The following is a 43435-nucleotide window of genomic DNA, read 5'->3' as shown; positions in this document are numbered from 1 at the left end:
CGCCGTCGGATTCCTCGCCCCGGGAGTGCTCGCCCTCGTCGACATCGGCTGAGTGCTGCAGGTGAGGTCGGGACAGGCGAGGTCGGGACAGGCGAGGTCGGGACAGGCGAGGTCGGGACAAGCGACGGGACACTCATTCCTCCCTCCGGGTTCACCTCTGATTCACCGACGGGTAGTTCCAAGGCCGCTTGCCGGTGACAGTCTCGATCGGGTGAGTCCTTCCGGCTCCGCCCTCTGCACCGGGCGGGCCTGGGAAGATACCCGATGCGAGGAGAGAACCGATGCGAACCTTTCTGCCGATGGCCGACCATGTGCGTGGCAAGCGAAGCCCCGTCACGTGCGCACTGAAGTGCGACAACGCCTGCCTCAAGGCCACCTGCAACACATCGGCAAATGGGTATTTCCGCGATATCGTCAATGCGAAGCTCAGCCGTCGCGCGGTTCTCGGTGCCTCGGCTGCAGGTGCCTTGGCCATTGCAGTGACCACTGCTCCCAGCCCGACCGCACGCTCTGCCGCCGCAGCCACCGCAGGCAGTCTGGCCTTCACCGCCATCGACCCGGTCCAGCACGAGGTCGACGAATTCGTCGTCCCCGAAGGCTACTCCTGGCATCCGATCGTCCGCTGGGGAGACCCCCTGTTCCCCGACTCCCCGAGGTTCGACCCGGAGAATCAGAGCCCAGAGGCGCAGCGCCGCCAGTTCGGCTACAACAACGACTTCCTGTCCATCCAGATCGACCCAGACGACTCCAACCGGGCCGTGCTCTTCGCCAACCAGGAATACACGAACGACGTCATCATGTACCCCGAGGACATGGACGGAGCCGATCAGCGGGCGATCAGTCGTGAAGCCCACGGACTGACCGTTGCCGAACTCATCCGTACGGACGAGAAGTCAACGTGGACGATCGATGTCAACGGAAAGAAGAACCGCCGGTTCCTCATCGACACCGAGTACGAGTTCACCGGTCCCGCCGCCGGCTCCGATCTGCTGCGGACGAAGGACTATCCGAGCGGTGACAAGGCGCAGGGCACTCTCGGCAACTGCTCGGGCGGGCTCACACCCTGGGGCACTCTGGTGTCCGGTGAGGAGAACTTCAACTCGTACTTCAAGGCGCAGGGCACATCGACCGCCGATAAGCGCTACGGTCTCGACAGCGAAGATTCGGCCAACGGGTGGGAAGCCGATGTCGACCGATTCGATACGAACAACCCGGGCTACGCGAACGAAGCGAATCGATTCGGCTGGATCGTCGAAGTCGACCCCTGGGACCCGAATTCCACGCCTCATAAGCACACGAACATGGGCCGCTTCAAACACGAAGGGGCGAACATCACGATCTCCGATTCGGGCCACGCCGTGGCCTATATGGGAGATGATGAGAAGTTCGACTACCTCTACAAGTTCGTCTCGAAGGACACCTACGTCGCAGGCGATCGCGAACACAACAAGACGCTGCTGACCGACGGCGACCTCTACGTCGCGAAGTTCACCGGCAACTCACCGAAGTCCGAGATCGACGGCAGCGGTCAGGTGCCCGTCGACGGCGAGTTCGACGGCAGCGGACAGTGGCTTCCGCTGGTCAAGGACGGCAAGTCGCAGGTGTCAGGATTCTCCGTCGAAGAGGTCCTCATCAACACCCGTCTGGCCGCCGACAAGGTCGGACCGACGAAGATGGACCGCTGCGAAGACGTCGAACCCAACCCGGTCAACGGCCGCATCTACGTCGCCTGCACCAACAACTCCGACCGCGGCACCGACGGGAAGGCCGCCGCAGATGAGGCCAATCCGCGCACGGAGAACCGCGACGGGCACATCGTCGAGATCACCGAGCGCTCCGGCGACCATACGGGCACCGAATTCGATTGGACCCTGCTGTTGGTCTGCGGAGACCCGAAGCAGGGCGACGCCACCTACTTCTCCGGCTTCCCCGTCGATCAGGTCTCACCGATCTCCTGCCCGGACAATGTCGCCTTCGATACCGCTGGAAACCTGTGGATCTCCACCGACGGTGCTCCCGACGGCATCGGCTACTGCGACGGGCTGTTCAAGGTCACGATCGACGGCGATCAGCGCGGCCGGGTCGAACAGTTCCTGTCCGTGCCTCGCGAAGCCGAGGTCTGCGGACCACTCGTCCACGATGAGTATGAGTCAGCGTTCGTTGCGGTCCAGCACCCAGGTGAGGACGGCTCCTATGCCGATCAGCACTCGCAGTTCCCCGATTTTGTCGACGCGACCGATGTCGACGAGGGGGTGGCCGCGATGCCGCGGCCCACGGTCGTGCAGGTCATCAAGGGTGACGGCGGATCGGCACCGGACCCGACTGAACCGCCGAAGGACCAGGACTCCGACGCCGACGGCACAGATGAAGGGGCGAAGGACTCCGATGAGAACGGCAGCTCAGACGGTGCCGGAACGGGTGAGGACACTGATGCCAAGGGCGACAGGACCGGAACGGACGCCGACAGCTCCGGATCGACTGCCGGGTCGCAGGACGGCGCGAAGGATGCCGCGGCAGCTGGTGCGGCAGCGAGTGCCGGAAGCGACGGCGGATCCGGTTCGGGCGGCTCCGGCAGCTCCGGTTCGGGCGGCGGTTCTTCGAACGGCGGCTCGGGTTCAGGCGGCTCGGGTTCAGGTGGGTCCGGTTCAGGTGGGTCCGGCTCGGACGGCGGTGAACTGCCGTGGACCGGTTCGGACGGCACTCTGCCGCTGCTCGGCGGCGGAGCAGGTCTCCTCGCCGTCGGCGGTGCGATGGCGACAGCCGCTCATCTGCGTCGGAAGAACGCAGACGGGACGGAAAGTGAGCAGGGCGTGCCGACTGAGTTCCAGGGCGACTGATGACTCCAGGACCATAAGCTGAAGAAGGCCAGAGGCGACACTGCCTCTGGCCCTCTTCGACTGCGCGGTGCGTGCGGATTCCGATGTGCTCAGATGGTGACTGGGCCGTTCTCCGTGTTGAAGCTCACCGACATGATGCCCGGCGTCCCATGGGGCGCGGACCAGTCGATGTTGATCTCAGAGATCGGCTTGGCATCCTGAGTGCCCAGCCAATCGCGCAGACGGTCGCGGTCCCCGGCGATCTGCAGGGTGTCGATGTCGACTCCCGCATTCGTCTTGTACGTCGACGGGTGCTGCGAAGAGTCTGCGGACCACTTGATGAAGAACGGCAGCTGGGGATCGGCGATGAGCCCCTTGACACCGATCTGCAGCCACTTGAGTTCCAAACCGGACTCCGGCGTGCGATTGCCGTCGACGGCCTTGCGTTCGAGGCGGGCTTCGACTGCGGTGAGATCGTCGACCGAGACGCACCAGCCCATCCAGCCGCCGCCGAGCTCGGAACGAGCCCGCACCGCCTGACCGAAGGGCGTCGAGAGAGCGGCCGGATGCTCCAAGGCTTCCACGACTTCGAGGTAATGGCCGTTCGCGAGCGGGAAGATGAGGTTTCTGGTGCCGAATCGAGGATGCACACCGCCGTCGTAGGGAACCGCACCGAGCTTCTCCGAGATCCGCTCGGCGGTCGCACGATAGCCGTCAGGTTCACTGGCGTATGACACATGATCGAGTTTCATGACTCGACAATCGCATAACCTGGCTCACACTGCCCCTTAGGTTCACCTAAGAAATCGTGATGATCGTCACGCTCGGGCGGCAGCGGAGGACATGCGAAACCGCCCGGATGTCATCATCCGGGCGGTTCGGAACAAGTGCTGAGCGACCAGCACAGGGAGTGAGGGGAGAGCTCAGTGGCCCTCGGCCTTGAACCGTTCGATGGAGGCGTTGATCTCGGCCTCGGCGGCTTCGCGACCGGCCCAGCTCGACCCCTTGACGTACTTGCCGGGCTCAAGGTCCTTGTACCGGCTGAAGAAGTGCTCGATCGAGTCGAGCATGAACTGGTCCACATCCGAGATGTCGGTGTAGGAGTCCCAGCGAGGATCTCCGGCGGGAACGGCGAGAACCTTGTCGTCGCCGCCGGCCTCGTCTTCCATCTGGAACATGCCGATCGGGCGGATGTCGACGAGCACACCGGGGAACAGCGGCTCCGGCAGCAGCACGAGCACATCGAGAGGGTCGCCGTCGTTGCCGAGCGTGTCCTCGATATAGCCGTAGTCGGCGGGGTACTGCATCGAGGTGTAGAGGTAGCGATCGAGCTTGACCCGACCGGTCTCATGATCGACTTCGTACTTGTTGCGGGACCCCTGAGGGATCTCGATTGTGGCCAGCAGTTCCATAGTGCTCCTTCACGTTAGGGGTGCATCACTAGAATAGATGGTACAAGTCCCCGTCCCCGCCCACCGACGGCGGCCACCCCACGGTCGTCGAGGAATGAGAGCCTGCGTTTGAACGACACCGATGCGCCGCAGAACCCGTCGGACTCCGGCTCCCCGCGCCGTGAACGCAGAAAATCGCGGCGGAAGAGGGGCGGCGCGATCGCCGCCGGCGCCGTCGTCCTCGCCCTCGGCGCCTATGCCGCCGTCGACGCCTATGACCTCGTGCCCGGTCTGCCCGGTGTGCTCACCACCGACCCTCAGGTCGAGGTCCAGAACGTGCCCACCCCGCAGGCTCACGCCCAGCAGGTGCCCGCCCCCGCCTCGGCGGTCGACGATTCCGCTCCTGTGCCCACACAGATCCCGAAGACGATCGACGCCGTGCTCAAGGATTCAAAGGTCACCGGCTTCGGCCTCGAGGTCCGCGACGGGATCAGCGACGACGTCCTCTACGCGAAGGACGAGACGAAGCCGCGCACTCCCGCCTCCGTGACGAAGGTGCTCACCGCGGCCGCCGCCCTGTCCGCGATCGGCGGGGAGACGCGCCTGGCGACGACGACGGACTTCGACGCGGACACGAACACCCTGACGCTGACCGCCGGCGGCGATGTGCTCCTGTCGGCCGGAGATTCCGATGCCGGTTCGGTCAATGGGCACGGGGGATTGCGGACCCTGGCCGAGGACACCGGGGCCGCACTCGAAGAGCAGAACATCACCGAGGTGGCACTGAACCTGGACACGAGGCGCTATGTCGGCGAGGACTTCGACTCCGGGTGGTCCCGGTCCGATATCGGCAAGGGCGTGATCACCCCGATCCAGCCGATCATGGTCGACACCGCCTACGTCGGGTCGAAGGACGCCGAATGGCGGGGCCGCAGCGAACACCCGGCGAAGGACGCGTTCTCGATCTTCGAAACAGAGCTGAAGAAGGCCGGGATCACCGTCACCGAGGCGACCGACCGGTCCGAATCCGAGACGCCGTCCGAGAGCCCGAAGGAACTCGCGCGGGTGGAATCGGCGACGATCTCCGAGATCGTCGAATACGCGCTCGTGCACAGCGACAACGTCGTCGCCGAGATGCTCGGCAACGAGGTCGCCATCGCCCAGGGGCAGGACGGCAGCTTCGAGAACGGTCCCAAGGCGGTCCTGGAAGCCCTCGGCGAATCCGTCGATCTCGGACGCACCCACCTCGTCGACACCTCGGGGCTGTCCTATGACAACCGGATCGCCCCGCACGATCTCACGACCGTCCTGCAGGCTTCGGTCGTCGCCGATGACTCTCTGGCCGGGCTCGTCAGCTACTTTCCCGTCGGCGGACTGACCGGCACCCTGCACGACCGATTCCTCGATGAGAAGAACGCCTCCGGGGTGGTGCATGCGAAGACCGGAACTCTGTCGACCGTGACCTCCCTGGCTGGGGGAGTGCTCGACGCGGAGGGACGTTACCTCGTATTCTCCATCCAGATCGACGACGTGGATAAGGACAAGATCTTGGAAGCCAGAAAGACCGTGGACGAGATCGTCACAGCCCTCGCGAACTGCGGCTGCCGATGATCATCGACGAGAACTTCGCCGCCCGGACCGCCCGTGAGCTCGTCTCCGCGGCGAAGGTCCCCGAATCGGGTGTGCTCGAGACACTCGTCGAGGGGATGAAGGACAATGCGCTGACGGCTCAGGACCTCGTCCTCGACTCGTTTCTGCTGCCACCGGAGCACGCCGATGCTGTGCGCTGCCGGCTCTCCGCCGGTTCCGTGCTCGTCCTCGATCAGGTCAGCTGGGTCAAAGCCAACGCGCAGTCCGTCAACGGAATGCTCGACGAGGCAGCCCTGCCCGCCCCGGTCAGCCCCGCCACCGCGATGGCCGGTGCCGTCGAGGTCGCCGGGGTGCTCTCGCTCCTGTCGACCCGCGTGCTCGGCCAGTTCGACCCCTTCGCCGTGGAGACGGGACGGCTGATGTTCGTCGCACCCGCCGTGCTCATCGCCGAGAAGGCCATGGACGTCGATCCGCGTGACTTCCGCATGTGGGTGGCCCTCCATGAAGCCACCCATCAAGTGCAGTTCGCGACCGCGCCCTGGCTGCGCGACCATATGCGCACCCTGCTCTCCGGGGCCGTGTCGACCCGACTGACGATGCCGGGGGTCGGCGGGATCGTCGACCTCTTCGCCACCCTCGGGCGCATCGTCAAAGGCGAGGCCAGCATCATCGACCTCATCCGCGACGAGAACATGCGCGGCGCACTCGACGAGGCCACTGCGATCCTGTCCCTGCTCGAAGGCCACGCCGATGTCGTCATGGACGAAGTGGGCGCGGGAGTGATCCCGAGCGTGCGCCAGCTACGCCGCAAGTTCGAGGCCCGCCGCGATGCCGCCCAAGGAGGCTTCCTCACGAATCTGCTCGGAATGGACCTCAAACTCGCCCAATATCGCGACGGAGCGAAGTTCGTCCGTGCCGTCCGCCGCGAGGTCGGACAGAAGGGCTTCTCCCGCATCTATGCCGAACCCGCGAACCTTCCCCGCACGGCAGAGATCCACGATCCGCAGCTCTGGCTCGACCGTGTCCACGGCTGAGCGTTCGCGCGACGCAGCCTCGCTGAGGCGGCCGACCCTCGACCCGGCGAGTGCTGCCATCCGCACTGCCGTTCGTGCCGCACTCGCTGACGCAGGAACGTCCGCACCGGGCCTCATCGTCGCGGTGTCAGGGGGAGCGGATTCGATGGCTCTGCTGCACGCGGCCGCGTTCCTCCATCGGCGCGGTGAGATCCGTGCCCGTGCGCTGACCGTCGATCACGGTCTGCAGACCGTCACCGCCGAGGTGGCCGACCGGGTCGCCGCCACCGCCGAATCCTGGGGCGTGCCTGCCGAGGTGATGAGGGTGAGCATCGACGCCGGCGACGAAGGCCTCGAAGCTGCGGCGCGCACCGCCCGGTATGCCGCCCTCGAAACCGCTCGGGCCGCGGCCGGAGCCGACTGGATCCTCACCGCCCACACCCGCAGCGACCAGGCCGAGACCGTACTGCTCGGCCTCCTGCGCGGATCGGGCACCCGGTCCCTGGCCGGAATGAGCCCGCTGGCCGGTCGCCTCATGCGGCCCCTGCTCGGCCTCGACCGAGGCCAGACCGAAGCGTCCTGTCAGGCCCAGGGCATCGAGATCTGGAACGATCCGATGAACGCCGATGCCGCGTTCACCCGAGTCCGGGCCCGGCAGCTGTTGGCCGGACTCGAAGCCGAACTCGGTCAACCGGTCACCGCGAACCTCGCCCGCACCGCCGACCTCTGCCGAGCCGACGCCGATTTCATCGATGCCCACGCCGAGGCGGCAGGGCAGCAGGTCCGCGGAACCGCCTCGGTGCCGGTGAAGGTCTTCACCGCACTCGACGATGCCGTGCTCAGCCGAGTCGTGCGCGACTGGGTGATCTCACTCGGCGTGCCCGGACAGAACCTCGGAGCGGTGCGCGTCGCCGAACTCTGCGCCCTCATCCGCGACCGCAGCCGCGGTCGCCTGTCCCTGCCCGGAGACACGGAAGTCGTCGTCTCCGGCGGCCACGTCGTGTTCCAAGCCGCGGCGAAGGCCCGCTGAGCCTCAGCTCAGCCTGGGACCGCCTGTCAGCTCTCCGCCTGAGGCGATGAGCCGACCCTCCTTGAACACGTCCCGATCCTGTGGGCAGTCCATGATTGCGGAGGTGACGGTATCGGCGTCGACGAGCATGAAGTCGGCGGGAGCGCCCACGGCCAGACCGAACCGGGCATCGGCGGCCAGCGCCGAACCGTCGGGACGGGCGCCGGCCATGACCTGAGCGCCACCGCGGGAGGCGATATCGAGGCAGCCTTCGATATCGGCATCGGCACGGAAACCGTTCGTGAACGCCAGCTGCCAGGTCCGACGCAGCAGGTCGCCGTCACCATAGGGACTCCAATAGTCCCGCTCGCTGACCGTCTCGAGCGCGGCTCTGACCCCGTAGAAGCGCTCGAGACCGCAGTCGGCATCGACCTGTGCGTGCGAGCGGATGCGCGTGCCGCCGGAGGCGACGATTCTCGCGATCGCAAAAGCGGCCTGAACGGCGACGCTGCGCTCGCCGCCTCGCCAGTTCTCCCGATCGTTCATGATGTACCCGTGCAGAGTGCCGTCGGCGGTGTGCGGACGGAACGTCTGGCCCATCCGATTCGAATCCAGGTGGGCATGGACATCGCCGAGGCTCGGCAGCAGGATCCGCCCGGCACCGTCGATGACCTCGGCCCCGGTCGGCGTCGTCCCCGTACCGTTCGGGGTGGGACCGGGGGCGGCATCCTCGGCGGGGGAGAGGCGAGAGAATCGTCCCTCGGTGATCTCGACATCGACGGCGGGAGCATCGGGGGTGCGCGGGAAGAGGCGCACATTCTTCACAAGGATCATGTGCCCAGCCTACGACCGTCAAACGGTATACCATCGTAGATTGTGTCCGACAGCGCGCCTCCGTGGGACCGCGGTCCGCGTGCCCGGCGACAACAGCTGTCTGAAAGGATGAGGCCATGACGACTTCGCCCCAGCAGGGCTTCCGACGCTCTCGCGGCCTCGACGGACTGGCCCTGGCCTGCCTCGTCCTCATCGCCGCCTCACTGCGGCCGGCCGCCTCCTCGCTGGGCCCCGTGCTCTCCGAGGTCACCGACGGATTCTCCCTGGCCGAATGGCAGACCGGTCTGCTCACGGCTCTGCCGGGACTCGTGTTCGCCGTCTGTGGCATCATCGCCGTGCCTCTGCTCAAACGACTCGGTCTGTTCTCTGCTCTGGCCATGAGTGCGGCTCTCATCGTCGCAGGCGTCGGTCTGCGCGCGATCGTCACCGAATGGGTGGCGTTCGCTCTGCTCACGGTCCTCGCCCTGGCCGGAATGTCGATCGGCAATGTCATCCTGCCCGTCTACGTCAAATCCCGCTTCCCGCACCGGCCCACCCTGGGAGCGACGACGTTCACCGTCTCGCTCGGCCTCGGATCGATGCTGCCTTCGCTGCTGACTGCACCCCTGGCCGAACAGTTCGGCGGGTGGCGCGTCGGCCTCGGCTTCTGGATGGTCGTGCCCTTCTCCGCACTCATCACCTGGACGGTGCTGCGGACACTGAAGTCCGTGCCCGTCCTGACCGGACAGGCCGCGGATCCCGGAGGTAAGCAGGAGGAGGCGCCGCCTCGGCGACCGGTCTTCACCTCACCCAAGGCGCGGTACATGGCGATGTTCTTCGGTCTCCAATCGGCCAACGCCTACCTGCAGTTCGGGTGGCTGCCGCAGATCTACCGCGATGCCGGACTCGACCCCGTCCACGCCGGGATCATGCTCACGATCGTCACCTTCGGCGGTCTGCCCGGCGGATTCCTCGCCCCGCAGATCATTGTCCGGTCCATGGCCCCACGGGCCTTCCTCGTCTCCTTCGGGGCCAGTGCCGTTGCCGGCTATACGGGACTGCTGTTCGGCCCGGCCACCGTGCCCTGGCTGTGGGCGATTCTGCTCGGCTACGGCGGATTCGCGTTCCCCGCCGCGCTGGCGCTCATCACCTCTCGCACCCGCGATGTCTCGGTCACGGCTTCGACCTCAGCCTTCGTCCAGTCGTCGGGCTATGTGCTCGCCGCACTGTGCCCGCTGGCCGTGGGCGGACTGCTCGGCATCAGCGGCGGCTGGCAGGTGCCGCTGTGGTTCATGGTCATCATCTCCGTGCTCATGGCGATCACCGGTTGGCTGTCGGCCGGTCCTGGGGCCGTCGACGACGAACTGGCGCCGTCATCCGATCCCATTGGCACCGGTGAGGCAAAGTGACCCATAATGGAACCTCCAGGACCCGCATCTGAGGAGAATCGACACTCGTGGACATCAACGATCTCGGCAATGACATCGAAAAAATACTCGTTTCGGAAGAGCAGATAGCCGCACGACTCGTTGAATTGGCCGCAGCCATCGATGAAGACTACAAAGACAAGGACATCCTCCTCGTCGGCGTCCTCAAGGGCGCGGTCATGGTCATGGCCGACCTCGCCCGGGCCCTGCACTCACCGGTGACCATGGACTGGATGGCTGTGTCCTCCTACGGATCGGGTACCAAGTCCTCCGGCGTCGTGCGGATCCTCAAGGACCTCGACACCGACCTCACCGATCGTGACGTCCTCATCGTCGAAGACATCATCGATTCCGGCCTCACCCTGTCCTGGCTGATCCAGAACCTGCGCACCCGCGGAGCTGCCACTGTCGAGATCTGCACCATGCTGCGCAAGCCCGAAGCCGCTAAGGTCGACATCGACGTGAAGTACGTCGGCTTCGACGTGCCCAACGAGTTCGTCATCGGCTATGGCCTGGACTATGCGGAGAAGTACCGCAACGTGCCGTTCGTCGCGACGCTGGCTCAGCACGTCTACAGCTGAGCCCGCTGGCACCGCTTTCTACGCCCGTGGCGAACCCGGGCCGGATCCGGGGACTGTGACGGAACAGATCCGGTCCGCATTCGGGCTATAGGGGTGCGAAGTACTAGGCTGTGGGGGATGTTCCCAGGCAGCCTCGGTAGCCTGAAACGGTTGCCCACATCTTTTTCCTGAGAGGACTTATGGCCGAGTCGAACAAACGTCGCCCGCTGCTGAACAAGGCGACGAAGGGCCCATTGGTCTGGATCGTCCTGGCGCTGCTCGTCGTATCGGTCGGTGCTCTGCTGTTCAGCCAGTCCGGATTCAGCCAGATCGACACCGAACAGGGTCTGCAGCTGCTGGGAGACGACAAGGTCGAACAGGCCAAGATCGTCGACAAGGACCAACGCGTCGACCTCACTCTCAAGGACGACTTCACAGTCGGCGACAAGGACTTCGGCAAGAAGGTCCAGTTCTTCTACGTCGAACAGCGTGGTGAACAGGTCATTAAGGCCGTCGACACCGCCGGCCCGGACAAGGGATTCACCGACGAGGTTCCCAAGCAGAGCTGGCTGATGTCGCTGCTGGGCACGCTCATCCCGTTCGTCATCATCTTCGTCGTCTTCTGGTTCCTCATCTCGCAGATGTCGGGCGGGAAGATGATGAACTTCGGCAAATCGAAGGCGAAGCTCGTCAACAAGGAGAACCCGGACGTCACCTTCACCGACGTCGCCGGAGTCGACGAGGCCCTCGAAGAGCTCGAAGAGATCAAAGAGTTCCTCGCCGAGCCGGAGAAGTTCAAGGCAGTGGGGGCGAAGATCCCCAAGGGCGTGCTCCTCTACGGCCAGCCCGGCACGGGCAAGACCCTGCTGGCCAAGGCCGTCGCCGGTGAGGCCGGAGTCCCGTTCTACTCGATCTCCGGTTCCGACTTCGTCGAGATGTACGTCGGCGTCGGTGCCTCACGAGTTCGTGACCTGTTCGAACAGGCGAAGTCGAACGCTCCCTGCATCATCTTCATCGACGAGATCGACGCCGTCGGCCGCCAGCGCGGCGCCGGAATGGGCGGCGGACACGACGAGCGCGAACAGACGCTCAACCAGCTGCTCGTCGAGATGGACGGATTCGACGTCAAGACGAACGTCATCCTCATCGCCGCGACCAACCGTCCCGACGTCCTCGATCCCGCGCTGCTGCGTCCCGGCCGCTTCGACCGGCAGATCCCCGTCGAAGCCCCGGATATGAAGGGCCGCAAGCACATCCTCGAGGTCCACGCCGCCGACAAGCCGCTGGCCGACGAGGTCGACCTCGGGCAGGTGGCGAAGCGGACCCCCGGATTCTCCGGTGCGGACCTGGCCAATGTCCTCAACGAGGCGGCCTTGCTCACCGCACGTGAGAATGCGAAGGTCATCGACAACCGGATCCTGGATGAGGCCATCGACCGTGTCATCGCCGGCCCGCAGAAGCGGACGCGACTGATGAACGACAAGGAACGCCTCGTCACCGCCTATCACGAGGGCGGGCACGCACTGGTCGCCGCGGCCATGAACCAGACCGACCCGGTGACGAAGGTGACGATCCTCCCGCGCGGACGCGCACTGGGCTACACGATGGTGCTGCCGAGCGAAGACAAATACTCGACGACCCGCAACGAGCTGCTCGACCAGCTCGCCTACGCCATGGGCGGGCGTGTGGCCGAGGAGATCGTCTTCCACGACCCGACCACAGGTGCCAGCAATGACATCGAGAAGGCGACGAACATCGCCCGGAAGATGGTCACCCAGTACGGAATGAGCGAGAAAGTGGGCATGGTCAAGATCGGCGACGACCAGTCCGAACCCTTCGCCGGCCGCGGTTACGGCGGCGGCGACGAATACGGGGATTCGACCCTGTCCTCGGTCGATCGCGAGGTCCGCGGTCTCATCGACTCCGCGCACGCCGACGCCTACTGGGCGCTGACGCACAACCGCGATGTGCTCGACAACCTCGCCTACCAGCTGCTCGAACGCGAAACGCTGGACCAGGCCGCCCTCGAAGAGATCTTCGCCCCCGTCGTCAAACGCGCCACCCGCGACGTGTGGTTGGCCCACGACGATCGTCCCGTGTCCGAACGCGGCCCCATCGTTCCGCCCGCACCGCAGAGCGAACGCAAAGACGGTGAAGGATCGACCGGCGCCGAGGTGGACACCACCGACATCCCCGGAGCCGGACCCACGGGCGTCCGCGGACCCCACGTCCCGCACAACCCGCAGGGACCCGAGAACCCGAACGGCCCCACCGGCCCGACGGACGGTCCCGCCGGGGGACCAGGGACAAGCGGTCCGGGAACCGGGGGACCGGCGACGACTGAGACGAACGAAGACAGAGGGAACCACGACTGATGGCCGATATCGAAGAGGTCTCCGCCGGTCTCGGCCCCGCCCCCGCCGGGCAGGAGAACAGGGTCGACCAGGAGCGCATCGCCGCTGCTGTGCGTGAGATCCTCATCGCCGTGGGTGAAGACCCCGACAGGGAGGGTCTGCTCGAGACCCCGGACCGAGTGGCCCGCGCCTATGAGGAGATCTTCGCCGGACTCCACCGCGACCCGGCCGAAGTCCTCGGCGTGACCTTCGACATCAGCCACGAGGAACTCGTCCTCGTCCGCGACATCGACCTGTACTCCACCTGCGAGCACCACCTCGTGCCCTTCCACGGAGTCGCCCACATCGGCTACATCCCGAGCAAGAACGGCAAGATCACGGGACTGTCGAAGCTGGCCCGCCTCGTCGAGATCTATGCTCGTCGCCCCCAGGTGCAGGAACGCCTGACCTCGCAGATCGCCGATGCGCTCGTCGACCACTTGGAACCGCAGGGCGTCATCGTCGTCGTCGAAGCCGAACACCTGTGCATGACCATGCGCGGAGTCCGCAAGCCCGGAGCCTCGACGATCACCTCGGCCGTGCGCGGGCAGCTGCGCGAAAGCGCCTCCCGCGCAGAAGCGATGAGTCTCATCCTCGGCCGCTGAGGCCAGAACACGGATCACACAGCGATGGATCTCTCAGCAGTGAAGACGACGCAGATCATGGGCGTCCTCAACGTCACCCCCGACTCCTTCTCCGACGGCGGACTGTGGTTCGACCACGACAGGGCCGTCGCCCACGGCCTCGAACTCATGGCCGCCGGTGCCGACATCATCGACGTCGGAGGCGAATCGACGCGTCCGGGATCGGCCCGCGTCGACGAATCCGAAGAGCTGCGCCGAGTCGTCCCGGTCGTCCGCGAGCTCGCCGCCGCCGGTGCAGTCATCAGCGTGGATACGATGCGTGCCCGTGTCGCCGCAGATTCCCTGGCAGCCGGGGCTCATATCATCAACGACGTCTCCGCCGGACAGTCGGATCCGACCATGCTCAGCGTCGCCGCCGAGTCCGGAGCACCCATCGTGCTCATGCACTGGCGCGGCTACCTCGATCAGGCCTCGGCGACCTTCCACTACGACGATGTCGTCGCCGAGGTGATCGCCGAACTGCGCACCCGCATCGACGAAGCCATCGCCGTCGGCGTGAAACCTGCGAACATCATCGTCGACCCCGGCCTCGGGTTCTCGAAGAACGCCGAACACAATTGGCAGCTGCTGGCCGCCCTCGACGAATTCGCCGTTCTCGACCACCGGCTCCTCGTCGCCGCCAGCCGGAAGCGCTTCATCGCCTCCCTGCTCAGCCCCGACGACCCGAAGCAGGCCGAACAGGCGGCGAAGGATCAGGCCACGGCCACGATCTCCGCGATCTCCGCACAGGCAGGCGCCTGGGCGGTCCGCGTCCACGATCCGGCCACCTCGGCGGTTGCGTGCAAGGTCATCGCCGCGGTCCGGGAACACTCCGCAGCAGCGAACCCTGCCGCGAACCTCGACACGGAGGGCAACGGACGATGACCGGCGCCGAGGCGCCCCCCGACCGCATCGAACTGCGCGGGCTGACGGTGCGCGGCAATCACGGTGTGTTCGACTTCGAGAAACGCGAAGGCCAGGATTTCGTCATCGATGTCACCCTGCACACCTCGATCGACCGCGCGGCCGCCACCGATGACCTCGCCGAGACGATCCACTACGGCGAACTCGCCGAAGACGTCGCCGGAATCGTTCAGAACAACACCTTCGACCTCATCGAGACGCTGGCCGACCGCATCGCCGACCACTGCCTGAGCCTGTGCGAGCACGTCGAAGTCGTCGTCCACAAACCCTCCGCTCCGATCCAGCGGACCTTCGACGATGTGCGCATCCGCGTCGAACGCCACCGCGCTGCCGGCGCAGACGCGGGGGAGACCGAAGCGTATCTCAGCCTCGGGGCGAACCTCGGCGATGCCGCGGACACCCTCGACCAGGCGGTGGCCGCCCTCGACCGGCATCCGGACATCACCGTCACCGGCCGTTCCTCACTCTTCCGCACCGCACCCTGGGGCGGAGTCGACCAGGACGACTTCCTCAACCTCGGAGTGCTCGTGACCACGACGCTGCCGGCACTCGAGCTGCTGTCGGTGGCACAGGGAATCGAAGTCGCCTGCGGGCGCACGCGTGAACTCAGGTGGGGACCGCGCACCCTCGACATCGACCTCATCCGCTTCGGCGGCGAGGACGCCGAGCAGCACCGCCGGACCCCGCGGCTGACCCTGCCGCACCCACGCGCGCATGAACGCGCCTTCGTGCTCGCCCCCTGGGCCGAGCTCGTCGGAGACACACTCATCGACACCCCTCGGGGGCGGCGCCCCCTCAGCGCGGTTCTGGCCGAACTCGGCGACCAGGACATCTCCCGGATCACCTCTGGATAACCGTCCGCGATCTGAGAGACTGGGAAGCATGCAGAGAACCTCCTCGTCCACCCTCGCCGTGTGGGCCGTCATCGGAACGGTGTTCGCGATCGTGGTCGACGTGGTGCTCGAAAGCCAAGGGTTCTCACTGCCGGGCCTGCCCTGGTTCGCCGTCATCGGCATGCTCGTCCTCTCCGCCATCCTGTTCATGCTCGGCTGGCCCATCAAGAAATGGAACGACGGGGACCGGACGAGGGAGATCGACCCGATCCAAGCGGCGAGAGTGGCGATCATGGCCAAGGCCAGCGCTCTGACCGGGGCCGGACTCTCCGGCTGGTATCTCGGCAGCGCCGGGTACTATTTCCTGTCGGCCCCGGGGATCCGCAATGATCTGGCCGCAGGTATGCTTGTCGCAATGATCTCTGCCGCCGTGCTCATGATCGTCGGCATGATCGTCGAGGGATTCTGCGAGATCCCACCCCAAGACCCGCCGGGAGCCGAAACAGCATGAACCGCGACCCCTTGTTCTCCATCGGAGCCGATGTGCCCTTCAACCGGGTGAGCCCGAAGTACGGGCTGAAAGAGGTCCTGGCCTCAATGACTCTGCTCGTTCCGCTGCTCATCGCCGGGCTGGTCGTCGCGATCATCTTCACCGCCGAGATGCCCTGGCTGCACCTGGCCTGGATCGCCGTCGCCGTCTACGGCATCATCTCGACGATCATCATCCTTCGGCAGGCGCGTGCCATCGGCTATGCCGAACGCGAAGACGACCTGCTCGTGCGCCGCGGCATCATGTTCCACCGCGCCACCGTCGTGCCCTACGGCCGACTTCAGTTCGTCGACGTCGACGCCGGCCCCATCGACCGCATGTTCGGCCTGGCGACCGTCAAACTCCACACCGCCTCGGCCGCCACCGACGCGACGATCCCCGGACTGCCCCGCTCCGAAGCCGATCGCCTGCGCGACAGCCTCGCCGGACTCGGCCAGGCCAATCTCGCCGGACTGTGACCATGAGCGACGAATCCTCGCCCGACACCTCGAACTCTCCCGCCGAGGCGGCCGCACCGGAGGTCTGGCACCGTGTCCATCCGCTGACGCCGATTCTCGAGAGCCTCGGCGTCCTCGTCGGCATCTTCATCGCCGCGGTCTACGGTCTGCAGAACTTCTTCCAGAGCGCCGTCGAAGACCTGGCTTCCGGCCGCTCCGTCAACCTCACCTTCGCCGAATGGCTGGGTGCCCACCCGCTGGTGATCCTCGCCGTCGTCGGCGGAATCATCCTGATCCTCGTTCTCACGGCTTTCTTCAGCTGGTTGGCATGGCGAGTCATGGGATATCGGGTCGATGCCGAAGCGATCTACTATCGGCGCGGACTGCTGTCGAAGAAGCTGCGCAAGGCCCGCCTGGACCGCGTCCAGTCGATCGACCTGCAGCAGAAGCTGCTGCCGCGGATGCTCGGAATGGGTGAACTCGTCTTCGACGTCGCCGGCGGCACCGACTCGAACATCTCCCTGAAATACCTGTCGAAGAAGCGTGCCGAAGAGCTTCGCGATGAGCTCCTCGCCGCGGTGAAAGCGAAGAAGAACGCATCCGCTGCGTCCACTGCGGCCGCCACGGCACCGACCGGAACCGCAGCCGAGCACGGTGGGCCCGAGCCCGAAACAGGAGCAGCCGGTGAGGCTGAAGCGGGTGCGGAGGCGGCAGGTCAGCCACGTGTCAGGGCCGATGACCACGGCAGCCCGGGCCCCGACTCCAGCGGAGAACAGCCGGGTATCGATCTCTCCGTGCCCGAACGCAGCGCCGACAGCATCGGAGTGAGACTGAGCAAACGTCTGGGCGCCCTGGCCGACGGCGTCTCCCACGAAGCGGAAGGCAGCCTCAACGATCTGCTGGCCCCGTACCACCTCTCGGCCGATGTCGGTGAGGAGGGCGAGATCATCCGTGTGCCCGCCCATCGTGTCATCGTGTCCTCCCTGCTCAACACCGGAACGCTGATCTCCGTCGGCGTGATCGTCGTCCTCATCGCCATTGCCGTCGTCTTCCTCGTCGTCGGGATCGAGGAGGCCTTCCTCCCGATCCTCATCGGTGGACTGCCCGGCATCTTCGCCGCAGTCACCGCATTCAAGAAGAACCTCGACAATGCCAATTTCGTCGTCCGCATCAGCGAAGACGGACTGGCCGTCAGACACGGACTGTTCTCCACCTCCCGCAAGGTCATCCCCCTCGACCGGCTGCAGGCCGTCTGCCTGCATCAGCCGCTGCTGTGGCGCTGGGCCGGTTGGTGGAGGGCCGAATACAACATCGCCAGCGATGGTGGGACGAACGACGAGAATCTGCTCCTGCCGGTCGGCGATATCGACCAGGCTCTGCTCATGGTGGGTCTCGCCCTGCCCGACCCGCAGCTGCCTGAAGGCATCTCGGCCGACGGCGTGGTCCGGTCGGCCATGTACGACCGGAAGTCCACACACCCCGACGCAGCGGCGGCCGAGGAGCTGTTCCACGCGCAGCCGCGCTCCTCACGGATCATCGACCCCCTCGTCTGGAAACGACGGGCCTACGCGCTCACCGATTCCCTGCTCGTGCTGCGCCTGGGCATCCTCGACCGACGAGTCGACTTCGTACCCCATGTCAGGGTCCAGTCCCTGCGCTACTATCAGGGCCCGCTGATGCGAGCGCTGAACCTGGGCACTGTGGCCGTACATTCGACCGCCGGACCCATCGCCCCGCTCGTGAAGCATCAGGATGCCGACGCCGCCAAACGCTTCTTCACCGAGCATGCCGAACGCACTCGGATCGCCCGCCAGACCTACGACGCGGCGGCGAAGAGTCCCCACACCGACCGTACACGGACCCTCGAGGAGGACGAAAGATGAGCCAGGGCGACGCACCGCGGCTGGGGATCGGAATCATCGGCTGCGGCCGAGTCGGGGCCAGCATCGGAGCCGCCTGGAGGCAGGCGGGGCACGCCATCATCGGCGTCAGCGCCACCTCGGCGGCGAGCCTCGAACGCGCCGAGGAGATGCTGCCGGCAGTGCCAGTCCTCGACCCGGACGAGATCACCGAACGCGCCGAACTCGTCCTCGTCGCCGTTCCCGATGACGAGATTGCGCCGTTGGTCACGGGCCTGGCCGACCTCGGACGCATCCACGCCGGGCAGATCCTCGTGCACTGCTCGGGCAGGTACGGAACGGACGTCCTCGACGCCGGGACCCGCCTCGGCGCCCTGCCCATCGCCCTGCATCCGTCCCTGACGTTCACCGGAACCGAAGTCGACCTGAGTCGGCTGCGGCAGACGACGATCGCGGTCACCGCGCCGGCACCGATCCGTCCGGTGGGGGAGGCCCTCGTCGTCGAACTCGGTGCCGAGCCGATCGACATCGCCGAAGCGGACCGTCCCCTCTACCACGCGGCCATCACCCACGCCTCGAACCATTCCATCACGATCCTCGCCGAAGCCATGGAACTGCTCTCGGAGGCGGGAGTCGCCGATCCCTCGGCCGTCCTCCACGCCCTCGTCGACGCCAGCGTCGCCAACACCATGCAGAATGGGCCCAAGGCACTGACCGGGCCGATCAGCCGCGGAGACGTCGGAACCATCGAAGCGCACCTGGCCGCACTGAGCGAATTCAGCCTCAGCCGGTCGAACCCGTCCGTGCGCAACAGCTACATCGCGCTCGCGCGATCGACAGCCGCGAAAGCCCTGGCGATGGGACGGATCACAGAAGCCCAGGCACAGCAGATCCTGACTGCTCTGGACTGACCGCCGAATTCCCCCGTGCGGCCCGTCCACGGTAGCCTTGAAGCATGGCGAACACCGACTCGAAGACACCTGAGAACGCAGACCTTTCACCCGAACACCTCGACCCGGAACAGATCCGGATCCGAAAGGACAAGCGCCAGCGTCTCCTCGATGACGGAACCGACGCCTACCCGGTCACGGTGCCCCGCACGCACAGCCTCGCCGAGGTCCACGCCGCCCACGACGGACTCGAAGCCGGTGAGGAGACCGACGACATCGTCGGAGTCATCGGCCGCGTCGTCTTCGTCCGCACCACCGGAAAACTCTGCTTCGTCACCCTGCAGGCCGGCGACGGCACCCGACTGCAGGGCATGCTCTCGCTGCGCGAAGTCGGTCAGGAGCGCCTGGATGACTTCAAGACGGACGTCGACCTCGGCGACTTCCTGTTCCTGCACGGGAAGGTCATCAAGTCCAAGCGCGGTGAGCTGTCCGTCCTCACGGACTCGTGGACCATGGCATCGAAGGCCATCCGCCCGCTGCCCGGCCTGCACACCGAACTCGCCGAGGACACCCGCGTCCGCCAGCGCTACCTCGACCTCATCACCCGAGAGCAGGCCCGGCAGACGATGCTCACCCGCGCCAAGGTGATGTCATCGCTGCGGAAGACCTTCGCGGACCAGGACTTCGTCGAGATCGAGACCCCGATGCTGCAGACCATGCACGGCGGTGCATCGGCGCGCCCATTCAAGACGCATATGAACGCCTACGACATCGACATGTATCTGCGCATCGCCCCGGAGCTGTTCCTCAAGCGGGCGGTCGTCGGCGGAATCGAGAACGTCTTCGAGATCAACCGGAACTTCCGCAATGAGGGCGCTGACTCCACGCATTCCCCGGAATTCGCGATGCTCGAGGCCTACCAGTCCTTCGGCGACTACCACTCGATCGCCGATCTGACGAAGACCCTGATCCAGAACGCGGCCCAGGAAGCCACCGGATCTCTCATCGTGACTCTCGATGACGGCACCGAATACGACTTCGGCGGAGACTGGCCGGTCGTGAGCATGTACGACTCCCTGTCCGAGGAATCCGGCGTCGAGGTGACTCCCGAGACCGGATTGGACGTCCTCGACACGATCGCCGCCGACAACAACGTCGACTTAGACGGCGTCTTCCGCTCACACGGCAAGTACGTCGAAGAGCTGTGGGAGCACTTCTATCAGGACAAGCTGTGGGCTCCGACCTTCGTCACCGACTTCCCGGTCGACACCTCGCCGCTGGTGCGTGAGCACCGGACGAAGAAGGGCGTCGTGGAGAAGTGGGACCTGTACGTGCGCGGATTCGAGCTGGCGACCGGCTATTCCGAGCTCGTCGACCCGATCATCCAGCGGCAGCGCTTCGAAGCGCAGGCTGCGGACGCCGCTCGCGGCGACGATGAGGCGATGGGTCTCGACGAAGACTTCCTCATGGCCATGGAGCACGGAATGCCGCCGACCGGCGGAATGGGAATGGGGCTCGACCGTCTGCTCATGGCACTGACAGGTTTGGGAATCCGCGAAACAATTCTGTTCCCATTCACCAAACCATTGGCTTCTTCGCAGGAGGATTCGGCTCAGGAGGGCTGATGTGAATATGTTGGATATCGTCAAAGCGCTGCTCCCGTCGATCTGTGTGGGATTGCTGTTCTGGTATGTATTCCGGAATATCGTCCGCGCTGATCGCAATGAACGCGCACAGGTTGATGAGTACTATTCAGAGATTGAAGTTAGCGGAATCGAGGATAATCTTGAAACGGATGTTAAGATGACATCGACAAAAACCTCTGATTACGAAAAGAGTGAACATGGCAAGGGAAATGCGCCTCGTTCTCACGGATGATTTCGACGGAAGCGAAGCAGCGGAAACCGTTCGCTTCAGCCTCGACCAGGCAACGTACGAACTCGAGCTCTCAACCGAGAATGCTGAAAAGCTCCGTGAGACGTTCGCCCCATTCATCGCCAAAGCACGTCGTGTAGCCAACACCGGTGGTCGTGGCCGTCGTGCGGGTTCGTCGGGACCCAAGCGGGACACGGCGAAGATCCGCGAATGGGCTCAGAGCAACGGATACCAGCTCGGTGATCGTGGGCGGATCCCGCTGGAGATCGTCGAAGCATACGAAGCAGCGGAGAAGTAAGAGGCTCATTCGAAAGCCGATAACCTCCGATTAGTCCCGAGGGGCCAGCGAATTGAATCGCTGGCCCCTCGGGCTTTTTGTGGTGTCGGCCTCGGCTTTATGGAATTCAGTGGTCCGGCGATGCGGCAGAACGGCAGCGATGAAACTTCACAGACATTTGCCAGGTACAGAACAGTTGACGATCATATCGATGAATAGTCCGAGCGAATGATTCGATGAATTGGCCATCGAATCAAGGTGCCCTGAGCTGTGGTCGGGGAATGTCTTCAGCGCATCGAGACGATGATGCTGTTGGTTGAGGTCTTCGCGATCAGTTGTGTTCGTGCCGCATTGATTTGCTCCGGCTCTCCCGCTCGCAGCGGACTGCAGTGCGTACTGCCCCAGGTCTACGGTGGCGAAGCCTCGACGACCATGGAATTTCGCCCACAGCCAAACGCATTCGGCTCATGGCGAAACCTGCAATAGATCCGCGGTCGTGGTGGTTAGGCTCAGAAGAATCAGAAGACCGAGGAGGATGAATATGTTCGAGCGGTTCACCGACCGAGCACGACGCGTCGTTGTGCTCGCGCAGGAAGAAGCGAAACTTCTCAAACACAACTACATCGGCACCGAGCACATTCTGCTCGGCCTCATCCATGAGGGTGAAGGTCTGGCAGCGAAGGCTCTCGAGGGCATGGACATCTCCCTCGAACAGGTGCGTGACCAGGTCCAGGAGATCATCGGTCAGGGTCAGCAGGCGCCCAGCGGCCACATTCCCTTCACCCCGCGGGCGAAGAAGGTCCTCGAGCTCAGCCTCCGTGAAGCCCTGCAGCTGGGTCACAGCTACATCGGCACCGAGCACATTCTGCTCGGCCTCATCCGTGAGGGCGAAGGCGTTGCCGCGCAGGTGCTTGTCAAGCTCGGCGCGGATCTCGGACGCGTCCGTCAGGAAGTCATCAAGCTGCTGTCGGGATACCAGGGCAAGGAACCCGTGTCCGCCGGCGGTCGCGAAGAGGGAACCCCCTCGGGGTCGCTCGTGCTCGACCAATTCGGCACCAACCTCACCGCCGCGGCCCGCGAAGCCAAGCTCGACCCGGTCATCGGCCGGCACGAGCAGATGCAGCGCGTGATGCAGATCCTCTCGCGCCGCACGAAGAACAACCCCGTCCTCATCGGCGAACCCGGTGTCGGCAAGACTGCTGTCGTCGAAGGACTCGCACAGGCCATCGTCAACGGCGATGTTCCCGAGATCCTCGCCGACAAACAGCTCTACACCCTCGACCTCGGTTCGCTGGTCGCCGGTTCCCGCTACCGCGGTGACTTCGAAGAGCGTTTGAAGAAGGTGCTCAAGGAGATTCGCACCCGCGGCGACATCATCCTCTTCATCGACGAGATCCATACCCTCGTCGGTGCCGGAGCCGCCGAAGGTGCCATCGACGCTGCGTCGATCCTCAAGCCCATGCTGGCTCGGGGAGAGCTGCAGACCATCGGTGCGACCACTCTGGACGAGTACCGCAAGCACATCGAGAAGGATGCCGCCCTCGAGCGTCGGTTCCAGCCGATCCAGGTTCCCGAACCGTCGCTGGCGCATTCGATCGAGATCCTCAAGGGTCTGCGGGACAAGTACGAAGCACACCACAAGGTCACCGTCACCGACGGGGCCCTGGCAGCCGCGGTGAACATGTCCGATCGCTACCTCAACGACCGGTACCTGCCGGACAAGGCGATCGACCTCATCGACGAAGCCGGTGCCAAGCTGCGCATCTCGCGTCTGTCGGTTCCCCAGGAGGTCCGTGACCTGGAGGAGAAGATCCTCGAGGCCCGCCACCGCAAGGAAGCCGCCATCGATGCTCAGGACTTCGAACTGGCAGCCTCGGAGCGTGACTCCGAGATGAAGCTGCAGAAGGAGAAGGAAGAGCAGACCGAGGCGTGGCGCAAGTCCGGCACCGACACCTCGAAGGTCGTCGATTCCGATCTCATCGCCGAAGTGCTCGCCTCTGCCACGGGCATCCCGATCTTCAAGCTCACCGAGGAGGAATCCTCGCGTCTGCTCCGGATGGAAGACGAGCTGCACAAGCGCGTCATCGGTCAGGACGACGCGGTCAAGGCGATCTCGCGGGCGATCCGTCGTACCCGTGCCGGACTGAAGGATCCGAAGCGTCCCTCCGGTTCGTTCATCTTCGCCGGCCCCACCGGCGTCGGCAAGACCGAGCTGGCCAAAGCGCTGTCCGAGTTCCTCTTCGGCGATGAGGACTCGCTCATCAGCCTCGACATGTCCGAGTACTCGGAGAAGCACACGGTCTCGCGACTGTTCGGTTCGCCTCCGGGCTACGTCGGCTACGAAGAGGGCGGTCAGCTCACGGAGAAGGTTCGCCGCAAGCCGTTCTCGGTCGTCCTCTTCGATGAGGTGGAGAAGGCCCACTCGGACATCTTCAACTCGCTGCTGCAGATCCTCGAGGACGGTCGCCTGACCGACTCGCAGGGCCGTGAGGTGGACTTCAAGAACACCATCATCATCATGACGACCAACCTCGGTACGCGTGATATCTCGAGTGGACTCCAGCTCGGATTCCAGGTCGAGGGTGACACGAAGACCAACTACGATCGGATGAAGCAGCGGGTCAACGAAGAGCTCAAGCAGCACTTCCGTCCCGAGTTCCTCAACCGTGTCGATGACACGATCGTGTTCCCGCAGCTGAGCATGGACGAGATCATCAAGATCGTCGATCTCTTCCTCGAGCGTCTCGACGTCCGCCTGGCCGATCAGGGCATGAAGGTCGAAGTCACCGCCAAGGCGAAGGATCTGCTCGCCGAACGCGGGTACGATCCCGTCCTAGGTGCCCGACCGCTGCGTCGGACCATCCAGCTCGAGATCGAGGACACCCTGTCGGAGAAGATCCTGTTCAAGGAGCTCGGACGCGGTCAGACCGTGAAGGTCGACGTCAAGGGTGAAGGAAAGGACGCTGAGTTCACCTTCGAAGGCATCGAGACCGAAAGCCTGAAGCCCGCTGAGGATGTCGACAGCGAACTTGCAGAATTGAGTTCGTCCGGTTCGAGCGGATCCTCGGAGACCTCGGCCTGATCGTTCATCACCTTCTCGGATAACGCGTAAGAGTCCGGGGAGTCGGCAGCCAGTCGGCTCCCCGGGCTCTTTCGTATCTGGGCCCGGAGATGGTGTTGAATGTGGGTATGAGCTCACATGCAGGCGACTTCGATCACGGGCGGATCTCCGAGGACCACCATTCCAAGCACGAACTGCCCGGAGGCCTGTATCTGCGACGGGCGAGGACCGGCGACGTCAAAGGGATCGAGGCACTGGTCGCTCCGCTGGCCGGGGAGCGGATTCTGCTCGCCAAGGACACGGTGACGTACTTCGAGTCGCTGCAGGAGTTCTGGTTGGTCGTCGACCCGCAGCCCGACGGGTCGGAGATCCTCGCCGGTTGCGGTGCCCTGCACATCATCTGGGCTGACCTCGCCGAGGCCCGCACGGTCGCCACGTCCCCGGACTATCGGGGCAGGGGGGTGGGCAAGGCGATCATCAGACAGCTGCTCACCGATGCCCGTGAGATCGGTGTCGACCGGGTGTTCTGCCTGACCTTCGAGACCGGGTTCTTCGGATCGCTCGGCTTCGAGCCGATCAAAGGCATCCCTGTCTCACCCGAGGTCTACGTCGAGCTGCTTCACTCGACCGATGAGGGTGTGGCAGAGTTCCTCGATCTGGCACGGGTGAAACCGAACACCCTGGGCAACTCACGGATGATCAAATACCTCTGAGACGGACTCAGATCACACCTCTCACCGGCCGGGTTGGGGGCGATGGCGGCCGCCCCCACCTCTGCTGTTCCTATTGCCGCGCGCCGGCTCGGGCTTCAGCGGTTCGGCAGTGCCAATCGGCCGTCGATCTGCTGTGCCAGTCCGTCGGTGACGAGATCAGAGATGAGTCGAGAGAGCCTGTCCCGGTCGGCGCTGAGTTCGCGCACTCGGGCCACTGTTGCGGCCGTGGACTCGGCCAATGAGTCGAGAAGCGCTGGATCGAAGTCAGTCATCGGAGTTGTGAAGACGTCGAGGCTGACGCCGTCCCGGTCGTCCCGGTCAGCATGGGCGGTTTTGAGGACGTCCATGATCGCTCCGCGCAGCTGTCGATCCGTGCCCGCCCACTTCTGTGTCTTCGGCTTCGTCGCCGAGGCGGGTCGGCCCAACTGGTTCCATGTGCAGATGTCCTGGAGTGGGCAGGCGGGGCAGTCGGGATTGCGAGCCGTACAGACGAGGGCCCCGAACTCCATGACACCGGCGTTCCACTCAACATGCTCATCCTCGGGCACGAGGCCGGCCGCCCACGCAGTCTCCTTCCGGGTGGGGGAACTGGTGGGACGTTCTCTTCCTGCGAAGAGACGGATGAGAACCCGACGGACATTCGTGTCCAGCACGGTTGTCTTTCGGCCGAAGGCGAAGGACGAGACCGCAGCGGCGGTATAGGAACCGATGCCCGGCAATCGTTCGAGTTCTTCGGTCGTTTCGGGAACCCGGTTGTTCAGGTTCGCAGCGATGACTCCGGCGGCTTCCTGCAGCCGCAGGGCCCTGCGCGGATAACCCAAACGATCCCAGGCGTGGAGGACCTCGGAGGTCGGCGCGGCAGCGAGATCGGCCGGGGTCGGCCACATCTCCATCCAGGCACGCCACCGTGGTTCCACCCGGGCGACAGGCGTCTGCTGAGACATGATCTCGCTGACGAGGATCGCCCAGGCGCTCGTCTTCGGAGCCCTCCACGGCAGGTCGCGGGCGGCTTCTTCGAACCAGGCGATGATCGTGTCCTGGACACGTCTGAGCACAGGCTCTGTCACCTCGGGAAAGGCGGCAGAAGGCCCGGAGGAGTCGGATTCGGAACCGGCTCGGTGTGTCATTTGGATGCTCATTCGCAATTGCCTAGGCTCAAACCGATGACTCCTTCCAACCGTGGTTCGCAGCCGAGCAGAGCTGCCGGGCAGCCCCGCCAGTCTAGCGGGAAGCTGCCTGCTCACGTGTACCGCAGACGCCGCATCACGCTCGCTGTGGCCAGCCTCCTCGTCCTGGGTCTCCTGGTGCTCGGAATCGTCGGCATCGTCACGGCCATCGGCGGCCGCAGTGATGGCTCGGATAAGGTGGCTGCCGAGGAGACGACTCCGGCCGAATCGACGACAGCGGCCCCGGTGCCTGATAAGAAAGCGGCGAGCGGAAAGTGCCCGGAGGACGAGGTCTCGCTGAAGGCGAAGGTGGATCCGAATTCCGTGAAGGACGGAAAAGAACCCGAATTCGGCATGGTCATCGAGAACGGACACTCGGCCACCTGCCTCATCGAGGTCGGCACCGACAAACAGGAGTTCATCGTCGAAAAAGACGGTGACGTCGTGTGGTCGTCGACGTACTGCGCGGCCGCGAAAGACGAGAATGCAGAGGCGTCCACTGAGTTCGCACCGCAGTCGGAGAAGACCGCAAAGCTCAAGTGGAACCGGATCAAGGTCGACAAGAACTGCAACCGCGAAGACGATGACTTCGCACCCGGTGACTATGAGCTCATCGTGAAACTCGATGACAAGAAGAGCGAACCGACTGAGTTCACGCTCGAGAAGAGCGCCGCCGAAAAGGCGAAGGAGAAGAAGGCCGCGGAGGAGAAGAGGGCCGCGGAGGAGAAGAAGAAAGCCGACGAAGAGAAGAAGTCGGAGCAGGACTCCGGCGAGAGGCAGTCAGAGGAACCGCAGGACTGAGCCCTCAGGCACCGCGGTAGGAGCCGACTCCCCACGAGTTGCCATCGTGGTCGCGGAAGTCGAACTCGCGGCCGCCATGGTCTTGAGTCGCCACCGGTCGCACGATCGCGTGCCCCAGGTCGACGATCTCCTGATAGAGCCGGTCGACTTCGCGTTCGGTGTCGACGACGACGTAGATCGAGCTGCCGCCCACCGCGTCGAGCGCCGATCCGTCGTGGCGGACCGAGCCGAACATGATCCCGCCAGTGTCGCCGAGTGCGAATTCGGCATGATCGACGAGCGCCGGGTCCTGCTCATTGCGTACGAGCAGTCTTTCGGTGAATCCGAGCGTGACCAGCAGCTCGATCGTCGCTGCAGCATCGGTGGTGCGGAATGCTGGAAATACTGTCGCGGTCATGACACCAGGATGCGCCAAAACCGTGCGAAAGTCCCGAACTTTCTCACTTCTGCTCCCGCAGGGCGCCATTCGTCAGCATGAGTTCGACCGCCCCGGCGATGTGTTCGCACTCCTCGACTTTCATCTTCTCCGGCGTCGCCACATTGGTCATCGCGCCCTTGGCCACGACGGCATGGGTGATGCCCAGACGTTTGGCTTCGTTGAGGCGTTGTCCGAGATTGGGGACGTTGCGGATCTCGCCGGACAGACTGACCTCGCCGATCGCGACGAGGTGGCGAGCCAGCGGCTTGCCGAGCAGCGCCGAGGCCAGGGACATGCAGATCGCCAGATCGCTGGCCGGTTCCGACAGCTTCGCTCCGCCGACCGTAGCAGTGAAGACATCGCTCTTGGCGAGGTTCGCCTGTGAGACGTTCTGGCTGAGCACGGCCAGCATCATCGCCACCCGGGAGGAGTCGACTCCGGAGACGGACCGTCGGGACTGGCCGCCGGCGGATTCGGTGATGAGCGATTGGACTTCGACGAGGAGCGGACGCTTGCCCTCCTGCGTCACGGTCAGGCAGGTGCCGGGCGGGTTCGCCCCGCTGCGCGAGAGGAACAGGCCCGAGGGGTCCTCGAGGCTCTTGATCCCGTTCTCCTCCATATCGAAGCAGCCCACATCGTCAGTGGGGCCGAAGCGATTCTTCACCGCTCGCAGCATGCGCAGTCGCGAATGCCTCTCACCTTCGAAGGTGCACACGACATCGACGAGGTGCTCGAGAAGACGTGGACCGGCGATCGTGCCGTCCTTCGTGATGTGGCCGACGAGCACAGTCGGCAGAGACCGGGCCTTGGCTTCTCGGATGAGGGCGGAGGCGACTTCGCGGACCTGGGTGACTCCGCCGGGGATGCCTTCGACCTCGGAAGAGGCCAAAGTTTGGATCGAGTCGACGACGAGCAGCTCCGGTTGTTCGGCCTCGATCATTCCCAGCACCGAACCCAGATCGGTCTCGGCGGCGAGGAGCAGCGAATCGGCCAGGGCGTTGATCCGTTCGGCGCGCAGCCGCACCTGACCGGCGGATTCCTCACCGGTGACGTAGAGGACCTTGACCCCGAACATCGCGATCTTCGCAGCGACGTCGAGCAGCAGCGTGGACTTGCCGACACCGGGTTCTCCGGAGAGCAGGACGACCGCGCCGGGGACGATGCCCCCGCCGAGCACCCGATCGAACTCCGGGACGAATGTCGACCGTGCCTGCGCGAGCGTCGAGTCGATCTCGCTGATGGGCTTCGCCGCGCTGGATTTCTTGACCTTCGTCTTCACCTTCGACGAGTTCGCACTCTTCTCTTCAAGAGTGCCCCAGGCCTGGCATTCGGGACAGCGTCCCAACCACTTGACCGTCGAATAGCCGCATTCCGAGCACGTGAAAGACATATCGCAATTCTGGCACGGACCGCTGACATGGCAGTTCTGAGGAGCGGCGAGACATGCGAAAGGGCGTCCGACGATGAGTTCGTCGGACGCCCCTGCCGGCAGAGTGCGGCAGCTCGGTCAGTCGAGCGTGGTGAGGACTCGGGGACCATCCTCGGTGATGGCGATCGTGTTCTCCGAATGGGCACCATTCGAACCGTCGGCCAGACGCAGGGTCCAGCCGTCCTTGTCGACGGACAGCTTCTTCGACGTGAACGACCACCACGGTTCGATGGCCAGGGTCAGTCCTGGTTTGAGGACCAGCCCGCGACCGCCTTTGCCGCGGTTGGGCACATGCGGATCTTCATGCATCGTGTGGCCGAGGCCGTGCCCGCCGAAGTCGAGGTTGACGGGGATGCGGTGGGCATCGGCGACGTCACCGATGGCCTTAGAGATATCGCCGAGGCGGTTGCCGGCTTGGGCGGCGCCGATGCCGGCTTCGAGGCCGGCCCAGGTGGTGTCGATGAGGCGCTGGTCCTCATCGCTGCCGTCGCCGACGACGACGGAACGGGCGGCGTCGGCGACCCAGCCGTCGATGGACACGGCGAAGTCGAGGGTGAGCAGATCGCCGTCCTTCATCACGTAGTTGTGCGGTTTGCCGTGGAGGACGCCGTCATTGACGGACAGGCAGATGACATTGCGGAAGGGGCCTGAGCCGAAGGACGGGGCGTAGTCCCAGTAGCAGGACTTCGCTCCGGCGTCCTCAATGAGCTTCCGCGCGGTCTTCTCCAGGTGCATGATGTCCATGCCCGGTTCTGCGATCGAGGTCAGCTCGTCCAAGGTCTTCGCGACGAAACGGCCGGTCACCGCCATTTTGTCGATCTCGGCGGGCGTCTTCAGCTCAATCACAGGGGTCTCCTTCAATGGGGTGCGGGGTTTCAACGGCGTTCACCGGTCCAGACTCGATTTTAGTCCCCGGCGATGCCGAAGACGCGGCCGCACCCGGATCTGTGGGCAAGCAGACAGCTCAGTGATTGGCAGAGAGCCCTCGCAGTTGCTCGAATTTCCCTCAAGAAATCTTGTGCTGTTGTTCGCCGGTGCGTAGGGTGCGGAGCATGAGGAACATCATCACAGCGTTCGGCATAGGCATGGGGCTTGCCGTCTCGGCGCTGGCGGGTGAAGAGGACCTCCGCTCGGGTGGCCCCTGGATTCTCACGCTCGTCGTCTTTCCCGCCTGCGCGCTGCTCAGTCTCGTTTTCATTCTTCGGGACTACCGGCGACGGACTTCAGCGGAGGAGCGGCGTTCGGACTTTGCGGGAAACGAGAGTTCGGACTCCACAGCTCGTGCAACTGAGCACGATTCTGCCTCCTCGACTGCTGAGACAGGCGAGAGGGTGAGCAACTGGAGTCCTGCACGAGAGTAGTTCGGTGCCCGCTCGTCAGAGGAACTCCACCCCCTGTGCCAGCGGAAGCTCGCCGGAGTAGTTGATCGTGTTCGTGGCCGGACGCATATAGGCTTTCCACGAATCCGAACCCGATTCGCGGCCGCCGCCGGTCTCCTTCTCACCGCCGAAGGCACCGCCGATCTCCGCACCGGAGGTGCCGATGTTGACGTTGGCGATTCCGCAGTCGGAGCGGGACAGGAACTTCTCGGACTCGGCGAGTTCGGCAGTGAAGATCGCCGAGGACAGACCCTGCGGCACCCCGTTGTGGATCTCGAGCGCTTCATCGAGATCCGAATACGTGACGACGTAGAGGATCGGGGCGAAGGTCTCCTCCTTGACCACGGCGGTCTGACTGGGCATCCGCACCACTGCCGGTTCGACGTAGTGAGCATCCGGGTGTTCATCGGCGAGCACCCGGCCGCCTCCGCACAGGATCTCGCCGCCCTCTGCCTCTGCCTGCTTGAGGGCCGCCTGCATCGCCTCGTACGAACCCGAATTGATGAGCGGTCCCACGAGCACTCCGTCATCGGTCGGCGATCCGATGCTCAGCGTCTTGTATGCGGCGACGACCTTGTCGACGAACTCGTCGGCGATGGATTCGTGCACGATGAGCCGCCGCAGCGTCGTGCACCTCTGACCGGCCGTTCCGGCGGCAGCGAAGACCACTCCGCGCAGCGCCAGGTCGACATCGGCGCTCGGGGCGACGATGGCGGCGTTGTTGCCGCCGAGCTCGAGCAGGATCTTGCCGAAGCGCTCGGCCACGACGGGGCCGACCTCGCGACCCATCCGCACCGATCCCGTCGCCGAGACCAGGGCCACGCGTTCATCCCGGACCATGACATCACCGATGTCCCGGCCGCCGATGAGGACGGGCGCGAGGTTCTCCGGTGCCCCCACCTCGGCGGCGGCCCTGACCAGCAGGGACTGTGCCCCCAGCGCTGCGAGCACGGCGTTCTCCGAGGGCTTCCACACAACCGCGTCACCGGCCACCAAGGCCAGAGCGGTGTTCCACGAATACACGGCCACGGGGAAGTTGAATGCGGAGATGACACCGACGACGCCGAGGGGATGCCAGGTCTCCATGAGCCGGTGACCCGGCCGTTCGCTGGGCATGGTCTTGCCCCACAGTTGCCGGGACTGACCGAGCGCGAATTCGCAGATGTCGATCATCTCCTGCACCTCACCGGCCGCCTCGGAGGGGGTCTTGCCGGCTTCGACGGTGATGATCTTCGACAGATCCTCCTTGTGCTCGCCGAGCAGCTGTCCCCACCGCTGCACCAGCTGACCGCGGACGGGGGCGGGCACGTCCCGCCAGGTCTCGAACGCGGTCTGGGCTGCGGCGATCTTCTCCGCCGCTGTCTGCGCGGTGTCCGCGGCGATCGTGCCGAGGCCCTGTCCCGTGATGGGGGAGCGGGCCGGAAGGTTCGCCGAGGCGGCCGATCCCTCAAGCACGGATCCATCGACTCCGCAGGCGCTCAGTCCTGAGGTGAGGAGGTCGGTGATGGTCTGATCGGTGGGCAGTGCAGTCATTGCTGTCCTTTCGTCATCTGCTGTGTCGATCGGCGGCTTGGCCGGTCGGCAGTGTTCCGTCGTTATGGGCAGGTCGGGTGTGAGGGGCGGGTGTGCGAGGACTCAGATCACGTTGAGCTCCTTACGCAGTCCGGTGGTGGTGAAGCGTCGTTTGTCCATGGGAGCCACGTCGACGAAGAGGGTGCGGCCGGTCATGAGGTCGGCGACGACCTCTCCGACGGCCGGGCCCATGAGGAAGCCGTGGCCGGAGAACCCGCAGGCGTAGAAGAATCCCGGCCTCTCCTCGGCCTCGCCGATGAGGGCATTGTGGTCGGGCGTCATCTCATACAGTCCCGCCCACCCGTGTTTGGCCTCGACATCGCCGAGTTCCGGGGTGCGGGCTTCGATGTGCTCGGCCAGGGTGGCCAGCCAGTTCGGGTCGCGTTTGTCGTTGAAGGACCAGTCATCGACCTCATCGGGGCAGCCGAACAGCAGCCCGGACCCTTCCGGGTGGACGTAGTAACTGGTGGAGAAGTCGATCGTGAAGGGCATCCGCGAGGTGTCGAAATCGACGGGTTCGGAGACCATGATCTCCCGCCGCAGCGGCTTCACGGGCAGGTCGACCCCGGCCATGTCGCCGATGGGGCCGGACCAGGCTCCCGCCGCGACGACGACCTGTTCGCAGCTGATCGCGCCCTGATTCGTGATCACCGAGGTGGCTCTGCGATCCGTCCCGCCGTCGGTGTCGAATCCGGTGACCTCGCAGTTCTTGACCACCGTGACCCCGCGCTCGCGGGCGGCGGTGACGAAGCCTGCGACGACGGCCTCGGGGGTGCAGTGGCCGTCGCCGGGGTTGAACGCCCCGGCGATCAGCCCGTCGGTGTTGACGAATGGGGCCAGTTCGGCCACCTCGGCGACGGTGAGCATCCGCGAATCCAGGCCCATCCGCTGCTGCAGGGCCACATTGTCGGTGAACGCGCGCACGTCGTCATCGTTGTCGAGGAGGAACAGATAGCCGTTGCTGACCAGATCGATGTCGACGCCGAAATCGGTCTCGAAGTTCCGCAGCACGTCGAGCCCGCGGGCGGCCAAGGCGATGTTGACCTCGTCGGAGAATTGGCAGCGCACACCTCCGGCGGCCTTCGACGTCGATCCGGCTCCGGGGGTGTCGCGCTCGACGATGACGATGTCGCGGACTCCGCGTTCGGCCAGGTGGTAGGCGATGGCCGCTCCCATGACGCCGGCGCCGATGATGACGACGGAGGCTTCGGTGGGCAGGGCTCTGGACGTGTCGGGGACCCCGTCGGTGTCAGGGGTGGTGGTTGATGCGGTGGGGGATTCCACGGTTCACCTCGCTGTCGGCTGCCGGGGCGACCGTCGTTGGTCGCCCCGGAAACGGAGAGTGCCGACGGCGATGTCGGCGTTTGCGTCTTGACTTCATTGTGGTTGCCATCACACTTAAGGACAAGAGAGAGTTTGTGAACATAGTGTTCAAGAAACCTAAAGACAGGGGAGTGCCGCCATGACCTGGACGCTCGGACAGCTGCGGACGTTCGTCGCAGTGGCCGAACTCGGGTCGATGACGCGGGCGGCCGACCACCTCGGCTACAGCGTCGGGGCCGTGTCCCAGCACATCTCAGCGCTGCGCCGGGCCGTCGATTCCGACCTGTTCCGACGTCGCGGCCGCGGGCTCGTCCTCGCCGAAGCCGGGCGCACCCTGCTGCCCAGGGCACGGAACATCCTCGCCGCTCAGCAGCAGGCGGAGATGGCGATGCTCGGCCGGGACTTCCGCAGCGAGGCCATCGTCACCCTCGGCGTCTTCGGATCGGCATCGACGACGGCGCTGCCGAAGGTGGTGCGGGCGCTGGCCGAGCGCCATCCGCATATCGAAGTCCGGGCGCGGGAGATCAATGTCGAGACCATGTCGGCCGCCGTCATCGACGGGGTCATCGACCTGGGCATCGGGATCAACTACCCAGCTGCGCCGCTGCCGCCGATGCGCGGGCTGCGCTGGGACGCCGTGGCCGAGGAGGACTTCGGCATCGTCGTCCCCGCGGGGACGTCCCGGCCGAGCGACGACGATCTGGCCGAGGCCGACTGGATCCTCCCACCGGCCGAGGAGCTCTTCGGCCGCGCGATGCGGTTGGCCACCTCGGCGCTGGGAATCAATGCGAAGGAGACCCACATCGTCACGGACACCGCGGTCGCGTTGGCGCTCGCCGGGACCGGGCTCGGCCTGACCTTGGCAACGCCGATCATGATGTCGTTGGGCGGGCCCGACGTCGACCTCCACCCCGTCGCGGGGGCGGGCGGACGCGAGATCATCGTGCTGACCTCCCCGGGCCCCAGCGATCCCGTCCGGGCGGTCGCCGAGGTGGTCACCGAAGTCTTCGCCTGAGGTTACGGCCTAGGATGAGGGCATGAGCTTCGACCATCAGTGGAACAAGGTACGCAGGGCCAACCCCGATCATTCGGCGAATTACGCGCAGCGGTGGCGTGATCTCGCGGCCGCCGGGCACGACATCGGCGGTGAGGCTAGGTTCGTCAACGCCATGGCTCCGCGGGGATCGCGCATCCTCGACGCCGGCTGCGGAACCGGACGGGCCGGGGGACAGCTCATCGACGAAGGGCACACCGTCTTCGGCGTCGACCTCGACGAATTCCTCATCTCCGTCGCCGAGGAGGACTTCCCCAGCGGGGAATGGCACACCGGCGACCTCGCCGACTTCGATTTCGCCGGTGCCGGAATCACCGAGATCGACGTGGCATTCTGCGCCGGAAACGTCCTGTCCTTCCTCGATCCCGCCTCGCGTCGGCAGACCCTCGGCAACATCAAGTCGACCCTCAAACACGGCGGTCGATTCGTGTCCGGCTTCGGTGCCGGACGCGGGTACGATTTCGACGACTTCATCGAAGACGTCAAAGCCACGGGGATGTTCGTCGACCAGAAGTTCTCCACTTGGGAGCTGCGTCCCTTCGAAGCTGACAGCGACTTCCTCGTCCTCATCGCCGAAAGGCTGTGAGCCGGTCGATTCGCAATTGCGGCCGAACTAAGCTGGGATCGACCCGTACTGCTGATCAGCTGAAGGAGAATGATCATGATCTTCATCGTCGTGAAGTATGACGTGAAACCCGAAAGTGTCGAGAAGTTCCCCGAAGCCGTTCGGACCTTCACTGAGGCGACCCGCGCCGAACCCGGCAACCTCTTCTTCGAATGGTCGAAGAGCCTGGAGAACCCGAACGAGTTCGTCCTCGTCGAGGCTTTCACCGACGAAGGCGCAGAACCGCACGTCACCAGCGATCACTTCGCTGCCGGCCTCGAAGCCATGCGCCCGCATCTGGTCTCGACCCCGAAGATCATCTCCCGCAAGATCGACGGCGAAGGCTGGGACGAGATGGGCGAACTCAAGATCGACTGATCGCCTTCCGGGCCTTCAAACGGGGCCGATTGGGCGAATAGACTTCTGCCATGGCGACCAAAGCGCAGAACATCGCATCGATCGAAAAGGCCCTCGACGAATCATGGGCCGACACCCGTGCTCGCCTCGAAGCGGCCGGGGGAGCGTCGGCGAGTCACAAAGAACTCGCCGACGCTCTCTATCCCCAGTTCGACGGCAAGGTCGACAACCACGGCTGGTGGGTCCAAGGCGCCGTCGTCGCCTATGAGCAGGAGATCGGCCGTCGCGTCCCCGGCCAGCGTGCCGACGGCACCTTCGACGTCGCCGTGTCCCGCACGATCCCCGGCGACCGTTCCGAACTCATCGCAAAGTTCGGCTCTCTGGTCGGCAATACCCTCAACGAGGTGGCCCTCGACGGCGATCCCCGCACCTCGGAGACGGCGAAGCGCTCCTTCTGGCGAGCCAACCTCGACGGCGGCATCAAGGTCGAAGCCGCAGCCGAGACGAAGAGCGACGACAAGACCCTCTTCGTCCTCACCACCTCCAAACTGCCCAGCCCCGAAGCCCTCGAGGAATGGCGGGCCTTCGGCAAGGACATCCTCAATCAGCTCTGAGTTGTGCCATATCCGCGTCGCCTCACCCGATGATCGGGTTCCAGACTCCGAGCACGTGAGCCGCACCGATCGCGATCCCGCCGACAGCCAGACTGAGAAGCACCGCCACGACATCTCGGGTTGCGAAACTCGACCGCCTGCGCCACGTGCGGCCCGGACGACCGAATGCCCGGCCCTCCATCGCCATCGCCAGGGTCGTTGCCCGGCGAATCGAGACCACGAGCAGAACGAACACCCCGCTGAAGAGGCTGCCCGTGCGCCGCAGAAGCGTACCGCCGGCGACGCCTCTGGCCCGCCTGGCCATCGCCAGCACCTGCCACTCACTGACCAACAATCCAAGCAGACGCGACGCCGCCAGAACAGAGACCACGACGACCTCGGGCAGCCGCAGATGCTGGATGAGCGAATCGGCGAGGTCCCGCGGATCGATCGTCGAGGCGAGCACGATGAGCGGGATCGCCAGGGCCAGGGCGCGCACGAAGATCGCTGCGGCAGCGGCCAACGAACCCGTGGTGAATAGGACGGGTCCGACATCGACGACCACATCCCCGGTCTTCTCCGCCAGCAGAGCCGTGCCCCAAGCGGCGAGCAGAGCACCGGCGGGCAGGAACCACAGCCGCTTGGCTGCGGCCACGAGATCGAGCCCCGTCGCCGGCAGAGCCAGCAATGCCGCCAGCAGCACCACCCCGGCAGAGACCAGATCGATGCTCAGCAGCGCCCCGACCATGAGGATGAGGGCGACTGCGATCTTCGTCAGCGGATTGCACCGCCCCAAAGCGGTCGAACGCACCACGGGGATGAGCTGCCCCGGATCCTGTACCGCGACCTCGGGGGAGTGGCGAGAATACACATCGAGGCCCTTACTCACCGCGCTCACCCGCCCTGACATGCGAATCCGACTGATTGTCGTCGGCTCGCTCTTCGTGGCTGCGGTCGCCGAGTTCGAGGAGATCGGCCCCGATGGCCTCGAGGAATGCGTGATCATGGCTGACCGCGACCACCGCGGAACCGTGTTCCAAGGCATCGAGGAACATCTCCACCAACCCCGCCCACGTCAGCGCATCCTGACCGAAGGTCGGCTCATCGACGATGAGCACCCGGGGCCGGGGAGCCAGCATCGCCGCCACCGACAGGCGACGCTTCTCCCCACCTGAGAGACTCTGCGGATGAGCCTGCGCCAAACCGGTGAGACCGAGTCCCGCAAGAAGTTCATCCACCCGAGACTGCGACTCGGCGGCAGACCACCCGGCCAGCCGGGGACCCAGCTCGAGTTCGGCCGCCACGCTCGAGGTGAGGAACTGGTGTGCCGGTTCCTGGAAGACCATGCCGATGCGCGCCGCCAACTGCTTCGACGGCCAGGCGAAAGGCTGGGGCCGTTTGGCTCCTTCCCGCAGGGCCGCCTCTGCGAGGACCTGCCCGGAGAATTCGGGCAGCAGGCCCGCCAAGGTCAGAGCCGTGGTCGATTTGCCTGCCCCGTTCGCACCGACGATTCCGAGAGCCTGACCGGCGCTCAGGCTCAGGTCCAGGCCGGTCGCGGCGGGGGTGGCCATGCGCGGTCGAGCAACGCTGAGCCGATCAGTGCGCAGCAGTACCTCGCCGAGGCGGCCCGACGTCCCACCGATTCCTGCGGCCCCGCCTCGGCACGGGGTGGGGGAGTCCTGCGGCATCCAGATGCCGCAGCCGATGAGCATTTCGGTCAGGTCCGAATCGGTGAAGATCCGCTCGGGCGGACCTTGGGCAGCGATGCCTTTGCGGCCGAGCACGATGACCCGGTCGACGTGATCGATCCACAGCTCCACCCGGTGTTCGACGACGAGCATGGTCGCCTGTGTCTCGGCCTGCACGGTGAGCACGGCATCGCGGACCTCGGTCGCCGAGGCGGGATCGATATTGGCCGTCGGCTCGTCGAGGACGATGACCTCCGGGGCCATCGCATGGATCCCGGCCAGAGCCAGCCGCTGCTTCTGCCCACCGGACAGGGCAGCACTCGGATGCTCCGGGGCCAGATCGAGTCCCATCGCATGCAGGGACTCGGGGACCTGAGCCTCGATGGCCTCGGCCGGAAGTCCGAGGTTCTCCATCCCGAACGCCACATCATCACCGATGCGGGAGAAGATCACCTGCGAATCGGGATCTTGGAGGACCAGCCCGGTGCAGCCTCGGCGAGGATCCGGTTTCTCACCGCCGACGAGGAGTTCACCGGTGGCTTCACCCGATTCCTCGGGCAGGACACCGGCAACGGCGTGGAGGAACGTCGATTTGCCGGCCCCGGAGGCGCCGAGCAGCAGCACCTTCTCTCCGGCCGCGATCTGCAGGTCGAGCGGACCGACTGCCGGCCCCTCACGGTCTGTATGCGTCCATGAGAAGTCGGAGGCCGTGATCGGCAGGGCCATCAGCGACGGCCGGAGGCGAAGGAGCTCAGAGCCCCGGTGGCCGCGATCGCCCGGTAGGCATACCACGCGCCGATGCCGGAGATGACGAGGCCGGAGATGATCGCGCAGACCGCGTAGATCGCCTGGAAGCCGAACTGCCATTCGGCGTTGTACATGATGTTCTCGCTCACGGCCATGAACGCCGCGGCCAGCACTCCCGAAGCGGCGGTGACCCACAGGGTGAAGCGTTTGTAGCCGAAGGCGGCGAAGACGAGTTCGGCACCGAGGCCCTGCAGCAGACCCGAGAGCAGAACGGTCGCCCCGAAGTGGGAGCCGAGCACGGCTTCGACGGTCGCGGCGATGAGTTCGCACAGGAGTGCGGCACCGGGTTTGCGGATGATGGCACCGGCCAGCGGACCGGCCAGCACCCAGAGTCCGGCGATGAGGCCGATCGACGGCGGGAATGCCTGGAAGGCGAGTTCGAGAACCTTCCAGCTCAGCGCGAGCACCCAGAAGACGAGTCCCACGGCGATGCCGAGCACGGCGGTGGTGACATAGTCGACGACCCGCCACTGCTTGGATTTCGGTGCCGCGGTGAAGGCTTGCGCACGGGTGGGGGTGGTGGTCGGCGTAGTGGTGTTCGGCATTGTGCCTCCTCATATCAAGGAGGGGTGAAGAGTCTCGACTTCCTTCGGCGGTACTGACCGCATCAGGTTCGAGGGTCTGCAGCTTCTTCTGCACTCTCAGCGCCCCTGACGGCGCTCCCCTGTCGTAGCCACCACTGTACAACAGGTGAGAGAAGCAGCAACCGGGAGCGGAGGCGACGCGGGGGCCGGGAGTCGTCATCGGCGATTCACCTCCCGTTCCCGGTCTCGTCGACGAGCCTTAGAACGACCAGACACTGCTGATCGGTAGGACTGGGCGGGTGAATACGCATCGGCTCAAGCGACCACTCAGTGCCCTGTCCGCCGCCACCCTGCTCGCCGCACTCGTGGCGGCCCCGGTGCCCGTGCGCGCCGAACCGTCTCTCGGCTCGGGCGGCCCGAGCTCGACCGCGAGCCAGGACCCGCCGGACCCGCCCGCCGAGGGGGATGCGGGGAGCGAATCGATCACCGATCCCGTATTGCAGATCGGAGCCGACCCGACGACGCGCGACCTCTCTTGGATGAGTGAGAACTCCGGCGGGGGAGAGGTCCGGTGGGCGCCGGTCAGTGAACTCGAGGGACGCGAACTTCCCGCCGACGCGGCAGCGGCTGAGACCACAGACTCCGGCCTTGCCACCGACCTCAAACGTCACTACAACCATGCGAGCATGACCGGCCTGGAACCCGGCACCGACTACGCCTACCAGGTCGGCAGCGACGAGGACGGGTTCACCGAGGTGCAGCAGTTCACCATGGCATCTGCCGGAGGAGGTGACGAATTCCTCGTCTTCGGCGACCCCCAGGTCGGCGCCGGAGGCGGAGATCCCGACGATGCCACCGGTTGGGACCGGACCCTGTCGTCGGCCGTGGCCACTGCCGACGACCCGAGCTTCTTCTACTCGCTGGGAGACCAGGTCAACTCCGCCGGCAACCAAGAGCAGTATGCGCAGTACTTGGCCCCGGAAGCGACCCGGACGATCCCGCAGGCGACGACGATCGGCAACCACGACGTGTCGTCGAAAGCCTACGAACAGCACTTCAACCGACCCAATGTCAGCCACGACCACGGCGGCGGCGGAATCATCACCTCCGGCGGTGACTACTGGTTCATCGAAGACGGAGTCCTGTTTCTCAACATCAACTCGAACAGTTCGGACATGGACGCCCACGCCGAATTCATCGACGAGGTCGTCGCCGAACACGGTGGCCAGGTGCGGTGGACTGTGCTCGGGTTTCACCATTCGATCTATTCGACGGCAACACATTGGAACGATCTCGATGTGAAGCGGCTGCGGAAGGCGATCCCACCGGTCGCGGCCCGCAATGACATCGACCTCGTCGTCTCCGGCCACGACCACATCTTTAACCGCACCTTCCTCATGGACGGGGAGCGCAAGCCCGTCGAGGGCTCCGAAGCGGGAGCCGATGAGGAGAAGGAAGACGGGCAGACGCTCTACCTCACGCTGACCTCGTCATCGGGGTCGAAGTTCTACGACTACGTTCCCGGCCTCGACTGGGAAGGCAAGAGCGTCCACAACGACATGCCCGCCTTCACCCGGGTCCGCGTCAGCGACGAAGCGCTGCGGGCGACGACCTATGAGGTGCCCACTGGGGGAGCGTCGGCCGATGGCGAACGGGCGGAAGCGCAGGCCGCAGCCGAGCAGATCGACGATGTCGAACTCAGGCGCGCCGAGGCGGAAGAACCCGCCCCGGATGACGATGCCGAAGCGGCCGAGGCGAACGCCGTAGGAACGGGCGATGATTCGGATTCATCCGGGACCGCCTCGGCGAGCGGGGATAGAGACCTGCCCCGCACCGGCGGTGGGCCTGCACTGCCCTTGGCTGTCGGCGCGGGGGCGCTGGCACTCGGCGCGGTACTCCTCGTGGCGAGCCGTCGCCGTCGAGGTGCCGGACTTAGCTGATCGGCACAGCCTTGCTGGTCAACCCGCCGCTGTCGCTCAGCTCGGAACCACCATGACCGGACCCTCGGCGTGGTTGAGGACTCCGCGCGAGACGGATCCCAGCAGAGCGCTGCGGATCCGTCCGCGCCCACGGGTGCCCATCACCGTCAGCTGTGCGCGGGAGCTGATCCCGACGAGAGTCTCCGTGGGATCGCCGACCGGCACCGAGGTGGTCACCGCCAGATCCGGGAACTGCTCGGCCAGCGTCGCGGTTTCCTTCTCGAGTGATTCGGTCAGCTGCCTCTGCCGACGAGCGGTGGCCTCGGAGCTGAGCTCGAGGTTGGGGTACCAGTAGAGCCACTCCTCTCCGGCTGGAAGCACGGCGATGACCTCGAGAGGAGCCCCGCGCACTGCGGCTTCGGCGGCGGCAGTGACCATCGCGACCCGAGCGGGGTCCGAGCCGTCGACGCCCACGGCCACCGGTCCATGCGACTCAGCCGACGTGGCGTGGTGAGGGATGACGATCGTCGGACAGTGGGCGTGAGCCGGCACAGCGGTTGACACCGAACCGAGGGCCCGGCCCACGAATCCGCCGCGACCGCGCGCACCGACGATGATGATCTCGGCATCGGCACTCAACGTGGTGATGACCCCCGCGGCATCGCCCGGAGCAGTGAGGAAGCTCTTCTCCCCGGGGTGGTCACGGACGAGCTCGACCGCCTCGGCGAGGGTCTTCTCCGCTTGCTTCCTCGCCTTCTCGTCTTCGGGCTCGCTGGGAATCGACGCCATGTTCGGATAGATCATCGTCGGCAGCGGATAGGCGGTCACGACGGTCAGTGCGGTATTCCGACGGACGGCCTCCGCAGCTCCGAAGTGTACTGCGAGTGCCGCGAGTTCGGAGCCGTCGAAGCCGACGAGGACGCCGAACTCCCGATCGCGACCGGACTCGGACGCTTTGCGCCCGGCCGATCGTGCTTCGGCGGTGGTGGACTCGGCCATGGGGGACTGAGCAGACATCTCGAACCTCTCCATCGGGGCCTGGTCAAGCCAGACGCCGACGACGGCCCCGACCAGCGGTATCGTCCGCGTCGCTTTCAGTCTACCAAGACAGTTCTACAAGTTGCAGAAAAAACGTGGGGCGAGAAGATCCGTCTCACCTGGGCGTGCATCTGGCTCAGACGCGGAAGCCCAGATGGGCCAGTGCGATGCGCAGGATATGGTCCTGGCCGTAGCAGAGCTCGCCGACGATATCGGGACGCATGGTCTCCTCGGGGGTGAGCCAATCGAGGCTGAGGGCATCGGCCCGCGGGGTGCATTCGCCGCGGACCTCCATGATGAAGCACATGGCGATCGCGTGCTGGCGCGGATCATGGAGCAGGGCCGAGCCCTCGGTGGGGAAGTATTCGGCGATGTGGAACGGGCTGATCGCCGGTGGAATGACCGGCAGCGCCATCGGACCGAGGTCGTTCTCGGCGTGACGCACCAGCGCGGTGCGGATCGTCTCGTGGAAGCGGATCCGCCCGCCCACGACCTCCCGTCCGAGGGTGCCGTCCTCGAGGCTGCGCAGCAGCAGGCCGATGCGTTCAACGTTGCCGGTCTCGCCCACCCGCACCGGGATGGCGTTGACATAGGGGATCGGCATGCGTCTGCGCAGGCGCGCATATTCCGCGTCGTCGAACCAGTTCTCGTCGAAGTCCAGGGCAGTCCGAGTCATGACCCAATAGTCCCACAACCATCCCTCACGGCAGAAGAGCATGGAGACCCTGGTGGTGAACTGGGACACGCTTCGGGTAAAATATCTTGACGTCGAGATAAATTTCCGACCGGCAGGGACCTGTCGAGTGACGTGGCCTACAGTTGTGTCAGCACTATGTGACCATTTCCGGTCAAGGACTATGAAGGGGTATCCATGATCAATCATGAAGTCCGCACCTACAAGAGCTCAGAGAACCTGGCTCGCGAAGATCAGCTCGCATGGAAGATCGCCGAGGTCGCATCCGACCCGACGCCGGTCGATTCCGAAGTCACCGAAATGGTCATCAACCGCGTCATCGACAACGCTTCTGTGGCTGCCGCATCCGTGCGTCGCTCCGCTCCGACCCATGCTCGCGAACAGGCCCAGACCCACCCGTTCAATCCCGGTGCCACCATCTTCGGTCTGCCGGTGAGCGACCGCTTCTCACCGGAATGGGCCGCTTGGGCCAACGGTGTGGCCGTGCGCGAACTCGATTTCCACGACACCTTCCTCGCCGCAGAGTACTCGCACCCCGGTGACAACATCCCGGCCGTGCTCGCAGTCGCCCAGCACAAGGGCATCGGCGGCAAGGACCTCATCAACGGTGTGGCCACCGGCTACGAGATTCAGGTCGACCTCGTCAAGGGAATGTGCCTGCACGAGCACAAGATCGACCATGTCGCCCACCTCGGCCCCTCGGCCGCAGCCGGCATCGGCGCAATGCTCCACCTGCCCACCGAGGTCACCTTCCAGGCCGTCCAGCAGGCACTGCACGTGACGACGGCGACCCGTCAGTCGCGCAAGGGCGAGATCTCGTCCTGGAAGGCGCATGCTCCGGCGTTCGCCGGCAAGATGGCCGTCGAATCCGTCGACCGTGCCATGCGCGGCGAGGGCGCCCCGAACCCGATCTACGAAGGTGAGGACGGCTTCATCGCCTGGATCCTCTCCGGCCCCGAAGCCCGCTACACCATCCCGCTGCCGGGCAAGGGCGAAGCGAAGCGCGCGATCCTCG

At 65.2% G+C, this 43435-nt stretch carries 41 protein-coding genes and 1 riboswitch; of the genes, 27 read left to right on the top strand and 14 right to left on the bottom strand.

All coding sequences use genetic code 11. The annotated features are described in order from the left end of the window. Positions 1 to 281: 281 nt before the first annotated feature. Entirely contained in the window at positions 282 to 2837 is a 2556-nt protein-coding gene (locus ACTIIH_RS07240; protein WP_441451267.1) for a PhoX family protein, read from the top strand. A gap of 89 nt (positions 2838 to 2926) precedes the next feature. On the opposite strand, the gene ACTIIH_RS07235 is transcribed toward ACTIIH_RS07240, so the two are convergent. Both ACTIIH_RS07235 and ACTIIH_RS07230 read right to left on the bottom strand, forming a co-directional pair. Beyond that, the gene (locus tag ACTIIH_RS07235) at positions 2927 to 3568 is read right to left on the bottom strand and encodes a VOC family protein (RefSeq protein WP_441090305.1); all 642 of its coding nucleotides are present in this window, start codon (positions 3566 to 3568) and stop codon (positions 2927 to 2929) included. Positions 3569 to 3739: 171 nt separating this feature from the next. Next, complete coding sequence (locus tag ACTIIH_RS07230; RefSeq protein ID WP_101594595.1) at positions 3740 to 4228, bottom strand: inorganic diphosphatase; 489 nt, start codon at positions 4226 to 4228, stop codon at positions 3740 to 3742. A 108-nt stretch (positions 4229 to 4336) separates the two neighbouring features. On the opposite strand from ACTIIH_RS07230, the gene dacB reads away from it, so the two are divergent. The 3 genes from dacB to tilS are packed head-to-tail and all read left to right on the top strand — an operon-like array spanning position 4337 to position 7840. After that, positions 4337 to 5818: a D-alanyl-D-alanine carboxypeptidase/D-alanyl-D-alanine endopeptidase gene (gene dacB / locus ACTIIH_RS07225; protein WP_441451266.1), complete on the top strand. Its 1482-nt coding sequence runs from the start codon at positions 4337 to 4339 to the stop codon at positions 5816 to 5818. Then, positions 5815 to 6831 carry a zinc-dependent metalloprotease gene (locus tag ACTIIH_RS07220; RefSeq protein WP_441451265.1) on the top strand — a complete coding sequence of 339 codons (1017 nt, stop codon included), beginning with the start codon at positions 5815 to 5817 and terminating at the stop codon, positions 6829 to 6831. Before dacB ends, ACTIIH_RS07220 begins: the two co-directional genes overlap by 4 nt. Continuing rightward, positions 6818 to 7840, top strand: a complete 1023-nt coding sequence (gene tilS, locus ACTIIH_RS07215) for a tRNA lysidine(34) synthetase TilS (protein WP_441451264.1) — start codon at positions 6818 to 6820, stop codon at positions 7838 to 7840. The genes ACTIIH_RS07220 and tilS overlap by 14 nt, the downstream gene beginning before the upstream one ends. Before the next feature lie 3 nt (positions 7841 to 7843). Here tilS and ACTIIH_RS07210 read toward each other — a convergent pair whose 3' ends face one another. Then, positions 7844 to 8653: a hypothetical protein gene (locus ACTIIH_RS07210; protein WP_441451263.1), complete on the bottom strand. Its 810-nt coding sequence runs from the start codon at positions 8651 to 8653 to the stop codon at positions 7844 to 7846. A 116-nt stretch (positions 8654 to 8769) separates the two neighbouring features. Between ACTIIH_RS07210 and ACTIIH_RS07205 the strand changes: the two genes are divergently transcribed. From ACTIIH_RS07205 to ACTIIH_RS07135, 15 genes are all read left to right on the top strand, one after another. Beyond that, positions 8770 to 10041 (top strand): MFS transporter, encoded by a 1272-nt coding sequence (locus tag ACTIIH_RS07205; RefSeq protein WP_441451262.1) that lies wholly within the window; start codon positions 8770 to 8772, stop codon positions 10039 to 10041. 47 nt (positions 10042 to 10088) lie between these two features. Beyond that, entirely contained in the window at positions 10089 to 10640 is a 552-nt protein-coding gene (hpt, locus tag ACTIIH_RS07200; RefSeq protein WP_441451261.1) for a hypoxanthine phosphoribosyltransferase, read from the top strand. 179 nt (positions 10641 to 10819) lie between these two features. Continuing rightward, on the top strand, positions 10820 to 12994 hold the full coding sequence (ftsH, locus tag ACTIIH_RS07195; protein WP_441451260.1) for an ATP-dependent zinc metalloprotease FtsH: 2175 nt from the start codon (positions 10820 to 10822) through the stop codon (positions 12992 to 12994). Next, positions 12994 to 13617, top strand: coding sequence for a GTP cyclohydrolase I FolE (gene folE / locus ACTIIH_RS07190; RefSeq protein WP_441090296.1), 624 nt, complete (start codon positions 12994 to 12996; stop codon positions 13615 to 13617). Before ftsH ends, folE begins: the two co-directional genes overlap by 1 nt. A gap of 24 nt (positions 13618 to 13641) precedes the next feature. Beyond that, complete coding sequence (gene folP, locus ACTIIH_RS07185; protein ID WP_441090295.1) at positions 13642 to 14520, top strand: dihydropteroate synthase; 879 nt, start codon at positions 13642 to 13644, stop codon at positions 14518 to 14520. Then, on the top strand, positions 14517 to 15413 hold the full coding sequence (gene folK / locus ACTIIH_RS07180) for a 2-amino-4-hydroxy-6-hydroxymethyldihydropteridine diphosphokinase (protein ID WP_441090294.1): 897 nt from the start codon (positions 14517 to 14519) through the stop codon (positions 15411 to 15413). The genes folP and folK overlap by 4 nt, the downstream gene beginning before the upstream one ends. Before the next feature lie 28 nt (positions 15414 to 15441). Further along, positions 15442 to 15903 carry a DUF3180 domain-containing protein gene (locus tag ACTIIH_RS07175; RefSeq protein ID WP_441090293.1) on the top strand — a complete coding sequence of 154 codons (462 nt, stop codon included), beginning with the start codon at positions 15442 to 15444 and terminating at the stop codon, positions 15901 to 15903. Beyond that, positions 15900 to 16400, top strand: a complete 501-nt coding sequence (locus ACTIIH_RS07170; RefSeq protein ID WP_441090292.1) for a PH domain-containing protein — start codon at positions 15900 to 15902, stop codon at positions 16398 to 16400. Before ACTIIH_RS07175 ends, ACTIIH_RS07170 begins: the two co-directional genes overlap by 4 nt. Before the next feature lie 2 nt (positions 16401 to 16402). Continuing rightward, a complete protein-coding gene (locus tag ACTIIH_RS07165) occupies positions 16403 to 18262 on the top strand; it encodes a PH domain-containing protein (protein WP_441451259.1) in 1860 nt (619 codons plus the stop codon). Continuing rightward, on the top strand, positions 18259 to 19149 hold the full coding sequence (locus ACTIIH_RS07160; RefSeq protein ID WP_441090290.1) for a Rossmann-like and DUF2520 domain-containing protein: 891 nt from the start codon (positions 18259 to 18261) through the stop codon (positions 19147 to 19149). Before ACTIIH_RS07165 ends, ACTIIH_RS07160 begins: the two co-directional genes overlap by 4 nt. Positions 19150 to 19193: 44 nt before the next feature. Further along, complete coding sequence (lysS, locus tag ACTIIH_RS07155) at positions 19194 to 20753, top strand: lysine--tRNA ligase (RefSeq protein ID WP_441451258.1); 1560 nt, start codon at positions 19194 to 19196, stop codon at positions 20751 to 20753. 1 nt (position 20754) lies between these two features. Next, positions 20755 to 21006 carry a hypothetical protein gene (locus ACTIIH_RS07150; protein ID WP_441451257.1) on the top strand — a complete coding sequence of 84 codons (252 nt, stop codon included), beginning with the start codon at positions 20755 to 20757 and terminating at the stop codon, positions 21004 to 21006. Then, on the top strand, positions 20972 to 21301 hold the full coding sequence (locus ACTIIH_RS07145) for a histone-like nucleoid-structuring protein Lsr2 (protein ID WP_025778016.1): 330 nt from the start codon (positions 20972 to 20974) through the stop codon (positions 21299 to 21301). The genes ACTIIH_RS07150 and ACTIIH_RS07145 overlap by 35 nt, the downstream gene beginning before the upstream one ends. Positions 21302 to 21821: 520 nt before the next feature. Continuing rightward, the gene (locus ACTIIH_RS07140) at positions 21822 to 24362 is read left to right on the top strand and encodes an ATP-dependent Clp protease ATP-binding subunit (RefSeq protein WP_441451277.1); all 2541 of its coding nucleotides are present in this window, start codon (positions 21822 to 21824) and stop codon (positions 24360 to 24362) included. Positions 24363 to 24469: 107 nt separating this feature from the next. Beyond that, positions 24470 to 25054, top strand: a complete 585-nt coding sequence (locus ACTIIH_RS07135; protein ID WP_127364017.1) for an amino-acid N-acetyltransferase — start codon at positions 24470 to 24472, stop codon at positions 25052 to 25054. Positions 25055 to 25149: 95 nt separating this feature from the next. Here ACTIIH_RS07135 and ACTIIH_RS07130 read toward each other — a convergent pair whose 3' ends face one another. After that, entirely contained in the window at positions 25150 to 26181 is a 1032-nt protein-coding gene (locus ACTIIH_RS07130; RefSeq protein ID WP_441451256.1) for an A/G-specific adenine glycosylase, read from the bottom strand. Between the two features lie 117 nt (positions 26182 to 26298). Here ACTIIH_RS07130 and ACTIIH_RS07125 point away from each other — a divergent pair, with 117 nt between their 5' ends. Beyond that, complete coding sequence (locus ACTIIH_RS07125; RefSeq protein ID WP_441451255.1) at positions 26299 to 27021, top strand: hypothetical protein; 723 nt, start codon at positions 26299 to 26301, stop codon at positions 27019 to 27021. Between the two features lie 4 nt (positions 27022 to 27025). Here ACTIIH_RS07125 and ACTIIH_RS07120 read toward each other — a convergent pair whose 3' ends face one another. From ACTIIH_RS07120 to map, 3 genes are all read right to left on the bottom strand, one after another. Then, positions 27026 to 27418, bottom strand: a complete 393-nt coding sequence (locus ACTIIH_RS07120; RefSeq protein ID WP_441451254.1) for a VOC family protein — start codon at positions 27416 to 27418, stop codon at positions 27026 to 27028. Positions 27419 to 27461: 43 nt separating this feature from the next. Continuing rightward, a complete protein-coding gene (radA, locus tag ACTIIH_RS07115) occupies positions 27462 to 28829 on the bottom strand; it encodes a DNA repair protein RadA (RefSeq protein ID WP_441451253.1) in 1368 nt (455 codons plus the stop codon). A gap of 117 nt (positions 28830 to 28946) precedes the next feature. Further along, the gene (gene map / locus ACTIIH_RS07110; RefSeq protein ID WP_441090282.1) at positions 28947 to 29714 is read right to left on the bottom strand and encodes a type I methionyl aminopeptidase; all 768 of its coding nucleotides are present in this window, start codon (positions 29712 to 29714) and stop codon (positions 28947 to 28949) included. A gap of 206 nt (positions 29715 to 29920) precedes the next feature. Between map and ACTIIH_RS07105 the strand changes: the two genes are divergently transcribed. Beyond that, positions 29921 to 30229, top strand: coding sequence for a hypothetical protein (locus tag ACTIIH_RS07105; protein ID WP_441451252.1), 309 nt, complete (start codon positions 29921 to 29923; stop codon positions 30227 to 30229). Between the two features lie 15 nt (positions 30230 to 30244). On the opposite strand, the gene amaB is transcribed toward ACTIIH_RS07105, so the two are convergent. Further along, entirely contained in the window at positions 30245 to 31780 is a 1536-nt protein-coding gene (amaB, locus tag ACTIIH_RS07100; RefSeq protein ID WP_441451251.1) for an L-piperidine-6-carboxylate dehydrogenase, read from the bottom strand. 102 nt (positions 31781 to 31882) lie between these two features. Further along, positions 31883 to 33103: an NAD(P)/FAD-dependent oxidoreductase gene (locus tag ACTIIH_RS07095; protein WP_441451250.1), complete on the bottom strand. Its 1221-nt coding sequence runs from the start codon at positions 33101 to 33103 to the stop codon at positions 31883 to 31885. 178 nt (positions 33104 to 33281) lie between these two features. Between ACTIIH_RS07095 and ACTIIH_RS07090 the strand changes: the two genes are divergently transcribed. The 4 genes from ACTIIH_RS07090 (at position 33282) to ACTIIH_RS07075 (ending at position 35771) form a co-directional block, all read left to right on the top strand. Then, positions 33282 to 34157 carry a LysR family transcriptional regulator gene (locus ACTIIH_RS07090; RefSeq protein WP_441451249.1) on the top strand — a complete coding sequence of 292 codons (876 nt, stop codon included), beginning with the start codon at positions 33282 to 33284 and terminating at the stop codon, positions 34155 to 34157. A 22-nt stretch (positions 34158 to 34179) separates the two neighbouring features. Then, complete coding sequence (locus ACTIIH_RS07085; protein ID WP_432791154.1) at positions 34180 to 34782, top strand: class I SAM-dependent methyltransferase; 603 nt, start codon at positions 34180 to 34182, stop codon at positions 34780 to 34782. A gap of 75 nt (positions 34783 to 34857) precedes the next feature. Beyond that, positions 34858 to 35178, top strand: coding sequence for a putative quinol monooxygenase (locus ACTIIH_RS07080; RefSeq protein ID WP_167194461.1), 321 nt, complete (start codon positions 34858 to 34860; stop codon positions 35176 to 35178). A 50-nt stretch (positions 35179 to 35228) separates the two neighbouring features. Next, a complete protein-coding gene (locus tag ACTIIH_RS07075; RefSeq protein ID WP_441451248.1) occupies positions 35229 to 35771 on the top strand; it encodes a hypothetical protein in 543 nt (180 codons plus the stop codon). A gap of 22 nt (positions 35772 to 35793) precedes the next feature. Here ACTIIH_RS07075 and ACTIIH_RS07070 read toward each other — a convergent pair whose 3' ends face one another. Genes ACTIIH_RS07070 through ACTIIH_RS07060 form a run of 3 tightly spaced genes read right to left on the bottom strand, consistent with a single transcriptional unit; the run spans position 35794 to position 38790 of the window. After that, complete coding sequence (locus ACTIIH_RS07070; protein ID WP_441451247.1) at positions 35794 to 36639, bottom strand: energy-coupling factor transporter transmembrane component T family protein; 846 nt, start codon at positions 36637 to 36639, stop codon at positions 35794 to 35796. After that, the gene (locus ACTIIH_RS07065; protein ID WP_441451246.1) at positions 36632 to 38164 is read right to left on the bottom strand and encodes an ABC transporter ATP-binding protein; all 1533 of its coding nucleotides are present in this window, start codon (positions 38162 to 38164) and stop codon (positions 36632 to 36634) included. Before ACTIIH_RS07065 ends, ACTIIH_RS07070 begins: the two co-directional genes overlap by 8 nt. Further along, on the bottom strand, positions 38164 to 38790 hold the full coding sequence (locus ACTIIH_RS07060; RefSeq protein ID WP_441451245.1) for an ECF transporter S component: 627 nt from the start codon (positions 38788 to 38790) through the stop codon (positions 38164 to 38166). Before ACTIIH_RS07060 ends, ACTIIH_RS07065 begins: the two co-directional genes overlap by 1 nt. Positions 38791 to 38812: 22 nt before the next feature. After that, a riboswitch (TPP riboswitch) is annotated at positions 38813 to 38921 on the bottom strand. Positions 38922 to 39068: 147 nt separating this feature from the next. Here ACTIIH_RS07060 and ACTIIH_RS07055 point away from each other — a divergent pair. After that, the gene (locus ACTIIH_RS07055; protein WP_441451244.1) at positions 39069 to 40709 is read left to right on the top strand and encodes a fibronectin type III domain-containing protein; all 1641 of its coding nucleotides are present in this window, start codon (positions 39069 to 39071) and stop codon (positions 40707 to 40709) included. 36 nt (positions 40710 to 40745) lie between these two features. Here the strand turns inward: ACTIIH_RS07055 and ACTIIH_RS07050 are convergent, their stop codons facing one another. After that, positions 40746 to 41705, bottom strand: coding sequence for a universal stress protein (locus tag ACTIIH_RS07050; protein WP_441090270.1), 960 nt, complete (start codon positions 41703 to 41705; stop codon positions 40746 to 40748). Positions 41706 to 41862: 157 nt separating this feature from the next. Continuing rightward, positions 41863 to 42402 (bottom strand): DUF4916 domain-containing protein, encoded by a 540-nt coding sequence (locus ACTIIH_RS07045; protein ID WP_139468629.1) that lies wholly within the window; start codon positions 42400 to 42402, stop codon positions 41863 to 41865. A 195-nt stretch (positions 42403 to 42597) separates the two neighbouring features. Here ACTIIH_RS07045 and ACTIIH_RS07040 point away from each other — a divergent pair. Next, positions 42598 to 43435 (top strand): MmgE/PrpD family protein (locus ACTIIH_RS07040; protein ID WP_441451243.1); only part of this gene is annotated, 838 nt, incomplete at its 3' end.

The organism is Brevibacterium sp., assembly GCF_052105255.1.
Lineage (GTDB): Bacteria > Actinomycetota > Actinomycetes > Actinomycetales > Brevibacteriaceae > Brevibacterium > Brevibacterium linens_B.
The sequence above is the reverse complement of the archived record's forward strand: the minus strand, read 5'-3'. Positions and strand labels throughout refer to the sequence as shown.

Excerpts from the sequence above, each read along its gene's own strand:
- ACTIIH_RS07240 (WP_441451267.1), top strand. The coding sequence starts at position 282 with ATGCGAACCTTTCTGCCGATGGCCGACCATGTGCGTGGCAAGCGAAGC.
- ACTIIH_RS07235 (WP_441090305.1), bottom strand. The coding sequence starts at position 3,568 with ATGAAACTCGATCATGTGTCATACGCCAGTGAACCTGACGGCTATCGT.
- ACTIIH_RS07230 (WP_101594595.1), bottom strand. The coding sequence starts at position 4,228 with ATGGAACTGCTGGCCACAATCGAGATCCCTCAGGGGTCCCGCAACAAG.
- ACTIIH_RS07220 (WP_441451265.1), top strand. The coding sequence starts at position 5,815 with ATGATCATCGACGAGAACTTCGCCGCCCGGACCGCCCGTGAGCTCGTC.
- ACTIIH_RS07210 (WP_441451263.1), bottom strand. The coding sequence starts at position 8,653 with ATGATCCTTGTGAAGAATGTGCGCCTCTTCCCGCGCACCCCCGATGCT.
- ACTIIH_RS07205 (WP_441451262.1), top strand. The coding sequence starts at position 8,770 with ATGACGACTTCGCCCCAGCAGGGCTTCCGACGCTCTCGCGGCCTCGAC.
- ftsH (WP_441451260.1), top strand. The coding sequence starts at position 10,820 with ATGGCCGAGTCGAACAAACGTCGCCCGCTGCTGAACAAGGCGACGAAG.
- folE (WP_441090296.1), top strand. The coding sequence starts at position 12,994 with ATGGCCGATATCGAAGAGGTCTCCGCCGGTCTCGGCCCCGCCCCCGCC.
- folP (WP_441090295.1), top strand. The coding sequence starts at position 13,642 with ATGGATCTCTCAGCAGTGAAGACGACGCAGATCATGGGCGTCCTCAAC.
- folK (WP_441090294.1), top strand. The coding sequence starts at position 14,517 with ATGACCGGCGCCGAGGCGCCCCCCGACCGCATCGAACTGCGCGGGCTG.
- ACTIIH_RS07175 (WP_441090293.1), top strand. The coding sequence starts at position 15,442 with ATGCAGAGAACCTCCTCGTCCACCCTCGCCGTGTGGGCCGTCATCGGA.
- ACTIIH_RS07170 (WP_441090292.1), top strand. The coding sequence starts at position 15,900 with ATGAACCGCGACCCCTTGTTCTCCATCGGAGCCGATGTGCCCTTCAAC.
- ACTIIH_RS07165 (WP_441451259.1), top strand. The coding sequence starts at position 16,403 with ATGAGCGACGAATCCTCGCCCGACACCTCGAACTCTCCCGCCGAGGCG.
- ACTIIH_RS07160 (WP_441090290.1), top strand. The coding sequence starts at position 18,259 with ATGAGCCAGGGCGACGCACCGCGGCTGGGGATCGGAATCATCGGCTGC.
- lysS (WP_441451258.1), top strand. The coding sequence starts at position 19,194 with ATGGCGAACACCGACTCGAAGACACCTGAGAACGCAGACCTTTCACCC.
- ACTIIH_RS07145 (WP_025778016.1), top strand. The coding sequence starts at position 20,972 with ATGGCAAGGGAAATGCGCCTCGTTCTCACGGATGATTTCGACGGAAGC.
- ACTIIH_RS07140 (WP_441451277.1), top strand. The coding sequence starts at position 21,822 with ATGTTCGAGCGGTTCACCGACCGAGCACGACGCGTCGTTGTGCTCGCG.
- ACTIIH_RS07135 (WP_127364017.1), top strand. The coding sequence starts at position 24,470 with ATGAGCTCACATGCAGGCGACTTCGATCACGGGCGGATCTCCGAGGAC.
- ACTIIH_RS07130 (WP_441451256.1), bottom strand. The coding sequence starts at position 26,181 with ATGACACACCGAGCCGGTTCCGAATCCGACTCCTCCGGGCCTTCTGCC.
- ACTIIH_RS07120 (WP_441451254.1), bottom strand. The coding sequence starts at position 27,418 with ATGACCGCGACAGTATTTCCAGCATTCCGCACCACCGATGCTGCAGCG.
- radA (WP_441451253.1), bottom strand. The coding sequence starts at position 28,829 with ATGTCTTTCACGTGCTCGGAATGCGGCTATTCGACGGTCAAGTGGTTG.
- ACTIIH_RS07105 (WP_441451252.1), top strand. The coding sequence starts at position 29,921 with ATGAGGAACATCATCACAGCGTTCGGCATAGGCATGGGGCTTGCCGTC.
- amaB (WP_441451251.1), bottom strand. The coding sequence starts at position 31,780 with ATGACTGCACTGCCCACCGATCAGACCATCACCGACCTCCTCACCTCA.
- ACTIIH_RS07090 (WP_441451249.1), top strand. The coding sequence starts at position 33,282 with ATGACCTGGACGCTCGGACAGCTGCGGACGTTCGTCGCAGTGGCCGAA.
- ACTIIH_RS07085 (WP_432791154.1), top strand. The coding sequence starts at position 34,180 with ATGAGCTTCGACCATCAGTGGAACAAGGTACGCAGGGCCAACCCCGAT.
- ACTIIH_RS07080 (WP_167194461.1), top strand. The coding sequence starts at position 34,858 with ATGATCTTCATCGTCGTGAAGTATGACGTGAAACCCGAAAGTGTCGAG.
- ACTIIH_RS07075 (WP_441451248.1), top strand. The coding sequence starts at position 35,229 with ATGGCGACCAAAGCGCAGAACATCGCATCGATCGAAAAGGCCCTCGAC.
- ACTIIH_RS07065 (WP_441451246.1), bottom strand. The coding sequence starts at position 38,164 with ATGGCCCTGCCGATCACGGCCTCCGACTTCTCATGGACGCATACAGAC.
- ACTIIH_RS07060 (WP_441451245.1), bottom strand. The coding sequence starts at position 38,790 with ATGCCGAACACCACTACGCCGACCACCACCCCCACCCGTGCGCAAGCC.
- ACTIIH_RS07050 (WP_441090270.1), bottom strand. The coding sequence starts at position 41,705 with ATGTCTGCTCAGTCCCCCATGGCCGAGTCCACCACCGCCGAAGCACGA.
- ACTIIH_RS07045 (WP_139468629.1), bottom strand. The coding sequence starts at position 42,402 with ATGACTCGGACTGCCCTGGACTTCGACGAGAACTGGTTCGACGACGCG.